General features: G+C 36.4%; 43 protein-coding genes, 1 tRNA gene and 1 riboswitch (1 of these 45 cut by a window edge). Of the genes, 16 read left to right on the top strand and 28 right to left on the bottom strand.

Features of this window, described 5'->3' with window-relative positions; all coding sequences use genetic code 11:
• The 4 genes from BXY58_RS11265 to BXY58_RS11280 form a co-directional block, all read right to left on the bottom strand.
• Positions 1-460: the start of an NAD(P)/FAD-dependent oxidoreductase gene (locus BXY58_RS11265; RefSeq protein ID WP_120213960.1), read on the bottom strand. It extends 800 nt beyond the left edge of the window; the window shows 460 of its 1,260 coding nt (coding positions 1-460); its start codon is at positions 458-460; its stop codon lies beyond the left edge, outside the window.
• A 159-nt stretch (positions 461-619) separates the two neighbouring features.
• Positions 620-1,651 (bottom strand): YncE family protein, encoded by a 1,032-nt coding sequence (locus tag BXY58_RS11270; protein ID WP_120213961.1) that lies wholly within the window; start codon positions 1,649-1,651, stop codon positions 620-622.
• 20 nt (positions 1,652-1,671) lie between these two features.
• A complete protein-coding gene (locus BXY58_RS11275) occupies positions 1,672-3,486 on the bottom strand; it encodes a TonB-dependent receptor plug domain-containing protein (RefSeq protein ID WP_185140473.1) in 1,815 nt (604 codons plus the stop codon).
• Positions 3,487-3,510: 24 nt separating this feature from the next.
• A riboswitch (cobalamin riboswitch) is annotated at positions 3,511-3,701 on the bottom strand.
• 92 nt (positions 3,702-3,793) lie between these two features.
• Positions 3,794-5,980: a T9SS type A sorting domain-containing protein gene (locus tag BXY58_RS11280; protein ID WP_120213962.1), complete on the bottom strand. Its 2,187-nt coding sequence runs from the start codon at positions 5,978-5,980 to the stop codon at positions 3,794-3,796.
• 205 nt (positions 5,981-6,185) lie between these two features.
• On the opposite strand from BXY58_RS11280, the gene BXY58_RS11285 reads away from it, so the two are divergent.
• On the top strand, positions 6,186-7,736 hold the full coding sequence (locus BXY58_RS11285; protein ID WP_120213963.1) for a tetratricopeptide repeat protein: 1,551 nt from the start codon (positions 6,186-6,188) through the stop codon (positions 7,734-7,736).
• A 14-nt stretch (positions 7,737-7,750) separates the two neighbouring features.
• Here BXY58_RS11285 and mutY read toward each other — a convergent pair whose 3' ends face one another.
• Positions 7,751-8,782, bottom strand: coding sequence for an A/G-specific adenine glycosylase (gene mutY / locus BXY58_RS11290; protein ID WP_120213964.1), 1,032 nt, complete (start codon positions 8,780-8,782; stop codon positions 7,751-7,753).
• A 47-nt stretch (positions 8,783-8,829) separates the two neighbouring features.
• Here mutY and BXY58_RS11295 point away from each other — a divergent pair, with 47 nt between their 5' ends.
• The 7 genes from BXY58_RS11295 (at position 8,830) to BXY58_RS11325 (ending at position 15,507) form a co-directional block, all read left to right on the top strand.
• Positions 8,830-9,120, top strand: a complete 291-nt coding sequence (locus BXY58_RS11295; RefSeq protein ID WP_027383593.1) for an HU family DNA-binding protein — start codon at positions 8,830-8,832, stop codon at positions 9,118-9,120.
• A gap of 236 nt (positions 9,121-9,356) precedes the next feature.
• Positions 9,357-10,913 (top strand): Rne/Rng family ribonuclease, encoded by a 1,557-nt coding sequence (locus BXY58_RS11300; protein WP_120213965.1) that lies wholly within the window; start codon positions 9,357-9,359, stop codon positions 10,911-10,913.
• A 139-nt stretch (positions 10,914-11,052) separates the two neighbouring features.
• Positions 11,053-11,580 (top strand): hypothetical protein, encoded by a 528-nt coding sequence (locus BXY58_RS11305; protein ID WP_120213966.1) that lies wholly within the window; start codon positions 11,053-11,055, stop codon positions 11,578-11,580.
• A 163-nt stretch (positions 11,581-11,743) separates the two neighbouring features.
• Complete coding sequence (gene porX, locus BXY58_RS11310) at positions 11,744-13,288, top strand: T9SS response regulator signal transducer PorX (protein ID WP_120213967.1); 1,545 nt, start codon at positions 11,744-11,746, stop codon at positions 13,286-13,288.
• A gap of 272 nt (positions 13,289-13,560) precedes the next feature.
• A complete protein-coding gene (locus tag BXY58_RS11315) occupies positions 13,561-14,064 on the top strand; it encodes a hypothetical protein (RefSeq protein ID WP_120213968.1) in 504 nt (167 codons plus the stop codon).
• Positions 14,065-14,069: 5 nt separating this feature from the next.
• Positions 14,070-14,834 (top strand): exodeoxyribonuclease III, encoded by a 765-nt coding sequence (locus tag BXY58_RS11320; RefSeq protein WP_120214009.1) that lies wholly within the window; start codon positions 14,070-14,072, stop codon positions 14,832-14,834.
• A gap of 40 nt (positions 14,835-14,874) precedes the next feature.
• Positions 14,875-15,507 (top strand): trimeric intracellular cation channel family protein, encoded by a 633-nt coding sequence (locus BXY58_RS11325; protein ID WP_120213969.1) that lies wholly within the window; start codon positions 14,875-14,877, stop codon positions 15,505-15,507.
• A 200-nt stretch (positions 15,508-15,707) separates the two neighbouring features.
• Here the strand turns inward: BXY58_RS11325 and BXY58_RS11330 are convergent, their stop codons facing one another.
• Entirely contained in the window at positions 15,708-16,274 is a 567-nt protein-coding gene (locus tag BXY58_RS11330; protein WP_120213970.1) for a DUF2892 domain-containing protein, read from the bottom strand.
• Between the two features lie 59 nt (positions 16,275-16,333).
• On the bottom strand, positions 16,334-18,136 hold the full coding sequence (gene uvrC / locus BXY58_RS11335) for an excinuclease ABC subunit UvrC (RefSeq protein ID WP_120213971.1): 1,803 nt from the start codon (positions 18,134-18,136) through the stop codon (positions 16,334-16,336).
• Between the two features lie 138 nt (positions 18,137-18,274).
• Between uvrC and BXY58_RS11340 the strand changes: the two genes are divergently transcribed.
• Entirely contained in the window at positions 18,275-19,561 is a 1,287-nt protein-coding gene (locus tag BXY58_RS11340) for a DUF2130 domain-containing protein (RefSeq protein ID WP_120213972.1), read from the top strand.
• Between the two features lie 39 nt (positions 19,562-19,600).
• On the opposite strand, the gene BXY58_RS11345 is transcribed toward BXY58_RS11340, so the two are convergent.
• Positions 19,601-20,626, bottom strand: coding sequence for a lysylphosphatidylglycerol synthase transmembrane domain-containing protein (locus tag BXY58_RS11345; RefSeq protein WP_120213973.1), 1,026 nt, complete (start codon positions 20,624-20,626; stop codon positions 19,601-19,603).
• A 10-nt stretch (positions 20,627-20,636) separates the two neighbouring features.
• On the bottom strand, positions 20,637-20,987 hold the full coding sequence (panD, locus tag BXY58_RS11350; protein WP_120213974.1) for an aspartate 1-decarboxylase: 351 nt from the start codon (positions 20,985-20,987) through the stop codon (positions 20,637-20,639).
• Between the two features lie 329 nt (positions 20,988-21,316).
• Between panD and BXY58_RS11355 the strand changes: the two genes are divergently transcribed.
• Positions 21,317-21,616 carry an HU family DNA-binding protein gene (locus BXY58_RS11355; RefSeq protein ID WP_074236845.1) on the top strand — a complete coding sequence of 100 codons (300 nt, stop codon included), beginning with the start codon at positions 21,317-21,319 and terminating at the stop codon, positions 21,614-21,616.
• Positions 21,617-21,684: 68 nt separating this feature from the next.
• Here BXY58_RS11355 and ribA read toward each other — a convergent pair whose 3' ends face one another.
• From ribA to BXY58_RS11400, 9 genes are all read right to left on the bottom strand, one after another.
• A complete protein-coding gene (gene ribA / locus BXY58_RS11360; protein WP_120213975.1) occupies positions 21,685-22,278 on the bottom strand; it encodes a GTP cyclohydrolase II in 594 nt (197 codons plus the stop codon).
• A 15-nt stretch (positions 22,279-22,293) separates the two neighbouring features.
• Positions 22,294-22,755 (bottom strand): hypothetical protein, encoded by a 462-nt coding sequence (locus BXY58_RS11365; protein WP_120213976.1) that lies wholly within the window; start codon positions 22,753-22,755, stop codon positions 22,294-22,296.
• Entirely contained in the window at positions 22,752-23,366 is a 615-nt protein-coding gene (locus tag BXY58_RS11370; RefSeq protein ID WP_120213977.1) for a DUF4254 domain-containing protein, read from the bottom strand. Before BXY58_RS11370 ends, BXY58_RS11365 begins: the two co-directional genes overlap by 4 nt.
• Before the next feature lie 11 nt (positions 23,367-23,377).
• Positions 23,378-23,584, bottom strand: coding sequence for a twin-arginine translocase TatA/TatE family subunit (gene tatA, locus BXY58_RS11375; RefSeq protein ID WP_120213978.1), 207 nt, complete (start codon positions 23,582-23,584; stop codon positions 23,378-23,380).
• Positions 23,585-23,614: 30 nt separating this feature from the next.
• Complete coding sequence (locus BXY58_RS11380) at positions 23,615-25,150, bottom strand: peptidoglycan DD-metalloendopeptidase family protein (protein WP_120213979.1); 1,536 nt, start codon at positions 25,148-25,150, stop codon at positions 23,615-23,617.
• Positions 25,147-25,947: a lipoprotein insertase outer membrane protein LolB1 gene (gene lolB1, locus BXY58_RS11385; RefSeq protein WP_120213980.1), complete on the bottom strand. Its 801-nt coding sequence runs from the start codon at positions 25,945-25,947 to the stop codon at positions 25,147-25,149. The genes BXY58_RS11380 and lolB1 overlap by 4 nt, the downstream gene beginning before the upstream one ends.
• Positions 25,948-26,075: 128 nt before the next feature.
• Complete coding sequence (locus tag BXY58_RS11390) at positions 26,076-27,095, bottom strand: sugar phosphate nucleotidyltransferase (RefSeq protein WP_120213981.1); 1,020 nt, start codon at positions 27,093-27,095, stop codon at positions 26,076-26,078.
• Between the two features lie 52 nt (positions 27,096-27,147).
• Positions 27,148-28,605, bottom strand: a complete 1,458-nt coding sequence (locus BXY58_RS11395; protein ID WP_120213982.1) for a lipopolysaccharide biosynthesis protein — start codon at positions 28,603-28,605, stop codon at positions 27,148-27,150.
• Between the two features lie 56 nt (positions 28,606-28,661).
• Positions 28,662-30,959, bottom strand: a complete 2,298-nt coding sequence (locus tag BXY58_RS11400; protein ID WP_120213983.1) for a GH92 family glycosyl hydrolase — start codon at positions 30,957-30,959, stop codon at positions 28,662-28,664.
• Between the two features lie 178 nt (positions 30,960-31,137).
• Here BXY58_RS11400 and BXY58_RS11405 point away from each other — a divergent pair, with 178 nt between their 5' ends.
• On the top strand, positions 31,138-32,475 hold the full coding sequence (locus BXY58_RS11405) for a dihydroorotase (protein WP_120213984.1): 1,338 nt from the start codon (positions 31,138-31,140) through the stop codon (positions 32,473-32,475).
• A 132-nt stretch (positions 32,476-32,607) separates the two neighbouring features.
• Here BXY58_RS11405 and BXY58_RS11410 read toward each other — a convergent pair whose 3' ends face one another.
• Positions 32,608-33,210 (bottom strand): FMN-dependent NADH-azoreductase, encoded by a 603-nt coding sequence (locus tag BXY58_RS11410; protein ID WP_120213985.1) that lies wholly within the window; start codon positions 33,208-33,210, stop codon positions 32,608-32,610.
• 157 nt (positions 33,211-33,367) lie between these two features.
• Here BXY58_RS11410 and BXY58_RS11415 point away from each other — a divergent pair, with 157 nt between their 5' ends.
• Complete coding sequence (locus BXY58_RS11415) at positions 33,368-33,766, top strand: winged helix-turn-helix transcriptional regulator (RefSeq protein ID WP_120213986.1); 399 nt, start codon at positions 33,368-33,370, stop codon at positions 33,764-33,766.
• Positions 33,767-33,840: 74 nt separating this feature from the next.
• On the opposite strand, the gene BXY58_RS11420 is transcribed toward BXY58_RS11415, so the two are convergent.
• From BXY58_RS11420 to BXY58_RS11435, 4 genes are all read right to left on the bottom strand, one after another.
• Positions 33,841-34,737: a helix-turn-helix domain-containing protein gene (locus BXY58_RS11420; protein WP_120213987.1), complete on the bottom strand. Its 897-nt coding sequence runs from the start codon at positions 34,735-34,737 to the stop codon at positions 33,841-33,843.
• Positions 34,738-35,156: 419 nt separating this feature from the next.
• Positions 35,157-36,158 (bottom strand): aldo/keto reductase, encoded by a 1,002-nt coding sequence (locus tag BXY58_RS11425; protein WP_120213988.1) that lies wholly within the window; start codon positions 36,156-36,158, stop codon positions 35,157-35,159.
• 90 nt (positions 36,159-36,248) lie between these two features.
• Positions 36,249-37,163: a helix-turn-helix domain-containing protein gene (locus BXY58_RS11430; RefSeq protein WP_120213989.1), complete on the bottom strand. Its 915-nt coding sequence runs from the start codon at positions 37,161-37,163 to the stop codon at positions 36,249-36,251.
• 49 nt (positions 37,164-37,212) lie between these two features.
• Positions 37,213-38,052, bottom strand: a complete 840-nt coding sequence (locus BXY58_RS11435) for an SDR family NAD(P)-dependent oxidoreductase (protein WP_120213990.1) — start codon at positions 38,050-38,052, stop codon at positions 37,213-37,215.
• 383 nt (positions 38,053-38,435) lie between these two features.
• On the opposite strand from BXY58_RS11435, the gene BXY58_RS11440 reads away from it, so the two are divergent.
• Positions 38,436-39,317 carry an SDR family oxidoreductase gene (locus tag BXY58_RS11440; protein WP_120213991.1) on the top strand — a complete coding sequence of 294 codons (882 nt, stop codon included), beginning with the start codon at positions 38,436-38,438 and terminating at the stop codon, positions 39,315-39,317.
• A gap of 89 nt (positions 39,318-39,406) precedes the next feature.
• Positions 39,407-41,341, top strand: a complete 1,935-nt coding sequence (locus BXY58_RS11445) for a M1 family metallopeptidase (protein WP_120213992.1) — start codon at positions 39,407-39,409, stop codon at positions 41,339-41,341.
• A 118-nt stretch (positions 41,342-41,459) separates the two neighbouring features.
• Here the strand turns inward: BXY58_RS11445 and ribB are convergent, their stop codons facing one another.
• Positions 41,460-42,581 (bottom strand): 3,4-dihydroxy-2-butanone-4-phosphate synthase, encoded by a 1,122-nt coding sequence (ribB, locus tag BXY58_RS11450; RefSeq protein ID WP_120213993.1) that lies wholly within the window; start codon positions 42,579-42,581, stop codon positions 41,460-41,462.
• A 302-nt stretch (positions 42,582-42,883) separates the two neighbouring features.
• Here ribB and BXY58_RS11455 point away from each other — a divergent pair.
• Positions 42,884-42,957 (top strand) — tRNA-Cys (locus BXY58_RS11455).
• A gap of 238 nt (positions 42,958-43,195) precedes the next feature.
• Positions 43,196-44,059 carry a lamin tail domain-containing protein gene (locus BXY58_RS11460; RefSeq protein WP_120213994.1) on the top strand — a complete coding sequence of 288 codons (864 nt, stop codon included), beginning with the start codon at positions 43,196-43,198 and terminating at the stop codon, positions 44,057-44,059.
• Positions 44,060-44,237: 178 nt separating this feature from the next.
• Here the strand turns inward: BXY58_RS11460 and BXY58_RS11465 are convergent, their stop codons facing one another.
• From BXY58_RS11465 to BXY58_RS11480, 4 genes are read right to left on the bottom strand one after another with little or no spacing between them, the layout of a single operon-like run.
• Positions 44,238-46,232: an LTA synthase family protein gene (locus BXY58_RS11465; protein ID WP_229728437.1), complete on the bottom strand. Its 1,995-nt coding sequence runs from the start codon at positions 46,230-46,232 to the stop codon at positions 44,238-44,240.
• 60 nt (positions 46,233-46,292) lie between these two features.
• Entirely contained in the window at positions 46,293-47,576 is a 1,284-nt protein-coding gene (gene porY / locus BXY58_RS11470) for a sensor histidine kinase (RefSeq protein WP_120213995.1), read from the bottom strand.
• Between the two features lie 27 nt (positions 47,577-47,603).
• Positions 47,604-47,966, bottom strand: coding sequence for a four helix bundle protein (locus BXY58_RS11475; protein WP_185140474.1), 363 nt, complete (start codon positions 47,964-47,966; stop codon positions 47,604-47,606).
• A gap of 23 nt (positions 47,967-47,989) precedes the next feature.
• The gene (locus BXY58_RS11480) at positions 47,990-48,667 is read right to left on the bottom strand and encodes a response regulator transcription factor (RefSeq protein WP_120213997.1); all 678 of its coding nucleotides are present in this window, start codon (positions 48,665-48,667) and stop codon (positions 47,990-47,992) included.
• Between the last annotated feature and the right edge of the window lie 349 nt (positions 48,668-49,016).

Genomic DNA, 49,016 nt, shown 5'->3' on the forward strand with positions numbered 1-49,016 from the left:
TGCCGTCATCGCTGGATTTCCTTTCGATAATCATCTTTTCGAAAGTCATCAAAATGTGATTTCTGATGGTAATGGCTTCCTGTGTGTTCTTCATTCCTAAAGCCAAATCCTGCATCTTCTGATTGCCAAAGAAATTGGTTTTACAACCTGTCGCAATTACCAATTTGTCATACGTGAACACGCCATCCTCTCCAATAACTTTGTTTTCAGAAGGAATGATTTTTTTGATATCCGTCATCCGGAACTGGATATTTTTCGATTTCTGAAAAATCTTCCTGAAGGGGAAAGAGATGTTGGAAGGTTCAATACGCCCGGTTGCAACCTGATAAAATAATGGCTGGAACATGTGATGGTTCATCCTGTCAATGACCATTACTTTATATTTGGGATTGTTGTTAAGATGACGGGCAAGCTGCAAACCTGCAAAACCTCCTCCGATGATGACGATCTTTTCCCTCATTGTGATTTTTTTATAAAATTAAGGTTTTTATTTTGCTTTAGATTCATCAAAAATTATGCTTAAAATTAATTAAAACAATGATTTCTGTCATTTAAAATAAAAAAAGAACCCTGCCGAAAATAAATCCGACAGGGGTCTAAAAACACAAATGATGAAAAGTTAATTTTTGTAAAAACCACCGGTAATTATACCTGCTGAAAAAGTTTTTTCAAGGTTACCAGTAAGTGAATAAACAGAAATTTTTGATGCTTCCTTATAATCCTTAACATCGGAAATGAAAATTTTACCATTCAGCACTTCCAAAGTATAGATTGTAGAATAATCTGTAAACGGAGCAATCGTAAAGGTAGGAACAGGCGTAGATGTGCTTGATAAATCGGTTACATAAACGTTTCCTTTCGAATTGAAAACTACTTTGCTATTTTCAACACTCAGGTTTTCACCATTTGGAATTCCTGCATATTTGGTTTCTTTTGTGATTTCTCCTGCAGCATTGATCTGATACAGATAAGTATCCACATAATCATTGGTTAATGTATATACCACATTGTCAACTGAAACAGTTTTAGTGATCTGTCCGTGTGGAAGTGTAATAAGCTTTTCTACTTCGTTTGCGCTGTTGATAACCGAAATTTTATTTCCAAATCCATAAGAAGCATGCTGAACAAAAACCTTATTACCAGCGGAAACAATTCTCTCTACTGTGTCCGTAAAGTTTATTTTTTTTACGAAATTATTGTTGGCAGAATTATAAACTGCAACATATTGGTCTCCCATATAGGTGCTGTTTGTAACATAAAAACTGTTGTTCGCAAAAGTAATGTAACGTGGCTGCTTTACATTGTCCGTAATAGTTGCCGTTTTATTGAATCTGAAACGATTGACAACTTCGATTTTGTTAGAATTATTAGCAACAATATAGGCTTGGTCTCCGGAAAATCCAATATTGTTAACAACATCTCCAAGATCGGCATTATTCACTTTTTTGTAGATTCCGTTTTCTATTGTAGAAAAATCGGTCGGGATAAAAGAAACATCACCGCTAGGCGTTCCGAAGTTACCTTCATTAGAAACAAGGATTCCACTGTATGACTTTTCCTGATTTTCGAAATCAAAGTCATCATCATTACAAGAAGCAACCAACAATAATGCTGATGCAAAAAAACAAGTTAAAAGGTTGTTGATTTTCATATGTATAAAAATTTATTTATTTAAAAATTCAGGTTAAGATTGACAGCGTAATTTCTTTTCGGCATAAAATAATAATTAACTGTTTGATAGACTTCATCAGTTAGATTATTGATTTTAAATCCTAACTGCAAATGTTTTGTTGGACTGAAGCTGATTCCTGCATTGAGAACAAAATAATTCTCCAGATAATTAATTTCACTGTCATCAACGTAACGCTTGCTGTTATACAAAGCCTGGAAAAATAATCCAATGGTTTTGTATTGGTAACTGCTGTTGAAATTGATCTGATGAAACGGAACGTAACTTAGCTGCTTTTTGGTTTCCAAATCTACAGATCTGGTGTGCGAATAGCTAATCTTCGCGTCAACCTTATGATTGTTCCAATTTTTATTAAAAGACAGTTCGGTTTCCAAGCCATAAAAATCAACTTTTTTTACATTCTTTGGAGACCAGATGGCAGGAGTTACAGGAACCCATTGGATCATATCGGTCATCTTGATGTAATAAGGCGTAATTCCCAGTTTGAAATTGTGATAGCTAAAATAATGCGACATCTCTGCCTGATAAGAAGTTTCCGGAACCAAATCCCGATTTCCGCCGGGTTCCCAATACAGATCATTGAAAGTTGGGGCTTTGAAATTCCTTGAAATATTAATTGAGCTTTGATACCAGCTGTTGACGAGATATTTTGCACTTGCAGAAAAGAGAAACGGACTCTTGTAACCTTCTACAAAATCCTGTTTAGCACCCAGTTCCCAATAGAACTTTTCAGATTGGGAATTTCTGTAAAGCAAAGAAAAACTTCCCAAATTTCTTTTCGGAGTTTTGATGCCGGAGCCAAAACCTTCCGCTTCGTTATATTGATATTCTGTGATGAGGTTGAAAGTCGAGTTTTTCGAAACTAAGAAGTCAAAATCATTCTTGATAATATACTGTTTCCCGGTTCCACCGCTGGTTTTACTTTTATTAATATCTCCAAAATACTGGAAATTGTCCTCCAGATAAGCCAGCTTCAAATTATTTTTAAATTTTCCTGAATGTAATTTCCAACCAGCCAGACTGCGGAATGTCTGAACGAGATATTTGGTTTTAGTTTGATTTTCCGAAAAAATGGGGTAGTGCTGATCACTATCATAATGTTGGCTTTGCCAGTAGAACTCATTGTTCGGATTGATTTTATAACCCAGGCCAAGATTGAAACTTGTATTCTGATATTCGCCGTTTCGGTTGATGAATTTTTTTTCAGGAACTTCAAAATCATTTTTGCTTTGCGAATGATTAATGTTGACATTGAAACTGAAATTCTCATTGCTGAATTTCCCCTTAACCAGAGAATTGTTCGTTTCAAAAGAACCGTATTCTGTGAAAATTGTTCCGCCGAAGCCTTTATTGTAATCCAATCTATTGTTAAGGTGGATAGATCCGCCGATCGCACCGCTTCCGTAGATCACACTTCCGCCTCCGAATTTGATTCCGACATTTTCGTAGCTCAAAGGATTCATATTATTAATGTCACCTTGCCCCAGAAAAATCGAATTGATATTGATACCATTCCATACAAAAGCTGTTTGTGAAGCTGTTGTTCCACGGAATGAAGGTGATGACGTCGCGCCTCGCCCATTTTCTTTGATATAAACATTGGACTGAAATCTCAGCAAATCCGATAAAGACGTAGAATTTTCAAGAATTTTATCGGTATTAAGATTTGATATTTTTGCCGTTTTTGAAACTTTACTGAATTGATTATCAATAAATACAGTATCAATCAACGATTCCTGGGCGGAAACCTGATGCATCAAACCAATGAAAAAGAATGTTAATATACGTTTCTTCATAACCTGCCCTTCCTCCGAAAGCATCTATTTAAATTAACATTGGCAGGTCTCCTGACTTTCGCAGATTTTGTGCCTTCTCATCAGCTTTTGGCGGACAATGGCGAGATTACAAAATCTTTTATCACGATCTACAGTTGCGGGGACAGTCGGAGAATTACACTCCGTTCCCTTTTAATCCCGAATAAAACTCGGAAACCAAAGTGCGGCAAAGATAAATATAATTAAATTAGGATTGATGTATTTTAAAAAGAAAATGCCGCCTCAGATATGAGACAGCATTTATTAAAAATAATTATGAAAAGATGAATTACTTCTTGATGATTTTAAAAGATCTGCTTTCTTTTCCGTCATTGGTTTTCAGGATGTAATTTCCTTTCGGCAATTTTGTGGTGTTCAGAACTGATGTTTTAGAATTTGTATTTTGTTCCATCACTTTTTTTCCTGACATATCATAAACTTCAACTTTGTTTATTTTATGATCAGATTCGATATTAAGGTTATCACCCACTGGGTTTGGATAAACTCTCACCGTATTTTTGGAAACATCAGTTGTTGCCATGAGCTGATTAACATGAATATTGAAAACACAAGTATCTATGATAACGCCATTCTTTACCAAATTATGAACAATCACATTATCACCGATTGGGAAGTCTGAGCCAGATTCTTTCCCCTGAACCAAAACTACAGTCGGATCAGCATCTGCGCACTCATAATAAACTTTGAAAACACCGTCTAATCCGTCTTTTACTGTCCAATTATTACCACTATTACCGGAGATATACGTGTTTGAAGTTGTACCATCAGTGGTTTTCGCTTCCCAGGAAACTAAAGGCCCTTGCCCTTGCATGGCTACCCAGTATTTTCCGCTTTGTAATTCTACAGTTTCTGGCAATTTTATGGAGACTTCATAAACTGCAAATCCATTGGAGGCTGTTCCGATTTGGTTTTGAGATTCATAAGTAAGGTTATCGAAAGATTTTACTAGCTCGCCAGGCTGGCCGTTGTTGTCTTTATAGATATAAACGTTTGTGCCGTAAGAGAATCTCACGAAATTAGGAACAATTTTATTCACTTTCATTGTTTGTCCTGCCGGCACGATGAAATCATTGGCTACCAAAACATTAGTGAAGCTAACTAAACTTTGAAAATTATTGCTTGGGTAATTGATACTGCAAGATGCTGTAGAATTTCCGGAACAAGCAAAAGGAAGTGTGTAGTTCACCTTTGCGGTAGGCTCCCCAGGGTTAGTATTGGCGTTGATGTCCGCCGGGCAAGTGAATTCGCAGCCAGGGTCCGCCATTCCATTAGTGATATTTAATGTATAATCTTCCGCCTGCCCGGAGTTATAATAATATCCTGATGCACCAGTCGGCCAGAACATAGAATATTCCGTTACAGACTGCATTTTTAGAACTCTGATTCTTGTATTGCCGTTGATTGCATTTTGCGGAATGGTAATCGGGAATTCTGTAAACTTGTCATCAACTCCGGTAGAGCCGAAAATATAACCTTCGCTGATGATTTCATTATCTTCATCCAGGATACCGTTATGATTCCAGTCAATAAAAAGCGTATAAGTATCCGGTGCATAATCTGTACGGTTCTGACCTTTTATTTTGACATTGTAAGTTTGTCCGGCTTGCAGATTAAATATTTTATCCGTCATATCTTCATAGAACGTAGAACTGTCAGGGTCAGTATTATAGCCCAGACCATTGATTTCGAAACGAGTTATTGGCGTGGCAGGTATAAAATTGTCTACTTTATCTATGGGATCATATGAATTCGGCGTTGGGTTGTTAGGTAATATTCTGAATTCGGTAGTGCCAAAATAATTGGAATTGTACTCGCCTACACTTATTCTCCACGTTCCGGCTATATCAGGCATCGTGTCACCCCAAGGGTAGGTTGTTGTGTTTCCGTTAAAAGAAATATCAAAATTTCCATTTTCATCTGCAAAATATTGTCCTGTAATGCCTGAGCCGGATTCATTTGGAGAAAAGATGTGCACTACGACTTGTGCATTAGGTTCTACTTTAGTGGCATGCAATTTCAATCCAAAATTAAAAAATTGATCCATTGTCAAATATTTAAAATTGGTTGTCACGGCTATGGTTTCATTTGGATTGCCAACCACCGTTAGATTAGCAGTGGCGGTCTTGCCATTTGTATCAGTCGCCTTTACAACGTGTGAACCTTTTACTGATTTGTTTTTCTTAGCACTAATCTGGATAGAAAATTTCCCTTCGCTGTCAGCTGTACCCTCAAAGTTTCTCCAGGGTTTGCCATCCGGATCTGTGGCAAAGACTGTTACCTTCGAATTAGGCGTGAATCCTGTTCCTAAAACAGGAAATCCGCCGGACCAATACCACCATTCATCTATGGTTCCTTGTGTGTCAGATACTAATGAAGTATCTAATGTAATCTGTTGTGCATTGAAAAGCCCGAAAAATAATAAAAACAAGCTTTTTAGTAGTAATTTTACATTCATTTATTTAATTTTTTATGATTAATTGATGCAATGTTACAAGTAAGTGACAACTTTTCAATTTTTTGCGGGTAACATTATAAATACTCTGTTTTTTGCTGAGTAACATTTTATATACATTTGATTTAAATTGCTGATTATCAATGCTTTTAAAGTAGGGTTTAATATAATCGAAAAATAGTCTTAACTTTGATTATTACTTCTCGGGATGCGGATTGTTTTAACTTTATTTTTTGTACTTTTTACGATATTCATCAATGCACAGAATGATTCTAAAAATTCTGATGCCTATGTAAAGCGTCTTGTGAATTTGATTAGGGAAAATAACAATAACCGTATCAAATCTATGAGTTATATCCAGGAGGCTCTTCGTTTTGAGAAAGAAATAGCGGACTCAACCAGGATTGAGCTTTATGTGACGGCCGGTAATTGTTACAAAGACCAGGAGTCTTATTATTTGGCTCTTAGCTATTATTATAAAGCTTTAGAGATTAAAAACGAGAAAGAATCCAACCGTTCTTTTAGTATCCTGAATAATATTGGAGGCTGTTATTATTTTATGGGTAACTATAAAAAAGCGCGGTATTTCTGGGAATCGGCACTTAAAAAATTCGAGTCTAATAAATCAAGCCAAAATGTTGAAGGCTCCCTTATCTATAATAATCTTGCAGTCCTGGAAAAAGAGCACGGTAATTACGCTAGAGCGTTGGAAATGCTGAAGGAATTCCTGAAAAGAAATGAAAAACTGAAAGATACTTTCAATATTATTATTGCTTATGAAAATATTGCGGATGTCAATGTCAAATTAAAAGAACAGGATCTGGCCATTTCTAACCTGTCAAAAGGCATCGGTCTCGCTAAGAAAATCAAATCAGATTATGACCTTGCAAGTCTTTACACAGACATCGGGAATATCTATCTTTCGCAACCTTCCCGCAAAGATTCATCTTATTATTATCTTTCCAGCGCTTTCAATATTGCTAACAGAAGCGATTTTTCCGACATCAAATTATCTTCATCGGAAAAGCTGGTTTCCTATTTTGAGAATCAAAAAGATTATAAAAGCGCATTATACTATCTTCATATTGCAAAATCTTTGTCGGAAGCAACCATCAACAAAGAGAATGCTAAGAAAGTTTCCAGGCTGGAATCGGAATTTGAAGAAAAGAACAAGCAGAAAGAACTTCTTCAACAGCAGAAAAAAAGAGAGCGTTATTTCATCTCCGGAATTGTGCTTTTATTGTTGTTTTCCGTAATTGTTTTTCTGATGTTCAAATTGCAGAAAAGCAAATCCGAAAAAAAAGCGGCTGAAAATAAATTGCTTGCCAAAAAACTGGATGAGAAAAATAAAGAACTGGCCAATAACGCAATCAAAATGATGCAGGCTTCCGAGATCTTCCAGACCACACAAAAAGAGCTGAAAGAGATGGACCCCAAGTACGAAGACGACCGGAAGATGATTTCCCGGATTATTATGGACTTCAAAAAAGGGTCACAAGCGCTCAATAAATCTGAGTTTGAGAAACTTTTTATTGAAACTGATGAAGATTTTTATAAAAAGTTATTAGATAAATATCCGTCACTCACCAAAAATGAACTTCGGCTTTGTGTGTTTTTGAGACAGAATCTTTCTTCTAAAGAGATTTCTGCTATTACACAGCAAAGTCCTCACAGTATTGTCGTAGCAAGGTCAAGGCTGAGAAAAAAGCTCGGCTTGGAAGAATCTCAGAGCATCAGTAATTTCCTGATTCAATTTTAAATTTAATCTAAGCTTTAATAGACTGATTCATAAAAATCCTGCAAAGGTTTTGGAAATGATTTTTCATCGGCCTGATTTGTGTTAACGATTGAAAAATCAAATTCTTTGGCAAAATTCTCAAAATCCTTTCTTGAGTCAATTTCGGCTGTGTTGATTTCAATAGAAAGATTTTTATGTGTCAGTTTGTGATTAACGGTTTTTGAATTAATGATATACTCGTTCCAATTCTCAGGAATAGAAGTTGGGAATTCGTACAACTTTTTCCAGATGAAATCATTGCCGCGTTGTTTGATGAGAAATTGATTTTGATATTTCACAAAAAAATATTTCAGGCTCAAATCTGACACTTTAACCTTTTTCGTCTTCACTGGGAATTCCGAAATTCTTCCGGTTTGGAAAGCGATACAATCCTCATTCACAGGGCAGAACATACAGAGCGGATTCTTCGGTCGGCAGATTTCAGCTCCGATATCCATTATAGCCTGGTTGAATTCCCCAGGTTTTTCGTCCGGCATCACTAACAAAGCCAAATCTGAAAAATGTTGAAAAGCTTTCGAACTGGAAATGTCAAAATCATCCGCAAAAATCCTTGACAAAACACGATAAAAATTGCCATCAACTGCGGGGACTTTTTCGTCGAAACAAATGCTTGCAATTGCGGCAGCCGTATATTTTCCGACACCTTTTAATTTTAAAATGTCATTATAATGATTCGGAAATTCACCCCCGAAATCTTCTACAACCTGATGAGCGGCTTTGTGAAGATTAATCGCTCTGGAATAATAGCCAAGACCTTTCCAATACAATAAGACCTCGTCTTCCGACGCTTGATGGAGCTCTTTTACGGTTGGGAATCTTTCTATAAATCTGAGATAATGACCAAGGCCTTGTTTTACCTGGGTTTGCTGTAAGACAATTTCGCTGATCCATATATTGTAAGGAAGCTGGTTTTCTCTCCAGGGAAGTTGTCTGGCATTGGTATCATACCACTTTGTAAGCTTTTTTCCAATGTGAAGAAAATCAGCATTTTGTTTGTTTGTTTTCAAAAATATGTCTTATATTTGCACACCAAAAATATAAAGAATTTTAGAAAATGACAAAGGCAGAATTGGTAAATACCATCTCGAACAAGCTGGGAGTAGAAAAGAATGATACACAGAAAGTTATCGAAGCTTTTATGCAAGAAATCAGAACCTCTATGTATAATGGAGATAATGTATATTTAAGAGGATTCGGTTCTTTTATTATCAAAACCAGAGCGGCTAAAACAGGTAGAAATATTTCTAAGAATACAGCTATAGAAATCCCTGCTCATAATATTCCTGCTTTCAAACCTTCAAAAACTTTTGTGGAAAAAGTAAAGACCAAAGTTGCAGTAAAATAATTAGTTGAATATTAACAGTAAAAAAATATATAAATTATGCCAAGCGGAAAAAAAAGAAAAAGACACAAGGTAGCAACGCACAAAAGAAAGAAAAGAAGAAGAGCAAACAGACACAAGAAGAAAAAATAATTTAGCCTTTTTGAGTCTTAAACATATTAAATATAGTTGGCGTATTGCCAGCTATATTTTTGTTTTATATTTACAACCTAATCTTAATAAAACCTTTTTATGAAGTTATGAAGAAAGAACTGATTATTTCCAATGAGGGAGATGCTTCAAAAATTGCTTTATTGGAAGACGGTCGCCTTTTTGAACTTCACGAGCAGGAAACAAAAACCGACTTTGTAGTTGGTGATTTGTTCCTCGGAAAGATCAAAAAACTGGCACCCAATCTTAATGCCGCTTTCGTAAATATCGGTACGGATAAGGATGCTTTCTTACATTATCAGGATCTTGGTCCACAATTTTTATCGTATCAGAAGTTTCTGAAAAATACGATTTCCAAAAAACAACAGACATCAAGTCTTAAAAATTTTGAAACAACTAAAGACATCGATAAACTGGGAACTGTTGATAAAGTTCTGACAGCGGGTGATCTTGTTTTGCTGCAAATTACAAAAGAACCGATCTCTACAAAAGGACCGAGAATCTCTACTCAGATTTCTCTTACAGGTCGTTTTTTGGTTCTGATCCCTTTTGATAACAAAATTTCTGTTTCCAAAAAAGTTGGAGACCCCGAAGAAAAAAACAGATTGAAAACTTTGATAGAAAGTATTCGTCCGGAAGGTTTCGGGGTGATCATCAGAACCGTTGCAGAAGGGAAAAAAGTGGCCGAGCTTCATAATGATATGAATCAGCTGGTAAAAAAATGGGAATCTACTTTTAAGAATATTCAGAAAAATAAAGTGCCAAGCAAGGTTCTGAGTGAAGAAGACAAAGCGTCTTCGATCTTAAGAGATAACTTTAACCAGGATTTCGTAAGTATCATTTGTGATGACGAAAAGATGGTGGAGGATATGAAATCTTACATCGAAGTGATTGCTCCTGAGCGAAAAAACATCGTTCAGTTCTATGACTCTCACATTCCTCTTTTGGAATATTATAATGTAGAAAAACAACTGAAACAGAGTTTTGGTAAACACGTGAATATCCCAGCTTCCAAAGGTGCTTACCTTGTAATTGAACATACAGAAGCGCTTCACGTAGTGGATGTGAATTCAGGAAATAATATCTCGTCATCTTCTACCAACAAAACCCACGCTTTAACTGTCAACAAAATGGCAGCAACAGAAATTGCAAGACAACTGCGTTTGCGGGATATGGGCGGAATCATTGTGGTGGATTTCATTGATATGACAGATCCGGAACACAGGAAGGAACTATACGAACACTTCCGTGAAGAGATGAAGCGTGACAAAGCTAGACATAAGATTTTGCCACCTTCAAAATTCGGTCTCATCCAAATGACAAGACAACGCGTCCGTTCCGAAAAACATATCGAAACATCCGAAGAAAATCCGAATAAGGACGGCGAAATCATCGCTCCAATTGTAATTGTGGAAAGAATGGAAGAATCTATCCGAACAATTATACAAAAGGAAAAAGGCAAATTGTACCTTCACGTACATCCTTTCCTGGAAGCCTATCTTACGAAAGGGCTGGCAAGTATCCAAAACAAGTGGTTTTTGAAATACAAAAAATGGGTAACCATCATCCCGAGAGATTCCTTCAAGATGTTGGAATTCCATCTCTATAATTCTAACAAAAAAGAATTAATGAGTTACTCTAATTGAAAGAATTAACATTGATTTCGGGAAACAAAAATTCCGAATCTATAATTTTAAAGTCTGTTTAATTTTATTAGACAGACTTTTATTTTTCCTCAAATACTTATTATAGATATTATCCGTTTAATTTCTTAAATTTGGTTTTATGAAAAACATTTACACACTTCTTATATTTTGCCTTTTTACAAGCTGTTATACATATAGATCGGTTGCTGACCAGAAAGAAATCGAAGAAAAAACAACCGATAGTCCACGGAAAAGACCCCAAAGGCCCGAGATGGCAGCTGTGGCGGCAAGTGATAATTCGGTAATGCAAAATCAGGCACAGAAAAGTCAATTGCAAAATGCTACAGCAGCCGGGAAAGTAAAATCAGATCCTGTAAGCCCCAAGAAAACAACCAAAATATTAAGCATAAAAGATAAGCTAGAACCTGCCAAGATCTACAAAATAAAAGTGGCAGATAAACGATATAAGGTCCAAGTGGATCAATGGGAAAGCGATTCTCTGGTGGTTCACCCGGTGCATAAGCCAGAGAAAAAAATGAAATTTCATAAGAATCAAATCGAAGAAGATGCTATCTTGGAAAAACGTTTCTCTCAGCCTATTTCCGATATCCTGACTGTTACGGCTTATGCTGGAATTGCGGTTCTGATTGCCGTGCTGGCTTTCTAACTATATCCCAACAAATTTACATCAATCTGATTCTGGAAGAAAAATCTTTTGGCAATATTTTATTTGTCATTAACTAATATTTAACGTCAAGATTTAGTTAATTAATCATTATTAAGATATTTTGGTAATAATTTTGATATAAGAACTTTAAATTAAAAAATATATGTCAGGAAAAATTTTATGGATCGATGATGAAGTGGATTTATTAAGACCTCATATTGTCTTTTTGGAGAATAAAGGTTACAAAGTTACGCCCATAAACAACGTAAATGAGGCTCTTGAAATTATAGAAAAGGAAAAATTCGAGTTAACTCTTCTTGACGAAAATATGCCGGGAATCTCCGGTTTGGAAGCGATTCCAATGATCAAGGAAAAAGATAATGCGCTTAAGATTGTGATGGTGACAAAGAGCGAAGAAGAGCACATTATGGAGCAGGCCATTGGTTCTCAGATCGAGGATTATATCTTAAAGCCTGTTAATCCCAATCAAGTGCTTCTGTCTTTGAAAAAGAATTTGCAGAGTGCAAGTCTGGTAGAACAAAAAACAATTGTTGACTACCAGCAGGAGTTTCGCAATCTGAGTATGGAATTGTCTTATCTCCGCACCTACCAGGATTGGGCAGAATATTATAAGAAAATCCTGAATTGGGAAATCAAATTTGACAAGGTCTTTGACAATGAGTTTGCCGATCTTCTACAGAACCAGAAAGAAGAAGCAAACATTCAGTTTTCAAAATTTATAGAAAATAACTACGAAGATTGGCTGCACAGCAACGAAAAGCCGATGATGAGTCATACGCTTTTCAAAGATAAAGTGAAGCCGGAAGTGGAAAAAGATAAAGTACTCTTGTTGATGGTCGATAACCTGAGATACGATCAGTGGAAAGTCATCGAGCCTTTGTTTACAAGATTCTATAACAAGACATCTGAGGATTATTATTTCAGTATTTTGCCAACAGCAACGCAGTATGCACGTAACTCATTTTTTGCAGGATTGATGCCATCCGAAATCGAGAAAAGATTCCCGGAATATTGGTTCAATGACAATGAAGAAGGTAATAAAAATGAACACGAGAGAGACTTTTTGGAAGACCAGATGAAGCGAATCGGTTTGTCAGGAAAATCAATGAAATATCTCAAGATTCTGAATGCCGACTTCGAAAGAAAAATTTTGGACGACTTCAACCAGCATAAGAACAACGATCTCTTGGTGATTGTCTACAATTTTATCGATATTTTGTCCCATGCAAAAACGGATAATAATATTGTCAATCAATTGATTAGAGATGACAAGACTTTCAGATCGTTAACCTACAACTGGTTTGAAAATTCGTCTTTGATCAAGATTATCAAAACGGCTGCGGAAAATGGCTTCAAGCTGGTCATTACAACAGACCACGGAACGGTTTATGTTAAAAAACCAAGTAAAGTAGTCGGAGACAGGGAAACATCCACCAATATCAGGTACAAAACAGGACGTAGCCTGACCTACGACGACAAAGATGTTTGGGCGATTGATAATCCCGACAAACTCTTTCTACCAAAAGGAAATCTCAGTTCAAAATATATCTTTGCAAAGAACAACACATTTTTGGCTTATCCAAAAAATTACAACCATTTTGTAAATTATTATAAAGATACTTATCAACACGGGGGAATTTCTCTTGAAGAGGTCATCATCCCGATAAGCATATTAGAGCCCAAATAGTTTTTTTCATAGTTTATTTGATTTGGGTTTATTGGGGCGGAAAAATTGATACTTTTTCCGCCTTTTTTATTTTTAGGAGCAACAGGATTAGTCGTTCTTTCACCATCCACACCCGCTATCCACTATATCTTTTTCTTTTTCCAACGCTCAGGCTGCGCCTGTCCAAAGCTAAAAAGAAAAAGGATGCCGTTCCTATCGGGGCTAGAATCACGCAATCACCATTTTCGAATGGAATTGGTCTGAATTAATTTACGATTTAAAATAAATAGCTTATGAAAAATATTGATGTCATACTACAAGAGCACAACCTGGATAGATCTCAAATTGAAGAATTGCTGAGGCAGAACAGAAAAATAGAAGCCATAAAGGTGGTGCGTGATGCAACCAATTACACCTTGAAAAGTTCAAAAAACCTTGTGGAATCTATTGAAGGAAATCAGACTCATTTTATAGAAGATGATGCCTTCAAGAATAGTAAGGTTTCCGTCAAGATGCTCAACAAAAATGGAAAAGTTATCATAAGACTAAAACTGAATAACCAGCCGGAAAAGATAGTGTTTCCATCAGATCCGGATTGGGCAGAAGTCAAAAAAGCAATGGGAAATAATCCTCAGCTTCTCGCTTACGAAAAAGCCTATTTGGAAAATCCCAACGACTTTCAATATCAAAAAAATACACTTTTCATAGAGGAAGACAACTCAGGCAAATGGAAATTTGTACTTTTGGCTTCTGTTATAACAATCGTTATTATTTATTTCATTTATTCAAAATCATAAAAAGAATGAGAATCATTTCCTATAACGTCAACGGCATCCGTGCGGCATTTACAAAAGACTTTCTGGGTTGGCTCAATGTTGCAAGCCCAGATGTGATTTGCATCCAGGAAAGTAAGGCAGGAAATGACCAGATTGATATAGAGAGTTTTGAAAAGCTGGGTTATCACAGCTATTGGCACTCGGCGTTGAGAAAAGGTTATAGCGGCGTAGGAATTGCGTCCAAAGTTAAACCGAATCACATAGAATACGGCTGCGGCATAGAAAGTTATGACAACGAAGGGCGAATCATGCGGGCAGATTTTGACGGATTTTCCGTGATTTCTGTTTATGTCCCGTCCGCATCTAATATAGAAAGGTTGGACTTTAAAATGCAATTCTGTTTTGATTTCTTAGACTATATCAAAGAACTCAGAAAAACCATCCCAAACTTAATCATCAGCGGAGATTTCAATATTTGTCATCAGGCGATTGATATCCATAATCCAATTGGTTTGGCCAATACATCGGGCTTTTTGCCAATGGAACGGGAATGGATGACCAATTTTATGAAAGAAAACAGGTTGACGGATAGTTTCAGATATTTTAATGATCAGCCGGACCAATATTCCTGGTGGAGCTACAGAGCAGGTTCAAGAGCAAGGAACAAAGGTTGGCGTTTGGATTACAATTTCGTCTCAGAACCTTTGAAAGAAAAAATGACCAGAGCCGTGATTCTTCCGGAAGTCAAACATTCTGATCATTGCCCAGTTTTAGTCGAATTCGAATTATAACTATCAAACTCAATAACACTCAAACCCTCAAACTCACCCTGTGCACGAGCAAATCAATCTTATTATAGAAATCCTGGGAACCATCTCCTTTGCGATGTCGGGCAGTTTTGCCGCGATGCAAAAACGTCTGGATCCATTTGGTGTTTTGATTATTGCATTTGTAACTTCGGTTGGTGGCGGAACCATACGAGATTTGTTGTTGGACGTACCGGTTTTTTGGATGGTAGATCTGCTGACTTTTGTGCTTATACTTTCCACTTGTATTTTGTCGATGATTTTCAAATCGATTGAAAAGAATTTTAAAGTAACACTTTTCATTTTCGATAGTTTCGGGTTGGGATTGTTCACGATTATTGGGATACAAAAAGGCTTGACTTTGGGTTTTCATCCTTTGATTTGTTTGACATTGGGAACCATTACGGGATGTTTTGGTGGAATTATCCGTGATATTTTGCTGAACAGAATCCCGCTGATTTTCCGAAAAGAAATCTATGCGACAGCTTGTATCGTCGGTGGAGGAATATTTTTACTGTTGGCTAAGTTTACGGTTCTGTCGTATACTTTTGTTCAGATTTTTACGATTCTATTGATTGTGACAATTAGAACTTTGGCGGTAAAATACCACTGGAGAATTCCGAAATTCTATGGCTACGAAAGTAACGAGGAAATGTAACAGCGAATCCGTAACCCTGATTGACTCTTTCTTTTTTAATTATTTTAAAGGAATCGTCGAAACTTCGTTTTGAAGCGGTTACCCCACAGTTATAGCTTGGAACGAAGTGGAGCGCCAGAACGAGGAGTATGAGCGGAAAGCAGGTTCCCGGCTCCTAAAAATAAAAAGGACTGAAATAGTTTCAATCCTTTTAAATTATTCTAGAAAAATTTCCCCCGGTTTCTCATATGCGGGTTGTGCATATGTTTTTGCATCGTAGGCATTTTCATCTGTTCTTTCATCATCTTGATTTGATCGGTCATCATTCCTGCAGAATCCAGTTGTTTCGCTTCATCCAAAAGTTTCTGTGCTTCTGCTTTTCTTCCTTTGGAAAGTGCCGATGCGGCCAAATTCAGCTTTGCCATTGCTCTGTCGTGCTTCATATTCAAACCATAATCCAAAGCTTTTTTCATCAATCCTTCTGTTTTTTGAGGATTGTCCTGAGCTGTCGTCAGGGCTTGAAGATAATGGAAATAACCATACTGACTCTTGTGAAGTTGAGATTGATAATTGGTGATATTGGCTAAAAACTTTGACGCTTTTTCCATATTCTGTTTTCTCAATTGCCAAAATGCTAAAAGAATGTTTTCGTTTTTGAAGAAAAGCGCGATTGGAATTGCAGAAAGTACAACCACAACAATGCCCCAACCGATGTTACGATTGAACATCAGATAAACGCCTAATGCGATAATGATTGCAGCGACTACAAATTTTATGTATTTGTTCATTTTTAAATTTTAGGTTGCAAAGATAAGAATTACGGATAAGAATTCCGATAGTTGTGGTGTCATGAATTTTCCGATGCGTTAAAAAACTCCCAGACAATTTTTGCCTTAGCTTTTCCCAATATTTCTTCCAAAGTGACGATATCCGCTTCTTTCACTCTTTTCACAGATTTTAGTTTGGATAAAAGCAGTTCAATGGTTTTTCCACCAACACCTGGGATCTCCTCGAGTTCAGATTTTATGGTTGAATTTTTTCGTCTCGTTCTGTGATGTTTGACCCCAAAACGGTGCGCTTCGTCTCTCACACGTTGAAGAATTTTCAGTGTTTCCGCTTTTTTATCAATATACAATGGAATCGAATCTTCGGGGAAATAGATTTCTTCCAATCTTTTCGCAATGCCGATTATTGTGATTTTTCCATAAAGTCCAAGCAGTTTTAGACTTTTGACAGCAGATGATAATTGACCTTTTCCACCGTCGATCAGAATAAGCTGAGGTAAAGGTTCGCCTTCATCAATTAATCTTCTGTAACGTCTGTAGATGACTTCTTCCATTGTGGCAAAGTCGTTTGGACCTTCCACAGTTCTTGGATGAAAAATCCTGTAATCCGCTTTACTCGGTTTCCCGTCCTTGAAAACAACACAAGCCGAGACCGGATTGGTTCCCTGGATATTCGAGTTGTCAAAACCTTCGATATGTCTTGGTTCCACGGGCATTCTCAGGATTCTTTGCATCTCGGACATAATCCGGTTGGTATGTCGTTCGGGATCTACAATCTGAACTTGTTTCAATTTCTCAAGACGGTATTCTTTCGCATTTTTCTCAGAAAGTTCCACGATGCGTTTTTTATCGCCAACTTTTGGAACAATCAGTTTAACGTTCGGAATTTCGATACCCAAATGAAAAGGAACCAGGATCTCTTTGGATGTAGAATCAAATTTTTGTCTGATTTCTACCAAAGCTTCTTCCAGAATATCTTCATCCGTTTCTTCCAGAACTTTCTTGATTTCCGTCGTAAAACTCTGAACAATAGAACCATTCCGGATTTTGAAATAATTGACGTAAGCTGCCGTTTCATCACTCGTCATCCCAAATACATCGACATCATCGATACTTGGATTCACCACTGTGTGTTTCGCCTGGTAATCGTCCAGAGACTCGATGTTTTGTTTCAGCATCTGTGCCTTCTCGAATTCCAGGTTCGATGCAAAACGGTACATTCTTTCCTCCAGATATTTTTTTGCAAAACGGAAATCTCCTTTGATAATTCCACGGATGGCTTCTACTTTTTCATCATAATCTTCCTTGGATTCCAAAGCCTCGCACGGACCATTGCAATTTTTGATATGATATTCCAGACAAACGCGGTATTTGCCTTCCGCAATTTTTTCGGGAGCGAGATTCAGGTTACAGGTTCGGATTTTGTAAAGACTTTTAATCGTATCCAAAAGAATTCTCGCAGGTCTTACTTTCGCATACGGTCCGTAATATTCGGAGCCGTCTTTGATTTTGGTTCTTGTCAAAAAAATCCGTGGAAAATCCTCATTTTTGATGCAAATCCAGGGATAAGATTTGTCATCCTTCAGCATCACGTTATAGAAAGGCTGATGCGCTTTGATGAGATTGTTTTCAAGCAAAAGTGCATCGTACTCGCTGTTCACCACAGTGGTTTCCAGCCTGTGAATCTTAGAAACCATGATTCTTGTCCGGTAGCCATTCTGATTTTTATTGAAGTAAGAAAGCACTCTTTTTTTGAGGTGTTTGGCTTTTCCGACATACAAAAGCTGGTCGTTCTTATCATAATACCGATAAACGCCGGGTTCCGAAGGAAGAGTTTTGAGCTGAAGTTCTAGATTGGGATTCACATTACAAATTTAATGAAATCGAATATTTAAATCGAATAAACTCATTAAAATTGTAACGCTTGATATTGTATGACCTTTAAATTTAATCTAATATAGTTCTTGATTATTTGTATATTGCTTTGACGAAACGAAATTATTATGAACGAGATAATTTGTCCAAATTGCAAAAAAGCATTTAAGGTGGACGAAGCTGGCTTTGCCGAGATTCTTAAACAGGTTCGCAATCATCAATTTGAAGAGGAACTCCAGGAGAGATTAAGGCTTGCCGAAAAAGAAAAAAATAATGAAATTGAACTTAATAAAGAAAGATTCAAAAATTATTTGCAGGAACAGCTTTCCAAAAAAGATGCTGAGATCTCGCAATTAAAATCGGTTAAAGAATTGGAGATTACAGGAAAAGTTTCTGAAAAGGAGAAGGAGATTCTGGAGTTGAAAGCAAAGATCGAAAAAGCAGATGCTGAGAAAAAATTAGCCATTTCTGAGGCGGTTCAAAAAGTTGAAAAAGAAAAAAACAGTCTTGAAAACGAAAAGATTCAGCTTCGCAATGCATTAAATAATAAAGATTTAGAAAAAGAGCTTTCAGAAAAGTCTCTCAAAGAGCAGTTTGATGAAAAATTGAAATCAAAAGATGCTATAATCAAATACAAAGATGAAGAAATCGATCGGGTAAAAGAGATGAAAGCCAGGCTTTCTACAAAAATGCTTGGTGAAACGCTAGAGCAACATTGCGAGATTGAGTTCAATAAACTGCGTGCGACAGCCTTTCAGAATGTGTATTTTGAAAAAGATAATGATTCCCGTTCGGGGAGCAAAGGTGATTTTATTTTTCGTGAATATGATGAAAGCGGCAATGAAATTATTTCAATCATGTTTGAAATGAAAAATGAAGCTGACCAAACCGCAACAAAGAAAAAAAATGAGGACTTTCTAAGAGAACTGGATAAAGACCGAGCAGAAAAAAAATGCGAGTATGCGGTAATGGTATCATTATTAGAATCCGAAAACGAATTTTATAATACCGGAATAGTAGATGTGTCGCATCGTTATGAAAAGATGTATGTTGTCAGGCCTCAGTTTTTTATACCGATAATTACTCTCCTTAGAAATGCTGCAATGAATTCTTTAAAATATAAAAGAGAGTTGGCTTTGGTAAGAAACCAGAATATTGATATTACTAATTTTGAAGAGAAAATAGATAACTTCAAACAAGGTTTTGCAAAGAATTATGAGTTGGCAAGTCGTCAATTTAAAACTGCTGTAGATGAAATAGACAAAACTATTTCGCATCTGCAAAAAACTAAAGATGCCTTGCTTTCTTCTGTGAATAATCTGCGACTTGCCAATAACAAAGCAGAAGATTTGACCATTAAAAAACTGACTTACGGGAATCCTACGATGAAGGCTAAGTTTGATGATTTAAAATAAAAAAATATGAGAGAGTTGAATGTTTGGCTCTCTTATTTTTTAAATCTTTCTGTTTTTCGCCAACATCGGAATCGAAATTAAGCCCATTATGAGCATAATAATGATTTGTAAAGGTAATGTGATGAAAGAGTAGGCGAGGCCCAATTCTCCGCCTTCTATTGCATCTTTTCCCATAGAAATAAACAATGCAGTAAACCCAAATTTCATTGCTAAATTGAAAGCGCCAATTCCGCCGCTTGCTGGTATAATCATTCCTAAAGTTCCGACTACTAAAATAAAACATCCATCGGCTGGTGTAAAGTTCGAAGTTTCTGGAAGAGAAAAGCAAACTAAATATGATGCAAAAAAATAGCAAATCCAGATTCCGGCAGTCAAAAGGACGAATTTTCCTTTTTGTTTTAGATTTAGAATAGATCTTAAACCTTCGAAAATTCCTTTTCCAAAACCAATGATTTTATCATAAATAGATAATTTTTGTAATGATTTTCTGAAAATAAAAAAGAGAAAAAGAATAAAAACAATGCAACCAAGAACAATATAACTTGTATTAGAATTGGATGGAGTTTGAGTCTGTTCTTTTTGCTGCGTAGCAGATTTGTAAAAAGCTAAAAGTGCATCATATTTGAAAATCAAAGTCAATAATGCAAAAATTCCCATACAAACCAAATCAACAACTCTTTCTAGAATAATCGTTCCAAAAGATTTGTCAACCGGAACTTTCTCAACACCATAAAGTGCAGTGGAACGTGCAACTTCTCCACTTCTTGGGATTGTAAGATTCATCAGATATCCGAAAGAAAGTGACCAGAGTGAATTGCTGTTGGAGATTTTGTAACCCATTGGTTCCAGCAGAAGATTCCATCTTACAGCTCTGAAAATATAAGCGGAGACACCAAAAAACGCTGCCAGTAATACCCAAAGATAATTGGCTTTTTGCAAAGAATTCTTGATTTTATCAAAATCCAGACCTCTAAGAGCTACCCAAAGAAAGATGCCTGCAACAGCAACAGAAATTAAAATTGTAATTGCATTTTTGAATGCTGATGACTTTTTTTCTTCCAAAATAACTGAGAGATTATGTTAGAAGATTGGTTGTCTCATCTGGGAAAACGATTTTTGGCTGGAAATCTTTTGCTTCCTCAGGGCTCATCTGTGCATACGCAATAATGATAATGATGTCGCCTTTATGAACTTTTCTTGCGGCAGGACCATTGAGACAAATATCTCCGGATTTTCTCTTCCCTTTGATAACGTAAGTGTCAAAGCGCTCGCCGTTATTCACATTCACGATGTAGACTCTTTCACCGACAATTAAACCAGCGGCTTCTATAAGATCTTCATCTATAGTAATACTTCCTATGTAGTTGAGATCCGATTCTGTAACACGAACCCTGTGAATTTTCGATTTAAAAACTTCGATTAACATAGGTGCAAATTTACGTCAAATAAATAAAAGTTGAGAAAAATTTGTTTCTAAAAAGTGAATATTGGACGCCGCAAAATAAATAACAATTATTATGAATTTATGAATATTGATATTAATGATATAATTTTGGCTTAATTGTTGATTAATAGTGGCGAATTAAAGAAAACGGAATGCTGCAAAACGTGTGTTTCCGTTAACATTGATTTTAATAAAAATTCATTATAATAAAATAAAAGATATATTTTTCACTAAACTTTATAAAAATATTTGCGTGATATTAAAATTGTCTTATATTTGCTATAACAACATAACTTTAATTAATAAATATTATGAACAAGTCTGAATTAATCGACGCTATCGCGAAGGATGCAGAAATCACAAAAGCTGCTGCAAAAAAAGCTTTGGAATCTTTTGTTGCTAATGTAACAGAAACTCTTAAGAAAAAAGATGGTAAAGTATCTCTAGTAGGTTTTGGAACTTTCTCTGTATCTGAAAGAGCTGCTAGACAAGGTATCAATCCTGCAACTAAAAAACCAATTCAAATTGCAGCAAAAACAGTTGCTAAATTTAAAGCTGGTGCTGATTTGGCTACTGCGGTTGCTGGTCCTGCAAAAGGAAAGAAAAAATAATTTTATTTGAGTTATCAAATAAAAAAAACCCGTCTATGGACGGGTTTTTTGTTTTTATAAATTAAATTTTAATTTTCATCATCCAAGAGATGCCCAAAAAAATCTTTCTTAGTTTTAAGATAAGATGCGCTGGCATCATTCGATTTGATCTGCAATGGAATTCTGGAATTGAACTCAATATCGCTGTCTTTGATAATTTTTATCTTCTCAGGGTTATTGGTCATCAGATTAACTGATTTGACACCTAACTTTTGCAGCATCTCTATCGCAACACCAAAATCTCTGTCATCTGCAGGCAGACCTAATTCCAGATTAGCCTGAACGGTGTCCAAACCTTTTTCCTGCAAGGCATAAGCTTTCAGTTTATTGATGATCCCGATGTTTCTTCCTTCTTGTCTCAGGTAGATTATCAGGCCACCATTTTCCTGCATATACTTCATTGCCGAATCCAGTTGCTGTCCGCATTCACATTTTTGAGAATGGAATACTTCTCCGGTAATACACTCGGAATGGATTCTCACATTAACAGGTTTTTCAAGATTTGTATTTTTTGCAATCAGAGCCATATGGGGCATCCAATTTTTATCATCTTCTGAAAAAGCCATCATCCTGAACTCCCCAAAATCTGTGGGAACATTCGATTCTGCTTGTAATTTTAACATTAAAATAAAATGATATTAATTTGAGGACATCGAAGTGGTCTCGATACTTCTGCTTTGAGAAGCTTCCAGGAGATTCATATTGGTTTTTATTTTAACCATATATCTGTTGAGAACTTCGTCATCATCCCGGGTCAAAAACTTCCGTAATTTTTGAATTTTTTTATAATACTTTTCGAATTCATCCAATGACTTATGCTTGTCCGATTGATCAAAACTCCTGATAGACTGCAAATAGTTGGTCAATGAGTTTTTCAAAGAAGACACTTCTCTGTTTACAGCATCATTTCGAAACTTAGGAAAAGTCGAAATCAAATTGGAAATAGAGGAGGCATAAACTATTGCTTCCGGTGTAAGATAGGCATAGGTGTCTGATAAGGAACCAGAATGCAATTCTTCCGAAGCTGCTGAACTTGTGGAACAGGAGTTTGCAACAATAATTGTGAATAATATCGGTAAAAGTTTATAAAAACTTTTCATTTTTTCTGCATTTTTTGATACAGGATTGGGTTAAGGCTCTCGTCATTATACATTTTCATTTGCTTATAAAGCTTCATCTTAACTTTACCATTCTCTATATCAGAAAGCAGTTGATCTATTGCTGTTGACAAATCTTTCTTTTGCTCCAGAAGGACTTGCAATTTTTGAGAACATTGTAATTTGTGTTCTTCAGAAGCATCTTCACGAGAAGCTTCTATAGACATATGATAGATTTTTAATGATAAAATAGAAAATCTATCAATAGACCAGGCTGGAGTTTCGCTGTTGATTCTGGCATCAGAATTAGGAGTGATGGTCTCAAATTTTTTATAGAACCAAAAGTCGATTTGTTCAACCAGATCGGTTCTTTTTTGATTGAGTTTATCAATCCTTCTTTTTATTTTCAAAGCCTCTATCGGGTCAATATCTTCTTCGCGAATAATATCTTCCAAATGCCACTGAACGGTATCAATCCAGTTTTTCAAATACAAAATCCATTCCAAACTATTAGGCTGGAATGGATTGATTTCTTCTGAATTAACGTCATCTTTTATGTGATAATCATTAACGGACTGGTTAAAGATTTCCCAAGCTTTTTCTGTCAAACTCATTCAAATCTTTTTTAAGAAGGATTGTTTGAATTATTAGATGATGAAGAATTGTTTTTTTTGTCTTCATCCTTAACGGCGTCTTTAAACTCCTTGATTCCGGAACCTAAACCTTTCATTAATTCAGGGATCTTTTTACCTCCGAATAATAAAAGCAATATCAAAGCTACAATTAATATATGTTGCCAAGAAAGACTTAATATAACAGTTGCTAATGTCATTTCAATTTTTTTGCAAAGTTAAATTATTTTTTAATACGAAACCCAACCTAGCGGATCAACCGGATCGGTTCCTTTCCAAACTTGAAAATCTAATGTGATGGATTCATCAAAGTCGCTCCCAATCTCTCCAATTGGTGTTCCCGCTGAGACTTGCTGACCTGCTTTTACCAATGTGCTGGCCAAGTTGGAGTATACTGTGAAATAACTGCCGTGTTTAACTACAACTGTTCTGGTACCGTTGATTGCCTGGATGCTGGAAACGACACCCGGGAAAACACATCTCGCTTTTGTTCCTGGGGAAACAGCAATTTTAATTCCGATATTATCCTCAACAATGTTTTTGAAAACAGGGTGTGGTTGTCTGCCAAAACGGTGTGTCACACTTCCTCTTTCCACTGGAAAACTGATTCTTCCTTTGTTATCCGCAAAATTACTACCTACAGTAGAGCCAACATCATAACTCTTCATTATTTTCTTTTCAGCAGCTTCTTTAGCATCTTCATTTTTCTTGTTGACCGCTTCTTCGTTGGCCTTGGCTGCAGCTAACTTATCATTGGCCGCTTTTGCCCGTTCTGCAGCTTCCCTGGATGCTCTTTCCGCAGCTTCCTTTCTCTCTGCAGCTTTATTAGATTCAGCTAATTTTCTTTCTTCTTCAGCACGTCTGGCTGCTAAGTCGGCTGCTTTTTTAGCTTCTGCTTCCGCTCTTTTTCTTTCTGCCTCAGCAGCTGCCAGCTTGGCTCTGTTTTCCGCTTCGATTCTTTCTTTTTCCTTTTTAGCCGCAATTTCTGCTAATCTTTTTCTTTCGGCTTCTGCTTTTTTCTCAGCTTCTTCTTTGGCTTTTGCGATTCTGATTTCTTCAGCAATAATATTTGCAATTTGTCTTTGAAGATCTTTTTGCTGTACTTGTTTTTGTCTGATTTCTGCCGTCAACTGCGCTTCGTTCTTTTTAAACTCATTCAAGAGATCCTGCTTTTGTTTTCTCTCGACTTCGATGACCGTTAATTCTTTTTTCTGAGAAAGAAGAAGGTTGTCTTTTTCATTAACAAACTTCTTTTTAAGCGCAATATTTTTCTGGATTTCTTTAGCTTTATTAGAAATTTCCGCGGCTTTTTTATCCTGATATTCCGAGTATCTTTTCAGGTATTCGATTCTTTTAAGAGCCTCGCCAAGATTTTTTGATGAAAGGATGAAAGTAACTTTGTTTTGTACACCTTTGGTCTTATAAGCTTTTACAAGAATCTCTGCGTAGTTTTTGCGAAGAACTTTGAGCTCTCGATTATTTTTATTGATTTCTAATTGACGCTTATAGATGTCATCTTCAATAAATCTTTTTTCTTTTTGTGTATTGTTATAGACTTTTTCTCTTAATGCCAATTTTTGATTAACAGCATTGAGGTAAGAAATAGAAAGCCGAGATTCCTTTTTAGTTTGATTCAATGTTGCATTGAGGTTGGAAATCTGTTTTTTGAGATCAGCATTCTGTTTTTGCAGTTGTTCTTTATCTTTCTGCGCGAAAATGCTTCCGAATACTAAAATACTTATAAAAAAACTTAATTTCTTAATCATTTAATTTCTGTCTTTGTATAATTGGCAGGAACGGAATAAGTAGTTTCCATTCGGGAAAAATCAAATTTCGTATTTTCAATTAATATTTCGTCCGTTTTCTTGGCTTTTATAATTATTTTAACACTTTTCGGAAAGCTTTCATTATTGAGAATTTCCCTGTTAGAATAGGTAATTTCAAGTTGATCATTGTTCTGAGGATTCGTCAACAGAACATGATTCAGATTCAGGTCTTTATCATAATCTAGCGAGACATTATATTCGGTTGTCTTACCGTTTTCAGTAATTTTCTGACTCTGTTTTGATGAGAGATTAAAACCCTGATCATTCTGGGTCAATTGATATTGATTGTCCGACACAGGAAGGAATGTTTTTCCTAAAAGCAAATTCTGTAAAGCATTATAATCGATAAAATTAACATTCAGAAGTTTGTTGAGATAACCAAAATCGGAATCGATATAAGTCTTATCCAATTTATAATAACCTTTGATGCCTTCTGGTGTTGCAACACCTCGGGCTGCCTGTAAAATAACAGCGACCAGGTTCATCCAGATTTTTTGTCCATTTTCCACGTAGATTACTGCGTCCAAAGTTGGAATGAAAGAACCTGTTTTTGCATCGATTTTACTATTGATTTTAACAGCGTCAAAAGTTGACTTTTTTCCTATGGTTGAGAAAAATTGAGCGTTATTTTCAATTGGTTTTGTTGTACTGACGGGTAATTCTGTAGCGGTTTTTTTTTGCACGTTACATGAGGTGACCAGCAGGGCCGAAAATATAATTAGAATGGAGGATTTCATAAACTTTTTTCGAGTGAATCTAACAATATTAACGCCAAATAAGAATTAATATTTCTAAAAACTAAGTTAAATAAAATAACAAACTTTGCCAGTTGTCTGACAAAGTCTGTAATATAATTGGTGAGAAATTAATCTTTTGAAAGGAAATCCAGAACCGAGTAATCGCCCAAAGAAATTTCTCTGGAAACGCCAAAATACTTTGCAGAATTACCAATCATCGAGTTGCTTAGGTTACCGTGATCGATAATTGTACTACCTTGGATCAAGGAGTTTTCTATATTAGAATTGTGAATTTTTGTGTTGTTTCCTAAAGATACATACGGCCCGATTTTAGAATTCGTGATTTTCACATTCTCGCCGATATAACAAGGCGGAATAATCAAACTGTTTTCTATTACGGCAGATTCTGGGTAATGAGCCATCTCTTCTTTTTCATATTCCAGAATTTTGCTATTGGTTTGGATCGTCACATTTTTGTTACCGCAATCCATCCAGTCATCCACTTTGCCAAGAGAGAATTTGGCACCTTTTGATCTCAGATTTTCCAAAGCCGTAGTTAATTGGTATTCTCCACCTTCCATAATGTTGTTATCCATGATATGGTCAATTTCTGCCATCAATTTCTCAGCTGAATTGAAATAATAAATACCAATAATTGCCAAATCGGAAACGAACTCTTTTGGTTTTTCTACAAAATCTGTAATGAATCCATAATCATCCAATTTCACAACGCCGAAAGCGGATGGATCATCTACTTTCTTTACCCAGATCACACCGTCAGCATTGGTGTCCAAATGGAAATCTGCACGGAAAAGTGTATCAGCAAATGCAATAATCACAGGTCCGCTCATACTTTCTCTGGCGCAATTAATCGCATGAGCTGTTCCAAGCGGTTCGTTTTGTGTGTAGATGCTTCCTTTCGCGCCAAGATTTTCAGCAACTTTGATCAAAGAAGCTTCTACTTCCGGGCCAAAATCCCCAATGATGAAAGCGATCTCTTCGATTGGTTCATTAGCTACTTTTGCGATGTCTTCTACCAGTCTTTGTACGATCGGTTTTCCTGCAATCGGGATCAATGGTTTTGGTACTGTCAGTGTATGTGGTCTAAGTCTGGATCCACGTCCAGCCATTGGAACTATTATTTTCATAAATTATTTTTAAATAGTTGACTATTAGATTTTTAATAGTAAGTTTGAGTTATTATTTTGCTCCTAACTTATTAAGGATTTTAGCAGGAATTAATTTTTCCTTTCTTAACAAGAAGGTTGCCAAAATTAGAAATATAACATTTCCTAACCAAATGTTTTCTTTTAAATATTGGTAATATGCCAGGGACACTACCATTGTGATCAGAATGACAATGATATTTTTATAAATATTGTAAGGAATCGGGTATTTATAATGCCCCCAAATGTATGAGATGACCATCATTGCAAAGTAACTCGCAATAGTTGCCCAGGTCGAAGCCCAGTAACCATATTTTGGAATGAAATAAAAATTAATAAGGATTGTTATCAAAACGCCAATTCCAGAAATGTATGCACCGATAATGGTTTTATCCGTCAATTTATACCAAATCGAAAGGTTAAGATAAATCCCTAAAAATAAGCTGGCAAAAAACAGAATAGGAAGGATTGAAATTCCCTCGTAATATTCCGGATTATTGATGTAAACTTTCGCAATCCAATCCAGATTTACAGATAGGAACAAAACAATCAGACAGTTAATTGCGATGAAAATATCCATTAATCTGACATAAGTTTGATTGGCATTTTTACTTTTTGAATTACTAAAGAAAAATGGTTCAATACCCAAAGAATAAGCTTGTCTGAAAAGAATCACAAACGTAACAACCTTTGCAACACCACCATAAACACCTAATTCGTGACGACCGATTTCTTCTGGTAAAAGAAATTTAAGAAATTGTCTGTCAAAGGTTTCATTAATAATTCCTGCTAAACCTGCAATGGTAATCGGCCAAGAATATTTGATCATTTTTTTCCAAAGTTCCCAAGAGAAATGCTTTATTCTTGCTATTAATAATTCTTGCGACAACATCAAAAATGTAATTGAGCTCGCAACAAGATTGGCTACAAAAACATAACCGATTCCAAATTCTGAACTATATTTTAAACCAAAAATTCCACTGGGATATTTTGGAAGAATAATGATAAAAAATACAACTAAAAGGAAATTGATAATTCCGTTTGTGATTCTAATTCCTGCATATTTCAAAGGTCTTTCATTTTTTCTCAGCATTACAAAAGGCATTGCACAAAAAGCGTCCAAAGCCAAAGTCACTGTTAAGATTGCTAATAAATCGACTTGGTCTGGCGTTTTGAAAGCATTTGCTAATGGCTGTCTGTAAAATAATGTGAAAATCAGATAAACTAAAGTCACTGCCAAAACACTGAAAAATGAAGTCGAAATCAGTTTTCTGTCATCTTTTTCGTCCAAAGCAAAACGAAAGAAAGTGGTTTCCATTCCGTGGGTCAAAAGGACAGCAATAACACCTGCTACCGAATAGAAGTCGGCAAAAGGGGAATAAGCGGTCGGTCCAAAAGTTCTCGTAATAATAGGATTGATAACGAATGGGAAGAGTCTGATAATCACAGTCGTTAATCCATAAAGAGCGGTTTGTCCGAGAAGTTTCTTCATTTTGATTTCAGTTCGAAAATTTTTGCAAAATTAATTGATTCTGTCAAAATTCAATTTTATTTCTTCGGTTTGTTGGTCATATAGAAAGTCAGTTTTCCACCATTCAAAATATCCTGATGTCTGATTGTGAAATCTTTGATAGCTTTTCCATTCAGTTCAATTTTTTCAATGTAAACATTTTTATCAGACTGATTTTTAGCTTCAATTTCGAATGATTTTCCGTTTTCAAGATTCAAAGTTGCATTCTTCACACTTGGACTTCCAATTTGATATTCATCAGAACCCGGCGAAACAGGATAGAATCCTAAACTGCTGAAAATATACCACGCACTCATTTGTCCGCAATCGTCATTTCCACCTAATCCATCGGGCTTTGCTTTGTATTGCATTTTCAGAATTTTGCGGATCTGAGACTGCGTTTTCCAAGGTTGTCCGGCAACATTATAGAGATAAGCCACGTGATGCGCGGGTTCGTTGCCGTGAACATAACCACCGATAATTCCTTCTCGTGTAATGTCTTCAGTATCGGCAAAAAACTCGTCGGGTAGATGCATTGAAAATAATTCATCCAGATTTTCCCCAAATTTCTTTTTTCCGCCCATCGCTTTCATCAGTTCCTCAGGATTATGTGGAACGAAGAAACTGTAATTCCACGAATTACCTTCGATAAAGCCTTGTCCGTGTGTGCTCAGCAAATCAAATTCTTTTTTGAAACTTCCGTCTGATAATCTCGGTCTCATAAAACCAATTGATTTATCGAAGACATTTTTCCAGTTTTCGGAACGTTTCAGATATTCATTATATATATCGTTTTTGCCTAATTTCTTAGCGATTTGTGCGATGGCCCAATCGTCGTAAGCGTATTCTAAAGTGTTGGAAACCGATGTTCTGTTTTTCTCTGCAGAGATATAACCTTTGTCAACATATTCGCCGATGCCTTCGTAATTTCTCTTGTTGGAAGTGGCAATGCAAGCCTTCAAAGCTTCTTCTGAATTTCCTGTAAATGTATTTTTAATAATCGCATCAGCAATCAAAGAAACCGAATGATAACCACTCATACACCAGTTTTCGTTGGCGTAATGCGACCAAACAGGCAACATTTTCAGACTGAATTGGTCATAATGCGCCAACATCGATTTTATCATATCATTGTTCCGTTTTGGCTGAATGATATTGAAAAATGGATGCAAAGCACGATACGTGTCCCAAAGTGAAAACGTGGTGTAATTCGTAAAATCTTTTGCCTGATGAACATTTTGGTCGAGACCTTTATACTCGCCGTTAATATCCATATAAGTTGTCGGATTGATGAACGTATGATACATCGCAGTGTAAAAATTCACTTTGTCATCGTCATTTAAAGTATTGACAACAATTTTATTTAATTCCTTATTCCAATCATTTTGAGCCCGATCTTTTACGTTATCAAAGTTCCAATCCGGAGTTTCTTTCTGTAAATTTTCCAAAGCATTCGCCTGACTCACAGGTGAAATTGCAAATTTGATTTGAACTTTTTCATTTTCTTGAGTATCGAAATCAAAATGCATTCTGATTTTCTTTCCGGCAATTTCAGGGAAATTATCATCCTGATTCCACTTTCTCCAAAAACCTCTGTAAGCTTGTTTGGTATCAAAATTTTTCTGACCGTAAGATTTGAAAGGCTTCGAAAATTCCATTGCAAAATAAACCGTTCTGGTTCTCGCCCAACCGTTGGTTTGTCTGTAACCCGTGATTCTGTGGTCGTTTTCAATCCTCACATAAGTCCAGACATTTTTGTCATCGTAATTGTAAATGCCTGCCATCAAATCCAAAATAATATGCGCATCATCAGATTTTGGAAACGTGTATTGATGAAATCCAACTCTTGTAGTTGCTGTTAATTCCGCTAAAATATTAGAATCATCAAGTTTCACTTTATAATAGCCGGCTTCTGCTTTTTCATTCTGATGAGAAAATCTGGAGCGGAATCCATTTTCGGGATGTTGAGCAGTCCCCGGATTCAACTTTAATTTTCCAATCGTTGGCATTATCAGAAAATCGCCCAAATCGGAATGTCCGGTTCCACTGAAATGCGTATGCGAAAATCCGACAATCGTTTTGTCTTCATAGCGATAACCGGCGCAATATTTATAAACATCAGGATTGTATTTTCCTTTGACTTCATAAGATAAAGTATCGGTTTCCGGACTCAATTGAACCGCTCCAAAAGGAACAGTTGCACCGGGGAACGTATGTCCCATTTTCTCGGTTCCGATAATTGGATTGACGAATTTGACTAAGTTTTCTAATTTCTGAGAACTGAATAAAGAAGCGAATAAAACGGGCAGAATTAAAATGAATTTTCTTGGAGACATTCTTTGGAATTTTGAAGCAATTTAGTTAAAACCACAAAAGGCACAAAAGTTTTATTCAATTTAAATATTCTGAAAAATAAGCTCGATTTTCATTTGAATTAACAATTAGATTTTCTTTTGTGACTTTTGTGGTTTATAAATTCAAAAACTTAATTTTGCTTTAATCTAAAAAAGTGAAATGAAGATCCTAATAAAAAACGCCCAAATCGTCAACGAAGGAAGAATTATCCCAAGTGATATTCTGATTGAAAATGATTTGATTTCTAAAATAGAATCCAATATTTCTGAAAATGCAGACCAGATTATCGATGCTTCGGGAAAATATCTTTTACCAGGAGTGATTGATGACCAGGTACATTTTCGTGAACCGGGGTTAACACACAAAGGCGATATTGAAAGCGAATCCAGAGCTGCAATTGCTGGCGGAACTACAAGTTTTATTGAGCAGCCAAACACGGTTCCAAATGCTGTAACTCAGGAATTGTTGACAGATAAATATGAAATCGCTTCTCAAAAATCTTTCGCCAATTACGGTTTTATGATGGGTGGCACAAATGATAACCTCGAAGAAGTTTTAAAAACGAATCCGAGAAACGTTCCGGGAATCAAATTGTTTTTAGGTTCGTCAACAGGAAATATGCTGGTTGATAATCCGGAAACTCTGGAAAATATTTTCAGTAATACCAAAATGCTGATTGCCGTTCATTGTGAAGATGAGGCAACCATCAGAGCCAATACTCAAAAATATCTGGATGAATACGGTGAAGATATTCCGGTGAAATTTCATCATTTGATCAGAAGTGAAGAGGCTTGTTATAAATCTTCCTCAAAAGCGATTGAACTGGCAAAGAAAACCGGCGCAAGACTTCACGTTTTCCATTTGTCAACAGCGATTGAAACGGAGCTTTTCAGAAATGATATTCCTTTAAAAGATAAAAAAATAACGGCGGAAGTTTGTGTTCATCACTTGACTTTCACCAACGAAGATTACGAAACAAAAGGCGGGTTAATCAAGTGGAATCCTGCGGTTAAAACTCAAAAAGACAAGGACGGACTTTGGGAAGCGTTGTTGGATGACAGAATCGATGTGATTGCAACCGACCACGCGCCGCACATCTGGGAAGAAAAACAGAATGTTTACACCAAGTGTCCTTCCGGAGCGCCTCTGGTTCAGCATTCTTTGGTGGTGATGTTGGAAAATTACAAAAACGGAAAGATTTCTTTGGAAAGAATCGTTGAAAAAATGGCTCACAATCCTGCAATTTTATTCAGAATCGAAAAAAGAGGTTTCATCAGAGAAGGTTACAAAGCGGATTTGGTTTTGGTTGATTTGAATCAAAACTGGACAGTCGAAAAAGAAAATATCCTTTATAAATGCGGTTGGAGCCCGCTGGAAGGAACTGAATTTCATTCTAAAGTTACCCACACTTTCGTCAATGGAAATCTGGTTTACGAGAATGGAAAAATCAATGAAGAAAAATTCGGAGAGCGTTTGCTTTTTGAAGTGGAAGAATAAATTAAAGACTGCAAATTTTGCAGTCTTTTGTTTTGCCTCTCGCGGATTAAGCAAATTTCGCAGATGTTGAAGTTGAAAAATCTGCTTTATCAGCTAGATCTGCGAGAGAAAATTTCTAACAATTAATTAAAATCAGTCAATAACAATGCTTTCAATTCCTTTGTTCAAAGCATTTTCCATAATTCCTGGAATTGCCAAACCTTCAGCGCGGAAAACACTTACATCCGAAACTCCATAGAATCCAAAAACATTTTTAATATACGGAACATTGGAATCAAACACTTGGAAAGGACCTTCGGAATAAATATTTCCTGAGGTAAAAGCGATATATAGTTTTTTGTCATTCAACAAGCCTTTTGGTCCGTTTTCGTCATATTTAAAAGTATATCCGGCTCTCGAAGTGAAATCAAGATAAGCTCTCAGCGTTGCAGTAACGGAAAAATTGTACATTGGGGAATCGATAACAATAATATCGGCTTCTTTTAATTCAGAAATCAAATCTTCAGAATATTTGTTGATGGATTGTTGCTCTGTAGAATGGTTTTCAGCCGGCGTAAAAAAAGTGTTGATGTGAGACTCATCCAAAAGTGGAGTCGGGTTTGTCGTAAGATCACGTTCTTTTAAGACAGTATCAGAATATTTTTCCTGAATTTTTTCGATAACTGCTTTTCCTAATTTTCTGCTTGCAGACAAATCTTTTCTAGGACTTGTGATGATGTGAAGTACATTTTTCATATGTAAATGATTATTTTTAAATTTTTTAGAATTGCTTTTCAGCTAATTCATTTTTGAATGATTAAAATTTCTACAGCAAAATTATGTACATTTGCTTATTAAAAGTAAGTAGTGAACAAAAGGTTAGTAGTAACCTTTGGGTAAGTTAAAAATCATTATGGAAAATAATATTGAATTGGAAGAGCCGATGACCAAAGCCAGATGTACAGAAAGTCTGTCTTCTGTAGAAGATGCGATTTACGTCATCGGTGGAAAGTGGAAACTGAAAATCATCATTGCATTGCAGGAACACGGAAGCATTCGGTTTAACGAGCTGCAAAGAATCGTTGCCGGGATTTCTGCAAGAGTTCTGTCGAATGAACTAAAGGATCTGGAGCTGAACGGTTTCGTCAAAAGAGTCGTGCACGCCGAACAGACACCTGTCGTGGTAGAATACCTTTCCACAGATTACAGCAGAACTTTAAAACCAGTGATTATGGCACTTTCTGAGTGGGGAAGAACGCATAAAAAAAACATCAGGGAAGATGTTTTCGAAAATACTTTAGCCAAAATTTAAACTCTCGCAGATTAAGCAAATCAAGCAGATGAAAAAAATTGCGCAATCAGCTCAATCAGCGAGAGAAAAAAATATCAATTAAACGACTGCCGAAATTCTAACGGCGACAAACTCGTTTTCTTTTTAAACAACGTAGAAAATGACTGCGAATGCTCAAATCCCAGTTCATAAGCAATCTCACTTACCGATAATTCCGTTGTAGAAAGTTTCTCTTTCGCTTTGCTGATCAGCTTTTCGTGGATGTGCTGTTGTGTATTTTGTCCGGTATGGATGCGCAAAAGATCACTCAGATAATTCGGGGAAAGATTCATCGCTTCGGCAATCTGATGAACGGTCAACAAACCTTTTTCAGAAGATTGTTTATCAAAATAATTGTTCAGAAAAGTTTCAAATTTAGCCAAAAGCTGATGATTTCCACTTTTTCTGGTAATGAATTGTCTTTCATAAAACCGCTTCGAATAATTTAAAAGCAACTCGATCTGGGACAAAATAATTTCCTGCGTATGCTGGTCGATATGCTCACATTCTTTATCGATTTTATTCAGAATTTCAAGCAGGTTATTCTCTTCATCTTCAGATAAATGCAGAGCTTCATTCACGGCGTAAGAGAAAAATCCGTAAGAAGAAATTGTATTCGCCAAAGAATGTTTCAGCAGAAAATCCTCGTGAAAAATCAAAAGATAACCCGTATTTTCACAATCCATCGTCTTCAAATCAAGATATTGCACCTGATTTGGCGCCGTAAAACTCAGCACACCTTTATCATAATCGTAATGCTGCTGTCCATATCTTATTTTTCCGGTCGCATTCCGTTTCAGGGCAACACAATAATATCGGCTCACAAAGCCCTTCCACACATCATCTTCAATGAAAACACTTTCCGAAAGATTCACCACGCTCACCATCGGATGTTTCGGTTCCGGAAGCGACAACAATCTGTGAAAAGCCGAAATAGATTTTATCGTGTTCATAATTTGAAATTCTAAATATTAAAGATAGTTATTATTTGACTCCGTCGAACCACTTTGTTAGGTTTGGGCGCCTTTATCCGTCTTCCACTCCCGCTTTTTTGCTCCACTTCGTTCCGCAAAAAGAGCTCCGTTCAAGCCGGGGCGCAATCGTATTGCGTTTTAACTTTGTGTTTTAATTTAAAGATTTTTTAAATTACTAATCTTAGATTTTCAACATTAAGAATTAAAGATTTTTAAGAATTATTCTTAACAGACTTAATCAAGAATTAATTTATTAATTCTTAACTCATTTAACTGTAAGATATTCTTAAATTCTTAATGTTGAAAAAAAGTAATAAACAAAGTTTATTCAAGTTAAGATTATTAAGTAAACTTTAAAATCAGCAAAATTGGCTAAATCAGCGAGAATTTTTAAAAATTTAATAATCCAAAAGTCCCATTCCAAACTCATCATAAGTTGCTCCAGTATCCGTTCCCAAAGGCACAATACTTTCCAGCTTTTCAATGTCAGATTCGCTCAGTTGGATAGTTGCCGCTTCAATATTCTGCTCAAGATATTTTCTGCGTTTCGTTCCCGGAATCGGAACAATCCCTTTACTGATAATCCAGGCCAAAGCCAGTTGGGAAGACGTAATTCCTTTATCCTTCGCCATATTTTCAATGGCTTCTACCAATTCGATGTTCTTGTGGAATTGTTCCCCCTGAAAACGCGGAATTCCTCTTCGGAAATCATTTTCCGGCAAATCGTCAATCGTTTTGATATTTCCGGACAAAAATCCTCTTCCCAACGGAGAATATGCCACAAAACCAATTTCCAGTTCGTTCAGCGTTTTAATCACGCCTTTTTCTTCCACCGTTCTTTCAAACAGAGAATATTCACTTTGAACTGCCGAAATCGGATGCACAGCGTGCGCTCTTTTCACCGTTTCAGAACCAACCTCCGACAAACCGATATAACCGATTTTTCCTTCTTTCACCAAATCGCTCATTGCTCCAACCGTTTCTTCAATCGGAACATTTTTATCGAGACGATGCATATAATAAAGGTCGATGTAATCGGTTTTCAGATTTTTTAAAGAACGTTCAACAGATTTTTTCACATAATCTTTACTTCCATTGATTTTCCAGGTCACCTGTTCGTTATCATCAATTTCCCAACCGAATTTTGTCGCAATAATATATTGTGCACGATGGCCTTCAATCGCTTTTGCAATCAACTGCTCATTTTTAAAAGGACCGTACAAATCGGCAGTGTCGAGAAAGTTTCCGCCTAATTCCAAAGAACGGTGAATGGTTGCAATCGCTTCTGTTTCATCCGTTTTGCCATACATATCGGCATCGCCAAAACCAGTCATTCCCATACATCCCAAACCGATATTCGGAATGATTAATCCCTGATTTCCTAATTTTACTTTTTTCATTTTGTCTTGATTTTTAATAAAACAAAGTTGATGAGAAATCTAAAATCGGATGTATGCAAATCGACGGATGTTGTATGAGAATTACTGATGTCAATTAAACGACTTCCGGAATTCCAAAGGAGAAATATCTGTTTTAGCTTTAAACAATTTACTGAAAGATTGCGAATGTTCAAACCCCAATTCATAAGCAATTTCACTTACAGAAAGTTCTGTTGTAGACAGTTTTTCCTTAGCTTTTTGAATCAGCTTTTCGTGGATGTGTTGTTGCGTGGTTTGTCCCGTTAAAGATTTCAGTAAGCTTCCTAAATAATTAGTAGAAATATTCAGAGACTCTGCAATGTAATTCGCAGTTGGCAAACCTTTATTGATGACTTCATTTTTGAAATAATCTTCCAGAATATGTTCCAATTTATCCAAAATCTGATGATTGCTCTTTTTTCTGGTAATGAATTGTCTTTGATAAAATCTTTCACAGTAATTCAGAATAACCTCGATTTGAGAAATGATGATATTTTGCGTAAAAGCATCAATTCCAGATTGATATTCGCGTTCGATGCCTTTGAAAAGTCCAATCAACGTTTCTTCTTCTTTTTCAGAAAGAAACAACGCTTCATTAACATCATAACCGAAGAATTTATAATTGTGAATGGTCTTTGCCAAAGGTGTATTCCAGATAAAATCGGGATGAAAAGCCAAAAGAAAGCCGGACGGTTTTGTGTCGTATTTGTCAATAATCATCCTCACCAGTTGTCTTGGTGCAATAAAGCACATCAGACCACCGTCAAAATCATATTGACTCTGTCCGTAATGCAATTTTCCCTGGATATCACGCTTGAAACCCATAAAATACAATTCCTGAACCCAGCTGATTTCCGATTCCTCGATTTGATATTCCACCTGGCTGTAATCCACCAGACTAATCATTGGGTGTTGAGGTTGAGACAATCCGCAAATCCTGTGAAATTCGGCAACGGTGTCAATCGTATATAATTTTCTGTTACTCATAATCTAATAAGATTAAAGGCAACAATCCGAAAACTGTTGCCTTACAAAGTTAGTAATCTGTTGAAATACTTAATGTTTTGAAATCAGAAATTTCATTTTGAAGTGTGCTTAACTTGTTGTTCGCCATTTGAAAAGCATCGGAACCTAAAACCAAATGAACAGGTGGATTTTCCATTGCTGCCAATTCTATCAATGCCACAGCTGCTTTTTCCGGGTCACCAGGCTGATTGCCGTTGATGTCCTGCTCGTGCGTTTTTTGAATTTTTCTGGCCGTTGCATAAGCATCAATTTCATTTTCAGGTGTGCGAAGAGAACTGCCGGTTAAAAAGTCAGTTCTGAAATAACCGGGATAAACAACGGTTGCATTCACTCCAAATTCTTTCGCTTCCGCAGCCAAAGCTTCCGTGAAACCGACAACGGCAAACTTGGTAGCGCAATAGATTCCCCAACCTGGAAAATCTCCTGAAAGTCCGCCAATTGATGCAATGTTGATAACGAGACCATTTTTCTGTGCTCTGAGGTATGGCATTGATTTTCTGATGACATTAAGAGAGCCGAAGACATTGGTGTCAAAATTCTGACGGCTTTCTTTATCGGTTAATTCTTCTAGAGTTCCCAATTGTCCGTAACCCGCATTATTCACGATAACATCCAATTTTCCGAATTTCTCAACTGTTTTAGAAATCGCTTCTGAAACAGAATTTTCATTAATCAAATTCACTTCCAACGGAAGAAAAGTTGAATTTTCTACGCTGATGACTTTCTGTAATTCTGAAACGTTTCTGGATGTTGCAGCTACGGAATTGCCTTCTGCCAATAATTTTTTTACTAAGGTTAAACCTAAACCTTTTGAGGCACCTGTCACGAACCATACTTTTTTTGTACTCATTTTTGATTGTTTTTAATGGGTTAATTATTACAATGCAAAGTTGAAAAAGAGTGAAATCTTCTGTGTGACCAAATCAAAGATTGTTGTAGCCAAAACTACGATGATAGATTTTGGGGTCTTTTTTTACCCTGAGCGAAGTCGAAGGACTCCCGCTTTTGTCACTCTGAGGTTCTCGAAGAGTCCGTTCAAGCCGGGGCGCAATTGTATAACGTTCATATTTTGCGCATAACTTTTGTTAATTCTCAAAACAAAATAAAAATCTAAATTTACCACAGGCACAAATCCTTAAATTTTAATTATGAAATCGCGACGATTAGCAAGCAAAAACGCCAATGAAGAGACAGCGATTGCATATGACTTTTAAAAACAATAAACATCTAAATATGAATCTATATACACAGCCAATGTTGCGCGAAGATGCGCTAAAAGATAAAGTTGCAATTGTTACGGGTGGCGGAAGCGGTCTTGGAAAAGCAATGACCAAATATTTTCTGGAACTCGGAGCGAAAGTCGTTATCACTTCAAGAAACTTGGAAAAACTGCAGGGGACAGCAAAAGAACTGGAAGAACAAACTGGTGGAAAAGTGCTTTGTGTGGCTTGCGATGTCAGAAATTGGGAAGAAGTGGAAGCGATGAAAGAAGCGGCTTTAAAAGAATTCGGGAGAATCGATATTCTTTTAAACAACGCTGCCGGGAATTTCATTTCGCCAACCGAAAGATTAACACATTCGGCTTTTGATTCAATTTTAGATATAGTTTTGAAAGGAACCAAGAACTGTACATTGTCTGTCGGAAAATATTGGATTGATAACAAAATTCCTGGAACCGTTCTTAACATCGTAACAACTTATGCCTGGACAGGCTCAGCTTATGTTGTTCCGTCGGCTTGTGCAAAAGCAGGTGTTCTGGCAATGACCAGAAGTCTGGCGGTAGAGTGGGCAAAATATGGCATCCGTTTTAATGCCATTGCGCCGGGACCATTTCCAACGAAAGGTGCCTGGGACAGGTTGTTGCCTGGTGATTTGCAGGAGAAATTTGATATGAGAAAGAAAGTGCCGTTGAGAAGAGTTGGCGAACATCAGGAGCTAGCCAACCTTGCGGCATATCTCGTTTCTGATTATTCTGCTTATATGAATGGGGAAGTTGTCACAATCGATGGTGGAGAATGGCTTCAGGGTGCTGGTGAGTTCAATATGTTGGAGGATATTCCTCAGGAAATGTGGGATGCTTTGGAAGCAATGATAAAAGCCAAGAAATCGAATTAATTTAAAAATAAACCTTATTCAATCTCAAGTTTGTAACAAATTTGAGATTTTTTTTACTTATTTTGATAATGTTATAAATCTTTCCACTAATGAAATTCAAACTCCCTAATTTGATTTCTGCTATAGCAATATTTGCTTTTGTCGGCAATTCTTACGCTCAGGAATCTCCAAAGTATGACTATACAGAAGCTTTCAAGCCATTTTTCTATCCTCAAACCGGAACCGAAACCCGTTCGGCAAGCGGACAACCGGGACACAAATACTGGCAAAACTCCGCCGATTATCAACTGAATGTCAGTCTTAACGAAGCTAACAATGAATTGACAGGTTCAGCCGAAATTACTTATACCAATAACAGCCCGGACCAATTAGGCTTTCTTTGGCTACAACTGGACCAAAATCTTTTTGCTAAAGATTCCAGAGGGAATGCTGTAGTGCCTTTGTCTGGAAGTAGAAATGGTGCACACGGCGAAACATTTGACGGCGGCTACAAAATTAAATCGGTAAAATACGATGGAAAAGATGTTAAATATACCATCACCGACACCAGAATGCAGATTGACCTTCCAAACGATTTGAAAGCAAACGGCGGTGTTGCAAAATTAAAAATCGAATATTCTTTTATTTCTCCAAAATACGGATCTGACAGAATGGGAGTGGAAGATACCAAGAACGGGAAGATCTTCACATTGGCGCAATGGTATCCGAGAATGTGCGTGTACGACGATGTGATGGGTTGGAACACTTTGCCATATCTAGGTGCTTCAGAATTCTATTTGGAATACGGAACTTTGTCTGCTAATATCACTGTTCCGGCTAATCATTACGTTGTAGCTTCGGGAGAATTACTGAATGAAAAAGAAGTTTATTCCAAAGAAGAAATCAACCGTTGGAACGAAGCCAGAAAGAGCGATAAAACGGTGATGATTCACCCGGAATCAGAATTAAGAAAAGGAAGTAATTCAGGAACAAAAACCTGGAAATTCAAAATAGAAAAAGCGAGGGATTTTGCGTGGGCTTCATCATCGGCATTCATTATCGATGCGGCGAGAATCAATCTGCCGAGTGGGAAGAAATCGTTGGCCATCTCGGCTTATCCTGTAGAAAGCGCAGGCGACAAAGCTTGGGGGCGCTCAACCGAATATACAAAAGCTGCTATAGAGCATTACTCCGGAAAATGGTTTGAATATCCATATCCAGCTGCCACCAACGTTGCAGGAAATGAAGGCGGAATGGAATATCCGGGGATCGTTTTCTGTCACAGAGCATCAAAAGGTGCTGACCTTTGGGGTGTTACAGACCACGAATTTGGACACACCTGGTTTCCTATGATTGTCGGCTCCAATGAAAGAGTGTTTGCCTGGATGGATGAAGGTTTCAATACATTTATCAATGAACTTTCGACGGAAGCTTTCAACAAAGGCGAATATTATCATAAGCAGGATATAAGCAAAATTGGACCGTTTGTTCAGAGTGATAACTTTGAACAGATTATGGTTGGTCCCGATAATATGAAGGAAAGAAGTATTGGTGTTTTGGCTTACTTCAAACCAGGTGTTGGATTGGGAATCTTGAGAGAAACTATTTTGGGTCCTGAGAAGTTTGATAAAGCATTCAAAACATATGTTCATAGATGGGCGTTCAAACATCCTACACCTTGGGATTTCTTCCACACGATGGAAAATGTTTCTGGCGAGGAGCTGAATTGGTTCTGGCGAGGCTGGTTTATGAACAAATGGAAAGTAGATCAGGCGGTGAAAAATGTGAAACCTGTCAATGGCGATTTCAAAAACGGCGCACAGATCACCGTTGAAAATATTGGACAATTGCCAATGCCGACAACAGTTCTTATAACTTTCAAAGATGGAACGAGCCAGACGGTTAAATTACCGGTTGAGGTTTGGAAACGCAATACGGAATGGACTTTCCAAATCGATTCTACAAAAGAAGTAACGAATGTAAAATTGGATCCGCAATCCATTGTTCCGGATATCAATCCTAAGAATAATGCTTGGCCGAATTAGACTTGTAGATTCAAGATAAAAGAATCAAGACATAAAAAACGCTCCAAAATCGGAGCGTTTTTTATTGATATAAGATAAAAGTCTATCATCTATCCGTTTATTCTCTCAAAATAATCTACTATAAAGCCACCATCTCAGTGACTTCCACATCATAACCGGAAAGGATCGGTTTAATATTAGGATTCTGGGTGATTACTTTAAATTTATTAATGCCAAGGTCTTTCAAAATCTGAGTTCCGATGCCATAATCCCGGAAATTTGGTGCAATCGTCGGCTGTTCGCTGGTGCCATCCTGGAAATTAAGAAAATGTTTGATTCTGCTTAATGTATTTTCTTTGTTAGAAACATTGTTGATAAAAACCACAGCACCTTTTCCTTCTGCGTTGATGAGGTCTGTCACCTTCTGCATCAATGGATGCTCGCCGTTAGACAATCTGCTGAACACATCGAAGTAGGTTCCCGAAGACTGCACCCTCACAAGAACCGCTTCATCTGCAGACCAGGTTCCTTTTGTTAAGGCATAATGGATCTGCTCAGTTGGTTTCTCTTCAAATACGTAAAATTTGAAATCGCCAAAATGGGTTTTGATATCACGCTCTTCGATTCTCTCAACAAGGTCACCTTGTCTCAATCGGTAATGGATCAGATCTTCAATAGAAACCACTTTCAGATTATGTTTTTTACCAAACTCCAGAAGCTGTGGCAATCTGGACATAGTTCCGTCTTCATTCAGGATTTCGCAAATGACACCGCCTTCCTTCAGTCCGGCTAGTCTTGTCAGGTCAATAGCGGCCTCCGTGTGGCCAGCTCTTTTTAGAACACCGCCTTCTCTGGCACGGAGTGGGAAGATGTGTCCCGGTCTCATCAGGTCACCGGGTTTTGTGTCCGGGTCCATAATGGCTTGGATCGTTTTTGCACGGTCACTTGCCGAGATTCCCGTTGTTGCACCTTTTCCAAGAAGATCTACGGAAATGGTAAAAGCTGTTTCCTTTGGATCGGTAGAGTTGGCTACCATCGAGTGAAGCTCCAGTTCATCACAACGTTTTTCGGTTAACGGCATACAAATCAAACCTCTTGCATAAGTTGCCATAAAATTAACAATCTCAGTCGTTGTCAGTTCGGCAGCAGCCAGAAGGTCGCCTTCGTTTTCACGGTCTTCATCATCTACAACGATGACCATTTTCCCGTTTTTCAGATCCTCTAGCGCTTCTTCAATCGTATTAAGTTGGAATTTATCCATTATTTCAAAAAATTTTTGCAAAGATACTTATTTAGAACCTAAATAAACATTGTAATAATCAATTAAAAATATGCGAAAAATGTATTTTCAGAAGCCGGGAACCTGCTGTCCACTCATACTCCTCGCTCTGGCGCTCCACTGCGTTCCGCACCATCGCTGTGGGGTAACCGTTACCATCAGGGCTATAACACAATTAAGTGATTATTATTTGGCTAAGTCATCAAATCCAAATTTTTCCAAGAAAGTTGAAGATAAAATTTGAAATTTGAAAAAAAACACTAAATTTGCAAACCAAACAAAATGGTGCTTTGGCCGAGTGGCTAGGCAGTGGTCTGCAACACCATCTACAGCGGTTCGAATCCGCTAGGCACCTCCAAACCCTAATTCATTTTTTTAGAATGTCTTAGGGTTTTTTATTGCCTTATTTTTCATAGGTAAAATTTCATACTTTTTTAAAAAACATAAGCTCACTTCCAAAAATGGTAAAAAAACTGAATATTATTCTGAATAGATAATTATGATTTTTTACGATATTCATAATTATAATATTGTTATTGTGTTTTATTTTGGTATTATTATTGTAAAAATTACGTAAATCACTAAAATAAGTTATTATGAAAAAGTTTTTTACATTTGTTGGACTTGTGTCCTCAGTGGCATTTTTTAATGCGCAGATTGTTATCAATGAAATTTATACAGCAGGCGGTCTTCTTAATGCCCTATTTCGTACAGATTTTATTGAATTGAAAAATATTGGACCTTCTACGGCTTCTCTTAACGGAGCAACTATTCAATATGGTGACGCTTTTAGTCAGTTTACACAATATCATAATCTTCCCAACATTACTTTAGCACCTGGTCAGACCTATTTGATTCAGCAAGGTTCTGAAGGAACTGCAGGTGAAGGTCTTCTTGGTGTAAATCTGATTGTAGATGTGGTTCTTAATTTAGATGGTTCCGGTCCTGTAGCGGGTGTTGGTCTTCAATTGGGATTAGCTTCTGGAAAAGTGGCTTTGGCAACCAATAATGTCCGTGTAACTGGACCGACAGCGTCTAATGTTATTGACTTTGTAGGATATGGTCTGGCAAATCAATTTGAAGGTGCTGGGGCTGCGCCGTCACCATTGCTTCTATTTTCTATCTCAAGAAATGCAAATGGAGATGACACCAATAATAACAACATAGATTTTTCTGTTTCGGTTCCAACGCCTCAGGGTAGTGGTCAGACTTTAGCAGTTGGCGATGTTAATGGTTCTAAATCAGCATTCATTAGAAATACATTGGTAAAGAATAACGAAGTTTATTTCAGTTCCGATGTTCAGGATGTTCAGTTCTTTACAATGTCCGGACAGCTTGTGAAAAAGGCTAATGTTAAAGCTGGTGCAAAAGTGAATGTCGCAGATTTGCCAAAAGGTAACTATATTGTCACAGGAACTGTGAATAATAATAAAGTTACTGAACGAGTTTTGAAAGAATAATTTAATTTCCAATTAAAAAGAGAGAGCTGTCATTTGATAGCTCTTTTTATTTATAATTTGAATCTGATTATGTCTTTTTTAAAATAAAAAAAGTAGGAAGACCAACGAAGCATCCCCCTACTTATGTTTTTAGATGCAAGTATTTTGCCAAACAACGTTCAAGTCAATAGAAGTTAATTTACTTCTTTGTTAATAATGTCTGATTGTTGTTCATCTTCATTTTTCCATTTTTAAATCTTTCACTAGCGGTTTGATAATAGGAAATAGTCTCAGAAACCAGTTGTAGATTTTTGGATTTAATTTCCTTCAAAGATTTGTCCGAATCTTTTACTGTAAATTGTTTTACCTTTTTTCGATCATCAATCTGAATGAAAATATTGCCTTTCAACATTCCCAGAGTTCTGTAATTTCCGATGAAAGCGCGTTCGTCACCAACTTTTGTCTGATTAATGTCTTTTCCGTACAAACTTGTCGTATAATTCCAACCGAGATAACCAAATAAAGTCGGCATCAAATCAATCTGAGAAGTCAGACGATTGATTTTTTCTGCTTTCTGAGGAAGATTGTAAATAACCGCAGGAATATGGTGTTTGTCGATATTGATTTCCCACTTTCCGGCACTGCTTGCACAATGGTCGGCAACGATGACGAACACGGTGTTTTTGAACCAAGGTTTTGTTTTTGCATCAGCCAGAAATTTCCCCAGAGCATAATCGGTGTATTTCACAGCTCCATTTCTGTCACCTTGCGGAAGGTCGATTTTTCCGGCTGGGAAAGTGTAAGGTTTATGATTGGAGGTCGTCATCACAAACTGGAAAAACGGTTTGTTTAGTTTACTGCTTTTATCAGCGTATTTAATCGATTGTTTGTATAAATCTTCATCGCAAATTCCCCACGCATTTTCAAAACTTACTTCACTGTCCGGAATATTAAAACGTTGTGTTTTGATTTCGTCTGACAAAGGATTTCCACGGTTTCTATCCACAATATCAAAGCCCTGTCCTCCGAAAAAATTATTCATATTATCAAAATAACCATCACCACCGTAAATGAAATAAGGCTGATAATTTTTCTCTTTAAAAATCGTAGCCACAGAAAACAAATTCTGATTATCTGGTCTTCGAACAATACTGTTCCCCGGCGTCGGCGGAACAGATAAAGTTAAAGCTTCCATTCCTCTCACAGTTCTGGTTCCAGTTGCGTATAGATTGGTGAAGAAAATACTTTCGTTAGCCAGTTTATCATAATTTGGAGTGAGGTTATCTTTGTTTCCGAAAGCTTTCAGAAAATCTCCACTGAAGCTTTCTATCGCAATCAGAATGACGTTAGGATGTTGCTCATTTTCAGATTTTGTAGTTCTGGAAATATCGTCCCATTGGTTGGAAACATAAGTCTGATTTTCCTGCAAAAGATTTTTTTTCAGAACAGAATATGCTTCTTTATCATCGATTTTCGGGTAGAAAGTTTCGTAATCCAATTCATTGGATTTGAAAGCGGTAAAAAATGAAAATGTTCCGTTTTTTCCTAATTCGTTTAAAACTAAATTATTGCTGAAATCTGCTTGTTTGTTTTTCAATATTAAACTTAAAATTAAAGCCGGAATCAATACAGAAAAAAGTGCGAATCTTTTTGAAATAGGTCTTTTGTCTGAAAATGTACTTCTGAATATTTTTCTTTTCTGAAGGAAAACAAACGTTAAAACAATCAATGCGACTAATATGAAAATGATTAATGGCAACGGATAAGATTCGTTGATGTTCGAAATCACTTCGTAAGTATAAATCAGATAATCAACCGCAATGAAATTGAATCTCACGCCAAATTCACCCCAAAAAGGAATCTCCGCCAACAAGCTGAAATAGATGATGAGAAGCACAATCGCCAGATAAACATAGGTGAAAATCTTATCGAATCTGGAACCAATCCACCGTTTCGGAAAAACCAAAAGATAAACTGAATACAGCAGTAAAAACAATGTTCCAACCGCAAAATCATAGCAAAATCCGGTGAAAAATGCTCTTACAATGTAGAACAAATTAAAGTCTACATCTTTCGAAGACCAAAACAGAAATCCAATCCTGATAAGGGTTGAAAATAAAATATATAAACTTAAAATTGAGAATAAAACAGCAAATCTGCTGTCAAATATTTTTTGAATTTTTTTAAGAATCATTACTTTTTACGCGTTTAAAAACGTGTAAAGATGAAACTCAATTTAGAAGAAATTTAGAATTTACAGTTTTACCGAGAAAATATGATTATGATTTTCGAATCTGTAATCGATACTCCAGTTCTGAGATTTGCAGATTTCTTTTACAATAGCGAGTCCAAGTCCGCTTCCGTTATTGTCTTTCGAGAATCTGGAAAACCGTTTGAACAGCAAATCTGAGTTTAGTTTTTCTGTCCCCGAATTAGAAACTTCGAAAACAGAATTGTTTAATTTTATAGAAATCGAACCGTTAATCGGAGTATGGCGGATAGCGTTCAAAATCAAATTATTAATCAAAACTTCCGTTAATCCAATGTTTCCGTTCACTTTTATATCAGAAGAAATTTTGCTGTGAACGGAAATGTTTTTCTGATCAAAATGTTCCTGCAAAATCTCCATACTTTGATTGAGTAATTCGTCCAGATGTATTTCGGAATTATCAAACTGATTGTTTTCAATTTTTGCTAATAATAAAAGATTTTTATTGATTCTTGAACTTCTGGACAAAGCGCGGTTCATTTCTTCCGCAATATGATATTGTTTTTCTGTCAAATCTTCGTTTTGCAAAAGAATATCGAGTTTGTTTTTTAAAATCGCCAAAGGAGTCTGGAGTTCGTGGGAAGCATTTTCTGTAAACTCTTTCTGTGTTTTATACACGGAAACATTATGTTCTATCAGCTTGCTTAATGATTGATTCAGTTCATCAAATTCAGTGACATCGGTTTGCGGAAATTCAATTTTTGTCTGATTATTGAGGCTGAAAGTTTTCAGTTGATCCAAAGTCTCACGGAAAGGTTTCCAAACCGATTTTGAAAGTCTTCTGTTGAGAAATAACAATCCGCCGACAATCAGAATGAAGAGAATAACTGTGGTTGCGGATATGAAAAAAATAGTTTCCTGAGATTCTTCGATATTGGTTTCGATATTGAAACGATATGGTTTTTTGTTGAGATAAATAATCTTCGACAAACACCTGAACCTGTCAATGTCATTAAAATCAAGAAAATCGTGTGGCTTTTCTACAATGAAAATACTGTCCTTGAAATGGTCGTTTTTATCTAAATTCCGGATGTTTGTGGTGGGTTGTACATCGTTCCACAACTTTATCGTTTCGTTCAGTTTTTCATCGGATAATTTTAAACTGTTGATTTGAGAGCTGGTTTTTTCGGCTACAATTTTGTTGTGCTCATCCAATTCGTGTTTCCAGATCGCATCCACCACAAAATAATACAGCGGAATGCTGATGACCAGAATAATCAGGACATAGATGATGAAGGGTTTTGTGGTTTTGTTTAAAAGCGGCTTCACAAAGAATTATAAGTTATGAATTATAAATTATGAGTTTTTCATTTTGGTTGTGATGATGGCACTACGAATCATTTTCAATATTTCTAAAGCATCATTATTAATGTTTTCATATTCTGTGGACGATAAGAATTCGGTTTCAAATAAAAGTTCGAGCCAATAAAGAGATTCATCACATTCCTTTTGAGCAATAGCAAGCTTATGAATGAAGTCTGCTTTGCTCTCTGCGTTCTGAGCTTCCCGAATTAATGCACCAATTGCGGTTCCGCTTCTCAATAATTGCTTACTTAATACAAATTCCTTTTTATCTGTTGTAAGATATTTGTAAAGTTTTACGATTCTTATAGCAAAACTAAAACTCTTATCCTTCAAAACATTTTTCTTTTCACTCATAATTCATCATTTATAACTCATCACTAATTTGATTCCCATTTATAACCAGTTCCGTAAACCGTTTTCAGGTAAGGTTCGCAGCCTGCGTCATTCAGTTTTTTCTTTAAGTTTTTCACGTGTGCATACACAAAATCGTGATTGTCCAGCATATCTGCAAAATCTCCCGAAAGATGCTCTGCCAAGGTACTTTTGGATATGACTTTATTCTTGTTACCGATAAAATAAATCAACAGATCAAACTCTTTTTTTGTCAATGCTATAAGTTCATTATTGACTGAAACAGTCTTTGCCAAAAGGTCGATTTGTAATTCATTTTGATTGATAATATTAGAATTGTTAAACTGTTTTCTTCTGATTATGGAATAAATTCTCGCCATTAATTCCGACAAATGGAATGGTTTCGTCAAATAGTCATCCGCACCAAGTTGCAAACCTTTTATTTTGTCATCCAGAGCATTTTTTGCAGAAACGATGATAACGCCGTCCTGCTTATTTTGCTTTTTCAGCTCTTCCAGAATTTTCAACCCATTACCGTCCGGCAGCATAATGTCAAGAATAATACAATCGTATTGGAAAGTTTCTATCTTGTACATTGCTTCATAGAAAGTGAAGGCAAATTCGCACAGGTAGTTCTCCTCGGAAAGGTATTCTGCGATACTTTTTGCCAATTCGGTTTCGTCTTCAATAATCAGGATTTTCATTAGTAATTCTATTTTATAAATATCGGAATTTTTATCCAGCGAATTTATAGGTTGAATTTAGAAGAAATTTTGAAGGGATTAAAAAGGTCAAAATAAAGTAACTATTCTAAAACGCAGTGAACAATTTTTTTAAATTAAAATCGGAAGATTGGTATTCTTCATATTTTCTGTTGTAGTTTTCCGTGATCATAAATAACAGAGACTATTTTTAGTTATCATCTGCAGACTTGGATGAACTCAATGTTTCCCTTGGTATTGCTATAAAAATCGACACTTGTCTGTTGTTACAATAAAAGAAACTTTCAGTCGTTATCACTAATCCATTTGCACTGTTTCAGGATTAATTGGA

It is taken from the genome of Epilithonimonas arachidiradicis (assembly GCF_003610695.1).
Taxonomy (GTDB): Bacteria; Bacteroidota; Bacteroidia; order Flavobacteriales; family Weeksellaceae; genus Epilithonimonas; species Epilithonimonas arachidiradicis.

Excerpts from the sequence above, each read along its gene's own strand:
- BXY58_RS11270 (WP_120213961.1), bottom strand. The coding sequence starts at position 1,651 with ATGAAAATCAACAACCTTTTAACTTGTTTTTTTGCATCAGCATTATTG.
- BXY58_RS11275 (WP_185140473.1), bottom strand. The coding sequence starts at position 3,486 with ATGAAGAAACGTATATTAACATTCTTTTTCATTGGTTTGATGCATCAG.
- BXY58_RS11280 (WP_120213962.1), bottom strand. The coding sequence starts at position 5,980 with ATGAATGTAAAATTACTACTAAAAAGCTTGTTTTTATTATTTTTCGGG.
- BXY58_RS11285 (WP_120213963.1), top strand. The coding sequence starts at position 6,186 with ATGCGGATTGTTTTAACTTTATTTTTTGTACTTTTTACGATATTCATC.
- BXY58_RS11295 (WP_027383593.1), top strand. The coding sequence starts at position 8,830 with ATGACAAAGGCAGAATTGGTAAATACCATCTCGAACAAGCTGGGAGTA.
- BXY58_RS11300 (WP_120213965.1), top strand. The coding sequence starts at position 9,357 with ATGAAGAAAGAACTGATTATTTCCAATGAGGGAGATGCTTCAAAAATT.
- BXY58_RS11305 (WP_120213966.1), top strand. The coding sequence starts at position 11,053 with ATGAAAAACATTTACACACTTCTTATATTTTGCCTTTTTACAAGCTGT.
- porX (WP_120213967.1), top strand. The coding sequence starts at position 11,744 with ATGTCAGGAAAAATTTTATGGATCGATGATGAAGTGGATTTATTAAGA.
- BXY58_RS11315 (WP_120213968.1), top strand. The coding sequence starts at position 13,561 with ATGAAAAATATTGATGTCATACTACAAGAGCACAACCTGGATAGATCT.
- BXY58_RS11320 (WP_120214009.1), top strand. The coding sequence starts at position 14,070 with ATGAGAATCATTTCCTATAACGTCAACGGCATCCGTGCGGCATTTACA.
- BXY58_RS11330 (WP_120213970.1), bottom strand. The coding sequence starts at position 16,274 with ATGAACAAATACATAAAATTTGTAGTCGCTGCAATCATTATCGCATTA.
- BXY58_RS11340 (WP_120213972.1), top strand. The coding sequence starts at position 18,275 with ATGAACGAGATAATTTGTCCAAATTGCAAAAAAGCATTTAAGGTGGAC.
- panD (WP_120213974.1), bottom strand. The coding sequence starts at position 20,987 with ATGTTAATCGAAGTTTTTAAATCGAAAATTCACAGGGTTCGTGTTACA.
- BXY58_RS11355 (WP_074236845.1), top strand. The coding sequence starts at position 21,317 with ATGAACAAGTCTGAATTAATCGACGCTATCGCGAAGGATGCAGAAATC.
- ribA (WP_120213975.1), bottom strand. The coding sequence starts at position 22,278 with ATGTTAAAATTACAAGCAGAATCGAATGTTCCCACAGATTTTGGGGAG.
- BXY58_RS11365 (WP_120213976.1), bottom strand. The coding sequence starts at position 22,755 with ATGAAAAGTTTTTATAAACTTTTACCGATATTATTCACAATTATTGTT.
- BXY58_RS11370 (WP_120213977.1), bottom strand. The coding sequence starts at position 23,366 with ATGAGTTTGACAGAAAAAGCTTGGGAAATCTTTAACCAGTCCGTTAAT.
- tatA (WP_120213978.1), bottom strand. The coding sequence starts at position 23,584 with ATGACATTAGCAACTGTTATATTAAGTCTTTCTTGGCAACATATATTA.
- BXY58_RS11380 (WP_120213979.1), bottom strand. The coding sequence starts at position 25,150 with ATGATTAAGAAATTAAGTTTTTTTATAAGTATTTTAGTATTCGGAAGC.
- lolB1 (WP_120213980.1), bottom strand. The coding sequence starts at position 25,947 with ATGAAATCCTCCATTCTAATTATATTTTCGGCCCTGCTGGTCACCTCA.
- BXY58_RS11390 (WP_120213981.1), bottom strand. The coding sequence starts at position 27,095 with ATGAAAATAATAGTTCCAATGGCTGGACGTGGATCCAGACTTAGACCA.
- BXY58_RS11395 (WP_120213982.1), bottom strand. The coding sequence starts at position 28,605 with ATGAAGAAACTTCTCGGACAAACCGCTCTTTATGGATTAACGACTGTG.
- BXY58_RS11400 (WP_120213983.1), bottom strand. The coding sequence starts at position 30,959 with ATGTCTCCAAGAAAATTCATTTTAATTCTGCCCGTTTTATTCGCTTCT.
- BXY58_RS11405 (WP_120213984.1), top strand. The coding sequence starts at position 31,138 with ATGAAGATCCTAATAAAAAACGCCCAAATCGTCAACGAAGGAAGAATT.
- BXY58_RS11410 (WP_120213985.1), bottom strand. The coding sequence starts at position 33,210 with ATGAAAAATGTACTTCACATCATCACAAGTCCTAGAAAAGATTTGTCT.
- BXY58_RS11415 (WP_120213986.1), top strand. The coding sequence starts at position 33,368 with ATGGAAAATAATATTGAATTGGAAGAGCCGATGACCAAAGCCAGATGT.
- BXY58_RS11420 (WP_120213987.1), bottom strand. The coding sequence starts at position 34,737 with ATGAACACGATAAAATCTATTTCGGCTTTTCACAGATTGTTGTCGCTT.
- BXY58_RS11425 (WP_120213988.1), bottom strand. The coding sequence starts at position 36,158 with ATGAAAAAAGTAAAATTAGGAAATCAGGGATTAATCATTCCGAATATC.
- BXY58_RS11430 (WP_120213989.1), bottom strand. The coding sequence starts at position 37,163 with ATGAGTAACAGAAAATTATATACGATTGACACCGTTGCCGAATTTCAC.
- BXY58_RS11435 (WP_120213990.1), bottom strand. The coding sequence starts at position 38,052 with ATGAGTACAAAAAAAGTATGGTTCGTGACAGGTGCCTCAAAAGGTTTA.
- BXY58_RS11440 (WP_120213991.1), top strand. The coding sequence starts at position 38,436 with ATGAATCTATATACACAGCCAATGTTGCGCGAAGATGCGCTAAAAGAT.
- BXY58_RS11445 (WP_120213992.1), top strand. The coding sequence starts at position 39,407 with ATGAAATTCAAACTCCCTAATTTGATTTCTGCTATAGCAATATTTGCT.
- ribB (WP_120213993.1), bottom strand. The coding sequence starts at position 42,581 with ATGGATAAATTCCAACTTAATACGATTGAAGAAGCGCTAGAGGATCTG.
- BXY58_RS11460 (WP_120213994.1), top strand. The coding sequence starts at position 43,196 with ATGAAAAAGTTTTTTACATTTGTTGGACTTGTGTCCTCAGTGGCATTT.
- BXY58_RS11465 (WP_229728437.1), bottom strand. The coding sequence starts at position 46,232 with ATGATTCTTAAAAAAATTCAAAAAATATTTGACAGCAGATTTGCTGTT.
- BXY58_RS11475 (WP_185140474.1), bottom strand. The coding sequence starts at position 47,966 with ATGAGTGAAAAGAAAAATGTTTTGAAGGATAAGAGTTTTAGTTTTGCT.
- BXY58_RS11480 (WP_120213997.1), bottom strand. The coding sequence starts at position 48,667 with ATGAAAATCCTGATTATTGAAGACGAAACCGAATTGGCAAAAAGTATC.